Here is a 47,141-nt window from a genome sequence, read left to right as displayed (position 1 = left end):
TTGCCAAAATTGCAGGTGTAATAAACTGCAACTTAATATCTTCTTCAGTCATCTGCTTTTTTGATAAAACCATACCGACTCCTATCTTCTTCTATATAGATAATAAGCGGAATTCAGTATACCACAAATTTCGACAAAATTCTATTAGTTATGAGATTTAAGGAATTCCTTATAGAAAGAGAAATTGTTACTTGTTCTTTTGAAGTTACATTTGCAAGTTCCTTACAACCCTCATTACATTTCTTACTTACTGTAATACAGACAAGAAATATTGGTAAGGTCTAAAAATTATATAAAATTTGCCTTCGATACTCTTAAGGAGGAGTACAAAATTGTCCAAAAAAATGGGTTCAGTTCACATTTGCCTCCGACCAAACGCCTGCGTTTGAACGCCTGCATTTGTTTTCGCTTGCTCTCACCCTTCCAATCTCTTCCGCATTTTGTTTTTGTTATCATTTTAAATAAAACAAATTTTTACATTTATAAAATTTTGATAATACTTATAATGTATAATCGTATGAATTTAAAAAAGATTGTTTATGGTCTTGAAAAAAAATATGTGATTTTTACGCTTTTTACTCCTCTTGTCATGATTGGCGAAGTCGTTATGGAAACTGTAATTCCGCTGATAATGGCACATATAATTGACAATGGAATCGCAACAAAAAATATAAATTACGTAGTCCGTACAGGAATTTTTATGGTTCTATGCACACTTTTTTCGCTTGCATGCGGAGTGTGTGGCGGACGCCTTGCTTCCCTTGCTTCGTATGGTTTTTCAAAAAACTTGCGGGCAAATTTGTTTAAAAGAGTTCAGAACTTTTCTTTTACGGGGCTTGATCATTTTGGAACAGGTTCTCTTGTTACGCGTTTGACGACGGATGTTACAAACCTTCAGAATATGTACCAGAATTTAATCCGTAGTCTGGTTCGTGCTCCTCTTATGATGCTTACAGGAACGATAATTGCCTGTTTTATAAACCTAAGGCTGGCGCTCTTGTTCTTTATTGCAATTCCTCTGCTTGCCTTTCTTTTGATTTTTATTTCTGCAAAGGCATATCCGCGCTTTCAGGTAATGTTTAAAAAATACGACGCGCTCAACAGTTTTGTTCAAGAATGTATGATTGGAATTCGCGTCATAAAGGCTTTTGTCCGCGAAGATTTTGAATGTGAAAAATTTGAAAAAATTGCCGCTCAGTTGCGCGATTGTCAAGTTCGTGCCGAAAAACTTGTAATCTGCTCAATGCCGATTATGAAATTTGTAATTTATATGTGTATAATCGCAACTCTTTGGTTTGGCGGAAAAATGGTTATCCTCGGTTCTATGAAAACTGGAGAACTTGTAAGTTTTCTTACTTATGTAACTCAGATTTTAATGAGTTTGATGATGCTCAGTTCGATTTTTGTTCAGTTTATCCTTTCAAAAGCTTCAATTTCTCGTGTTATGGAAGTTCTTGCGTTTAATACCGAAGAGGATGACTCAACTGACTGCTCAAAAATCAATTCTGTCAAAGAAGGTTCAATCGAGTTTTTAAACGTTGCCTTTTCTTACGAAGGCAAAAAAGGCAACTGCGTTCTCTCAGACATAAATTTAAAAATTCCTTCAGGTTCGACTGTCGGCATAATCGGCGGAACTGGTTCTTCAAAATCAACTCTGGTTTCTCTTATTCCTCGACTTTACGACTGCACTTATGGCTGCGTAAAAGTTGGCGGAGCCGATGTAAAAAATTACAGTTACAAGGCTCTTCGCAGTGCTGTCGGAATGGTTTTACAGAAAAATGTGCTTTTTAGCGGAACAATCGAACAGAATTTACGCTGGGGAAACGAAGATGCAACTCCAAAACAGATCGAGCAGGCCTGTCAGGTTGCAGATGCGTTCAATTTTATTTCGGAGCTTCCAGCCGGCCTCAAAACTGAGCTTGGACAAGGCGGAGTAAACTTGAGCGGAGGACAAAAACAGCGTCTTTGCATTGCGCGCGCACTTTTAAAAAATCCGAAAATTTTGATTTTGGATGATTCGATGAGCGCTGTTGATACCGCAACAGATTCAAGAATTCGTGCCGCTTTAAGGAATTGTCTGCCTCAAACCACAAAAATAGTAATTGCGCAGAGAATTGCTTCGGTTCAGGAATCGGACTTTGTTGTTGTGCTTGATGAAGGCAAAATAACTGGAATCGGAACTCATAGTCAGCTTTTGCAAGACAATAAAGTCTATAAAGAAATTTACGATTCTCAAATTAGCAAAAACTAAAAATCGGGGTGAAAAATAGATGTCGTCTGTAAAAATTCGGGGCACTCAAAAGCCTAATCACACAGTAAAAACAGTTTTGAGGCTTCTTTCTTACATGAAAGCTTTTAAATTTTTGCTGCCTCTTCTTTTTTTCTGCATAATTTTGTCGGCAGGAGCAGAAGTTGCTGGTGCATATCTTTTAAAACCTGCCGTAAATAATTATATTCTTCCTCTTATGGGAAAACAAAATCCCGATTTAGCAGGATTTGCTGTTTTGATAATGAAAATAGCTGGAATTTACGCTATTGGCGCAATTTCGTCTTTTTTAACCCAAAGACTTCTTTTAAAAATTTCGACTTCAACGCTTTACAAAATCCGTTGCGAACTTTTTAACCATCAGTCTAAACTTTCGTTGCGATATTACGATTCACATACGCACGGAGTTTTAATGTCGCTTTATACGAACGACACGGACACTTTGCGCGACATGTTCAGTCAGAGTATTCCTCAGCTTTTGACGGGAATCTTTCAGGTTGCAGGAATTTTTTGCATGATGCTTTTTTTAAGTATTCCGCTTACTGCCGTTATGGTTTTGACAGTAGCAGGAATCATGCTTTTGAGCGCGACAGTCGGAAAAAAGAGCGCAAAGGCTTACCGTGTTCAACAGGAAAATATCGGCAAAATAAACGGCTATATAGAAGAAATGATTGAAGGCCAGAATGTTGTAAAAATTTTTACACGGGAAGAACAGGCAAACAGAGATTTTTCAAAATTGAACGAAGTCCTCTGCGAATCTGGAACTCAGGCGTCAACTTATGCAAATATTCTTGGCCCGATCATGAATAACCTTTCTCATTTTCAGTATGCCTTGATTTCTATTTTGGGCGCAGTTCTCGTAATTACTGGATACATGGATTTGGGAACGATTGCAAGTTTTTTACAGTCAACAAGAGAGTTTTCCCGTCCGCTCAGCCAGTTGAGCCAGCAGTTCAATTCAATCTTGAACGCTCTTGCAGGAGCAGAAAGAATTTTTGCCGCAATAAGTCAAAAGCCAGAAAAAGACAATGGAACTGTTTCTTTGGTAAATGCTTACGAAGCGAAATTTAAAAAAGACGAAAAAGTTCTTGTTCAAAGTTTTGCACAGACAGGAACCTGGGCATGGCATTGTCCGGAACTCGACAGATTAAAACTGCTTCGTGGCGATGTCGTTTTTAAGGAAGTCGATTTTTCTTACAACGGTCGCAAAAGAGTTTTAAATGGAATCAGTCTGCACGCAAAACCAGGACAAAAAATCGCTCTGGTTGGTTCGACTGGTTCTGGAAAAACGACGATTGCAAATCTTTTGACGCGGTTTTACGACATTGAAGAAGGTTCTGGCTCTATTACATATGACGGAATTCCTTTAAATGACATAAAAAAACAGGATTTAAGACAATCAATTGCTGTTGTGTTGCAAGATGTTCACCTTTTTACGGGCACAGTTCTCGAAAATATTCGCTATGGAAACCTTGAAGCAACGGATAAACAGATTTATGACGCGGTAAAACTTGCAAATGCCGATTCATTTATCCGCCATCTTCCGCAGGGATTTGACACTGTTATAAAAGGCGATGGCTCAAATTTAAGCCAGGGTCAGCGTCAACTGATTGCAATTGCACGGGCTGCGGTTGCAAATCCTCCAGTCTTGATTCTTGATGAGGCGACAAGTTCAATTGATACCCGCACAGAATCCTTAATCGAAAAAGGTATGGATCAGCTTATGAGAGGACGCACTGTCTTTGTAATTGCACATAGACTTTCGACAGTGCGCAATGCAGACTGTATAATAGTTCTGGAAGAAGGAACTATAATTGAACATGGAACTCACGATGAACTTTTGCAAAAACATGGAAGATATTATCAGTTGTATACTGGTGCATTCGAGTTGAATTAAAATTCCTGCAAAATCAAAATTTTCACGCTTTAATGCAGTGTGGTTTTGTGTTAAACTCAGTGCCTATGAGAAAATACTGCAAAAATTTGTCAAAAAAACTTTTAAATTTATATTTTGTCTTTGTTCCTTTTGTTTTAGGAAGTTTTGGAGCTCTGCTTTTTTCATCCTGCCAGACGCCTCAGGCAACGTATGCATCTCTTTCTGCCGACGGAAAATTTTATAAATCTATCGAAAATTTGCTTAACGCTCCTGATTCACTTTTTTTGCAGGACAATTCTTCCGAACAGAGCATAAATGGAACTTATCCTGAGCATATTTTTATAAAAACGCGGACACAGACTTTTACAAAAGATTACGAATTTATGATTCGCAACGGAAAACTCTTGTTTAAACCGAAAACCGAAAATTTATGGAAACTTTATTGTGAAACAGGACTTCCAGAAGGTGCGCAGTCAGTTGTAGAAATTTCGGGAGATTCAAACTGTGTCTTTGTTTTTGATGAGCAAGGCAGGCTTTACAGAACTTACACAGAAAAAGAAGTCAGAAAAACGGCTGCAAGTCCTTTTTACGTAAAACCGTTCACTTGGATTTATCTTTACGGGTGGCCAGAGAGTGTGGTTTTTAAGCCGGGAATTGTCGTAAACAATTATCGGGCCTGGGCAATGGGAGCAAGGCGAAAAGATGTCCTTTGGCACGAAGATATTTTTAAGAACGAGCATCATTTTGGCACAATGGGACTTGAAACAATCTATTTTCTGACAGAAAAAGGAAACGAGATTCGCTTTACAGATTCAGGACTTCCTGCCGACCTTTCAAAAACTTTTTTAACTCCAAAAAACGGACGTTTTATCGCCGTAAATTTAAGCAATTCGGCTTCGACAAATTTTATAATCGGTGACAAAGGCTCAATGTACACAAGGCTTATTGATTTTGACACTATGGGCTGCGATCCAATGTTTTTTAAATATACTTACGAACCGTACCAGTCAAAATTCAAAGGAAATGAATACCGCTCAAATTTTGAAAGCTGGGGACTTCCAGCAGAAGACTGGTATAAGCAGCCGAATATTAAACTTGAAGGAAAAGCCCGCCTTACAAAATTCATTTCAATTCACCAAAACGGACATGGAAATTCCGCGCGGGAACTTCGCGTTGCAGGACTGGATTTTGAAGGCAATAGAGGATTTTATTCAAAACAGATTTTTGACACTGAATGGACTTTTACAAAATGCAATTTATTTTTTACTGAGCAGGATTATTTGGGCGGAAAATCGGAATGGGGAGAATCCTGCGAATACGCTTTTAAGGGCAGTGTTTTTGAAAACGGAAAAAATCTCGAAAATTTAAGTGTTCAGGTTGAAGATTTTACGCTTGCAAACGAAGGCAGTTTTAATTTAAAAATAACAATGAAAAAAGACGGTTGGCAGGAATCAAAGTCAATAAAATTCTATGACGTAGAAATGTGGACTTATATGCCACGCTTTGATCCTGGAAAAGACGGAGTTCCAAAGAATTTTTTTGTTACGCCAGATTTTTCAAAAGAAGACATAAACTGTGAACATGAAGAATTTTCAGAGCTCCTGAAAAAAATGTTTGACGGAATAAACCGAAAAACTTTTTGTGTAAAAAGTTCAGCAACCGAAAATTATTTGGAATTAAACTGGAAAAACTCAAAAGGCCTTCTTTCTGCAAACGAATTTAAAATTTTTATGGACAAAAGCGGAATTTCAGGCGATCCTAGCGCCTTAAAAGCTGTTTACATGTACGAAAATCCGTTCCTGCAGGTATTCAATCTTCCGGAAATGACATTTGAAAAAGCCGTCTACACTGCACAGGACACTGAAAACCTCAAAAAGACGGCAGAATCCAACAGTCAGTATGCAAAACTTTTGAGCGGACAGATGAAAGTTTACAACGGATACCGCCACAATACAAATAAATCCCGCTGGGAATGGAACCTGGCGGATTTAGTTTTGTCCGTTACTTTTTTGAATCAAATTGACTTTCCAAAAATAAAGACCGTTTCAATGCATTCTGGCGACATTTTTAATACAAATGCTGACAGTTACGGTCTGAATTATGAATATATGAGCGTTTTGTATCCTCATGTAATAAATCTTGCAGTCCAGCGCGCCGAAAAATATTCAAAAATTCTCGAAAAACTGGAAAAAAATCAAGCTGTCAAAAATTTACCAGAATACAAAAACGATTATTCAGAATATTTCGACAGCCTTTGCGTAAAAGATGAATACAAAGGTCAGATTGTTCAGGAAAAAAGAAAAGGAAGGCTTTTGCGCTTAAAAGAATTTCCTCTTTATCCAGGATTTGTCCTTTACACGCAAAAAAAATCTGGCGAAGTTGAGCAATACGTAATTCTTGAACTCAAAAATTTTGAAAAAGAGGCAATGCATTCGCTCAAAAAAAATAAAACCGATTTTGAATGCAATGTAAATTTCTATATCACGGCAAAAAGCGAAAGTTTTTTAAGAAAGTATTTTGGAATTTCAAAAATCGAAAAGAAAAAAGGCAAAATCCACATTGACGGCAAAAAAATAAAAATCAAGGCTGGTTTAAAAACAATTTTTGAAGCGGATTGATTTTGCGATTTTGTTGACGGAAAAACAAAATTCTTTTATATTTTCTTTATCAGATAGAAAACAAACTTTGCAAAGACGCTAGACTTTTTAGTTTGGCGTTTTTTTTGGGGGGGGAGGAAAACAAATGAAACACTTTACAATTACAATTGGCCGCGAATTCGGCTGCAACGCCCGCGAAATCGGACGTCAGACAGCATCCGCTCTTGGTGTAAAATTTTATGATAAGGAGCTTGTAAGTCTTACGATAAAAGAAGGCGGAGTAGAAAAACTGAAATTTTTCACTCCAAAAGAACATCCTGGTATAGTGGACAATTTTCAGACAGAGTTTGGCTATGGAATTTCAGGAATGTTTTATTCTCCAAAAGCGGTCGAAGCACAGGCCAGCGTGATTCGAAAAATTGCGAGCTCAGAAAACTGCGTCATGCTTGGACGGTGTTCTGACTATTTTTTGCAAGATTTAAATTCAACCTTGAGCATTTTTGTCTATGCGCCACTTTCTTATCGCGTAACTCATATTTCTCAGGCATACGACTTAACACAAAAACAGGCCCAAAAAATGATTGCCAAAATCGACAGAAAACGCCACAGATATTACAAATACATAACTGGCAAAAACAGGGGCGACCGTCACGGAAGAAATTTAATGATTGATGTTGAAAAATTTGGAGTGGAAGGAGCGGTAAAAATTATAACAGATGCGACAAAACTGCTTTTTTCCGAATAAAACAAACACTTTTTTTTGATTTTTGCGACGTCATTTTATTTTAGAAATTTGTTTTTTGCTATTAAAAAAACATCGGCTTAAAAACCGGCTGCTCTGGGTTCGGTAGCCCTCATTGGTGTTTAAGAGCGGATTGATTTTTATCAATCCGCTCTTAAACACCAACTAAAGCCCGGCGCATCCGGCGCAAGTTAAAACTTAGTTAAAGTGGTAGGTAATTCCGATTCCTGCATTGATTACGTCTTTGCTCAAGACAGTTTTTGTGCTGTCAGATTTTGAACCAAGGTAGTAGTCTGTGTCAAAGTAGTTTGCGTACAGACAAGAAAGAGAAACTGTAAGTTTGTCTGTCGGATAGATTTCAAATCCGCCACCAATTACAACGTTGTCGAGCACTGGGTTAAATGAAGAGTTTGAAGTGTCTGTTGTTCCCTGGTTTCCGTAGCTTGCTCCGATTGAGGCTCCAACGTATTTGCAGAAGCGGTAGTCAACCCCGAGGGCAACTTCCCATGAGTTGTCGTAGTCTGTCTCGCTTAAGATAGAGTCCTGATGAGCAAAGTCGTTAAAGTAGTAGTTAAAACTTGTGCTTACATACAGGTTGTCAAGAACGTGGTAGCCAGCTCCGAGGTTTAATACTGCTGGAAGGTCAGTGCGGAAATTTTTGTCGTTTGTAATATCATAATATTGCGCAATTTCGCCTTTTACGTTGTCAACATTGTATTCAATGCGGCTCAAAGTCTGGTACTGAAGAGAAAGATCGAGTTTTGGAATAACCGGTGGCTTTGCGTGGATTCCAAAAACCATGCTCTGACCGTATCCAACAGCATCATAAGAAATCTTGTTGCTTTTATTGATATTCTTGAAAGTTGCATCGTTGCACTTGAGTGTCATGTCCTGAGTTCCAATCGTGTAGCGGTAAGCCGCAGAAAGAGAGAGCCAGTCAGTAACAAGATAAGCCGCTCCAAGCTGAAGTCCGTAAGTGATAGAAGTTACATCGAGCGAGTGGCTTTTCGCCATTGCGAGAGAGGCTGATGCAATTTCTCCGCTTTTTGTTGCTGTTGCTGCGTATTTATCAGACTGTGTTTTAAATTCGTTGGCTTTTGAAGCAAAGTATTTTGCGTTAGCAGCGGCTTCTGTAGCTTTGTCCGTTAATCCTGCTGCGGTATACTTGTTCGCAGCGTCAGCATACTGTTCAGCAACCTTTGCGCTTAATGCGGCCGCTGTTCCTGCTGTGGTTGCGATTTTCTTGTCAGTAAGTGCAGATTTTTTATAATTGTTTGCACCATTCAAGAACATAAGCGTTGTTGCGCTTGTTCCGTTTTCGTAAGAAAGAGAGCCTCCACCTGCGTAAACTCCAAAATTCGAGAAAATTGACCATCTGCCTTTTTTGTAGACTGCATTCAAATCTGGATAGAGATAAACGTTTGTGTTGTCTGTAGCTTCGTAATCTTCAATTCCAAAGGCAGCGTAAGAATTATTTGTGTCGAGCTTGTTTGAGTATTCCTTAAAAACAAACTGGTTTCCGCCACCAATCCAAAGTCCTTCTTTCAAAAAAGCAGTTCCTGCAATGTTGTAAAAAGCGGCTTCTGGACGTTCGCTTTCTGTGTTGCGGCTTGGGTTTCTTAAATAGCCTGTGCTCAGGTTTGTCTTGTTTTCAACTCCGCTGGCAAAGATAAAACTTGCAGAAATTGCTGCAAAAATTGTAGAGGCAATGAGTTTTTTCATTGTTTGTTCTCCTGTAAAACACCTTTTTATGAAAAAAGAATTTGTAAATATTGAATGACACAATGATAAAAAATGTCATTTTGTCATTCAAGCCATTAGTCTATTCTCTTTTTATTTTGATGTCTAGTGCAAAGTTATAAATTGTTGCAAAGCCAGTCGCAGAAAGTGCAGATGTCGTCTGTGCGGCCATTTCCCGGCATTTTTTTGCCTGTTTTTGCAATTTCTTTGGCGCATTTTAAAAGTCCTTTTTCGTAGCAGTTTTTTATCATTGGACTGTTGCGTGCGTTTTGCATTATTTTTTCAAAACTGTCTGTAATTTTTCCTATAAAAAGCGAGCGATTTTCATTGGCGAAACCGCAACATGGAGCGATGTCGCCAGTCGGATGCACAAAAAGAATCTGTCCAGGTCCCTGACAAAAATCTTCCTTAAACCATTTTTTGCTCTGCCAGCCACGCTCGTCGTTACCTTTGAATGTCTGCGGCAAGATAAAAATATCTGCGGCAAAATCCTCGCTCAAGGCATTGAGTTCTTCTTCAAGTTTTTTTGTTTTTTCGTCATTTAAAAGAGGATCTGCCACTGCCTGAATATTTATGTTTTCTTCTCCAAAAATTTCATTCACTGTGGAACAAAAATGGCGGACTTTTTCGTAATCCTGTCCATGAAAGTTGTCGTAGCTGATTCCGATTTTTCCGTCGTAGCCACAATCCTGAATTTTTTTTAAGGTGCCGAATAATTCATCTTCGGTTTTCCACCATACGCCGTTCGTCATAATCTGGTCGAATATGAAGTCGTTTTTTCGGGCAAAATTTATAACTTCGTATAAAAAATCAACTGCCAAAAACGGCTCTCCGCCAGAAAAACCAACTTTGTCAATCTGACAGTTCCCGAAAGCACGGCACGATGTCAAAAATTGAACAGCATCTTTTGACGAAAGCGAAACTGGCGTCCGATTTACAAAGCAGTGCTCACAGTGTAGATTGCAGAGCGTAGTAGAAGCAAAAATAATTTCTGTAGGTTCAAAATCATAAATAGAAGTTGTATTTTTTATATTCATAATAGAAGAAAGTATATCATAAAGATAGAAAAAATGTGAAAAATACAAAATTGTTGAATTTTCAGCCTAAACTTATTATATTTAAAACGGTATTTCTATTCGCTTTATAAGGAGGCAGGATAAAAATTACAGCCTTGTAATTTTTATCATTACAGTTTGCTCAAGCGTTGCTTTCACAAACTGTGATTCTCGCCATCCGTGGCTCGCCGCTAACGCGGCGTTTTATTAAGGAGAAATAAATGATTAAGACTGTAAAAGATGTTGACTTGAAAGGCAAACGCATCATCATGCGCGTTGATTTTAACGTTCCTATGAAAGACGGTGTTGTTCAGGATGATACCCGCATTATGGCGGCTCTTCCTACTATAAAATATATTCTCGAACAGAATCCACGCTCTCTTGTTTTGATGAGTCACTTGGGTGATCCTAAAAAAGATGTAAAAAAGGCTCAGGAAAAGGCGGAAAAAGCTGGAAAAAACTGGACAGAAGCAGATTCTGAAAAATTCATTAACGGCAAAAATCGCATGAAGCCGGTTGTTGACTATTTTGCTTCAAAACTCGGAAAACCTGTAACTTTCTTGCCAGACGCTCTCGGACAGAAATCTGCAATTGACGCTCTTCCTGAAGGTGCCGTTGCAATGCTCGAAAATGTCCGCTTCCACAAAGAAGAAACTTCAAAAGATTCTGCTGAACGCGAAGCAATGGCTAAAGAACTTGCTTCTTACGGTGACATCTTTGTAAACGACGCTTTTGGAACTGCTCACCGTGATCAGGCTTCTACTGCAACAATCGCAAAATTTATGAAAGAACAGCCAGTTGGCGGCTTCCTTATGGAAAAAGAAGTAAAATATATTCAGCCAATGGTAGAAAATCCTCCAAAACCACAGGTTGCAATTATTGGTGGTGCAAAAGTTTCTTCAAAAATTGCAGTTTTGGAAAGCCTCTTGAAAAATGCATCTGCCTTGATTATCGGCGGTGGCATGGCTTACACATTCTTGAAAGCTCAGGGACACAAAGTAGGAATTTCTCTTGTTGAAGATGATTTTATCGATACAGCTAAAAAACTTCTTGCTGACGCAGCAGAAAAAGGTGTAAAAATTGTTCTTCCTGTTGACCACGTCGCGGCAGATAAATTCGATGCAAACGCAACACCAGTTGCAGTAGACGGAATTGATATTCCTGACAACTTGATGGCAATGGATGTTGGTCCAAAAACTCTCGAACTTTACAAAGAAGTTCTTTCAACAGCAAAATCTGTCGTATGGAACGGACCTGTAGGAGTATTTGAATTTGACGCGTTTGCAAAGGGAACTGCTGCTGTTGCAACTCTTGTTGCAGAAGCAACAGGCCGTGGTGCAATGACAGTTGTTGGTGGCGGAGATTCAGTTGCTGCTGTAAATAAATTCCATCTTGCAGACAAAATGAGCCATGTTTCTACAGGTGGCGGAGCTTCTCTTGAATTCCTCGAAGGAAAAACTCTTCCAGGAATTGCTATTTTGGCTACGAAATAAATTCGCAACATAAGAAAAAAAGGTGAAAGGTTGCTTGAAAAAGTTTTGTTACAATTTTTCAGACAACCAAAATCCGTAAGATAACAACTATTAATTTTTATAACGGAAAGGCTTTTTTTTATAAAGTCCTTTCCGTTTTTTTTAGTAAGCAAATTATTTTTTTTCTAAAATATGTAAATATTCAACAGTCGAATCGGCTTTGTTATAACGATTAGAATCAGCCTTAAAGCGTTGATAATCTGTTTTTGCTAAATCGTAATGACCATATTTAGACATTATTTTTTTTACATCATCACAATTCATTAATCCTTCATTATTATACGAAAGAAAAATATATTTAAAATTTGCATTTTTTATTAATTCTTCAAATTCTTCTTTTACAGTTAAAGTAGAACAATATTTTGAACGGGAATACTTTCTAAGACCAGTTTTTCCCTGTGGTTCAAATGGTTTATATTCTGCGATTGTGTTTAAAAGATGATAATTTGCTCCATATTGTCTTGAATTATAAGGCGGATCTAAATACAAAATATCACCTCCAATTTTTTTTATTAAAGAATTTGCATCTTCATTAAAAACCTGATGTTCATTTTCATTTATTTCAAAATCCGCACTTTCTAAAATCATTTCTTTTTGAGCAGATTTTTTTAACGATTTCAAAAATGCACCATAAACAGAAGCCGTATTTGCAACTTTATCAGCACTTTCCAGCAAACTGCACAAAAGAAAATAGTATAAACTAGAATCGATTCTTTCAGAATTTTTTAGTTCTTCAATTTGAATTCTTATTGAATCAATTTTTTTTCCATTAAAATCAGAAAAATATTGACGGCCACAATTTCCACCTAAGCAATAATTTTCAAAAATAAAACCTTCTTTTAATTCTGTGATGCTGTTTAATTCATTTATAAAAACTTCTTTATTTTTTATTTCTTGATGATTTTCAATATAATTTTTATTTAAAACAAAACTATAATATTCAATATCGTTAGAAATAACTTTTTTTACAGAAGTTTTAAAAGTTCGCCCAACAATTCCAGTTCCTGCAAAAAGGTCGCAAAAAGTTTTTTTTGACAAATCATATCCGCAAACTGATTTTATTGTATTTGGAAGAAATGATTGACATAATTTTAATTTTGAGCCGATGTAATTCATTTTGTATAATCCACCTGTTCAAAATATAAATCATTATCTTTTACAGAATATTCAATATATTTTAAGGGGTGTAAGCCTTTTTGTTTATTGAATTCCAAAAAATTATTTTTTAATTCTTGCGATAAAGGATTTTGTCTTTTACAAATAAGTACTGGCTGAATGATACTTTCTCTATTTGGAATATAATATTGCTCAATCCAATCAATATAGCGTTTTAATTGTCGTGTATTATCTTCATATGCAGGAACAGCTTTTAATTCTATTGGAAATAATATTCTCTTTGTTTCAGATTCAACTTTTGAAATCATAATATCGATTCGTTGCAATCCAACGCCACAAGAAACCTCGTTACCAAGCCACTCTATATTGTTTGTATTTATATTCAAAACTTTATCAAGCGATTTATTAATTCCTCTTCCAACATTTTGAGTAATATACATTTGAAGATGAACTTCGTGAGCTCTTTTATTTGAATATTTTGAAATTAAACGAGGCAGAATTTTTATTTCTTCTCTTCTACCTAAATATTCTTTTTTTTCAGATGCTGTTTCTATCTCAAAGGTTTTATTATTATAAGTAAGTCCTTTATTTTTTGTATCAAGCTGTTGTAAATCGTTTTCCTTTTGAATTAAACCAATTAGATGCTCACTTTCATAAATAGTAATCATTGTATTACCACGATTTCCTTTTAATTTTCTATAAATAAGGCTCCAAAGCATTTGATTTGGTGATTTTATATTTTTTATTTCATCAAGAGCACACCATTCAGTAATTCCTTTTGCATAAACTTCATATGGACGGATTTCAAGTCTAAATGTCAGTGATTTTTTTAACTCTTTATGTAAAAACTGTCTATTATTATTTCTATCTAAAAAGATTCCATCAGAAACGGCCTGAAATATTCCATAGAACATTCCTTCATGCTTTTTTGTTGCTTGAAGGTAAAAAATGATTAAATCATTTCTACGAATTCTGCAACCGTCCGCCATCATGGCTACTAAGCCATTTTCTGTGGAATGATGAAGTTGTGTTGTTTTTGAATCATTAAAATCGACATCTTTATTACCAGCTCCAGTGCCAGCAAATAAATATTCAAGATGATATTTAAAAGTCGTTTCATCAACTATAAAAACATGAGTTGTCATTCATCTTCTCCGTATAATTTTTTCATAATATCTTTACAAACTTCTTCTGAAATCCTTTTTACAGAACATTTTCTATAAGCAACTGGATCATATTGATAACAACCAACACAGCCTAGCTTTTCTGTATAATTTTCATCTCCTTCATAAAATGAATAAGGATTTCCTTTTATATTTTTTGCATCCCAACGCTTATCAGTTTCTTTACATTTTTTACAAATTTGTCTTTTAGCATCATTTGCAGCTTTACAAAGTGGTTGAAAATCTTCAAATTTTTGAGTTTTTATATCAGATACTCTCCAATCATCTTTTCTTCCATCTTTATGATCAATTTCAATTTTTGTATTTTCTGATTTTCCTTGTATTCCAAGCATTACACAATTTTTATTTTTATAAAAATCTTTTATATCAGATCTAATATTTTGAGAAAAAGTTTTTGCTTTGTTAAATCCATTTAAACGAATTGCATCTATAGAATTACCAGATGAAATTGACTTATCAAATTCAACATTATATTTTTTTGCTAATGTTGAACTTGATCTGCACCAACTTCCTCCATTTCCTAATTGTAAAGGTTTATATTCACCTGTAAACTCTGTTGCTTTTACCCAACGAGAAATTCCTTCTTTATTTGGATTTGCAAGTTTTAAAAATAATTCAGTTTTAGTCATATTTAAAACTCCTTCTTAAATACAAAAATATATTCATGTTTAAATAAATAATAATCACTTTTTAAAGCTCGATATTTCCAAATTGCTTGAGAACCAATTTTCCCTCTATTTCCTTCAATATTTTTAACAATGATTCCTTTCATTTTGCATTTAAAATTTTGCTTTATTGAATTCATCAAATAAAAACCAAGAGGAATAACTTCGCTATTTTTATATACATCTCCAATTACTATTGCAAAATATTTATCTTTTTTTAAATATTTCAGGGCATTATTTAAAGCAATTGTCATTTTTCCTAAAAATTTTTCAGTAGAAGAAATATGAGATAAATCTTCAGGCTTATCTGTAAATTTTACTATATCAAGATAAGGGGGATGAGCGATAACAAAATCAACTGTATTAGTTTCAATATTTTTTAAACTTTGTTCCACACATGCTGAAAATTTATTAGAATCCGTTACATCACACTCATTTATTGTAAATCTAATATTTTGTGTATCACTCATTTTTTCATAAATATGAGAAATCATTTCATCATTTATATCAAAACCAATATAATTTCTATTTAATTTTTCGCATTCAAATAAAGTTGTTCCGCTTCCTGTAAAAAGTTCAAGAACTGTGTCATTTTCATTTGTATAACGGCGAATTAGTTGATTTGGAATTTGTGGTATAAAATTTCCGTGATAATTATTTTCATGTTTTCCGGAATTATCACGTTTATCAATTAACCAAAGGCTATCAACATTTATATCTGTAGTTTTCCATTTTTCCATATTTATCATATTTTTATAGTATACAATATTGAACTTTTTTTTCATTAGAAAGAAAGTTTATTTTTGTTTTTTTTATAACTTATTTCGTATGGCGGAGCTTCTCTTGAATTCCTCGAAGGAAAAACTCTTCCTGGAATTGCTATTTTGGCTACGAAATAACTGACTGCAAAATAGATTTTTAAAATAATCTTAAAAAGAACCGTGTTGTCGACTTTTGATGACGCGGTTCTTTTTTATTCAAAATAACAAATAAATTATGCCCCTCTTTTTAAAATTTTCGTTCAGACGTATTCAAATATTCGAGTCAAAACATAAAAACATAAAAATCAATTATTTTGACATATATCAAAATAAGCAATAAAATAAAACTTCAAGACGATAGTGCTTTTAGGAGAATTAAGAATGCGTACAACTTATGTAGCTGGAAACTGGAAAATGAACATGGATCGCGAAGGCACTGTTGCCCTCGTAAAAGAGCTTGTGACCCAGTTAAAGGACTGCAAAAACAAAGTGATGATTGCACCTCCGTTTGTTTATCTTGACCTTGTTTCTCAGCTTGTAAAAGGAACAAATATTCTTCTTGGAGCACAAAACTGCGCTGCAACTGACAATGGCGCTCATACTGGAGAAATTTCTGTTGCAATGCTCAAAGATCTTGGTGTTCAGGTTGTGATTTTAGGACATTCAGAACGTCGTTATGAATTTGGTGAGTGCGACGAACTTATAAATATGAAGGTTACAAGAGCGCTTGCTGCTGGTCTTGACGTAATAATCTGTATCGGAGAGCTTTTGGCTCAACGCGAGGTAGGTCGTGCAGAAAAAGTGTGCGAACGCCAGTTAAATTCAGCTCTCATGGGAGTTTCAAAGGAACAGCTTTCGCACGTGACTATTGCTTATGAACCTGTTTGGGCAATTGGAACTGGAAAAACCGCAACTCCCGAAGATGCTCAGCAAATCCATTCTTATGCAAGAAAAGTAATTGCAAAAATGTACGATCAGGAAGCGGCCGACAATATCATAATCCAGTACGGTGGCTCTATGAACGTAAAAAACTATAAGGAACTTCTTGCTCAAAGCGACGTTGACGGTGGCTTAATCGGTGGAGCCTCGTTAAAAGCAGAAACTTTTATTCCGATCTGTAACGGTTAATTTTTTTAGTTTTATAAGATGGAGGCATTTTTGCCTTTGTCAAAAACCAGGCTATCCGCACTTCCGCGTCTTCGCGCTCCATCTGGCAAAAGCCAGACGCTTTGCGGTGCTTCTATCCTTTGCCCAGTAGCAGAAAATGTTTTTTCTTCTATACTCTATAGCAATAAATTGACAGTTTGTTTACATTTCGATAAAATGCAATCTGCAATTAAAAAGTGGCTGGGAATTATCTGCCAGCATTTTGGAGAAATAAATGAAAGTTGTTTTGTTGGTAGCATTTGTAATTATCTGCGCTCTTTTGGTTCTTTTGGTTCTTGTACAGGACGAAAATAGTAGCGGTATGGGCGGACTTTTAAGTGGCGGAAACTCTGCTGCATTTGGCTCACATTCTGCTTCAATTCTTACAAAAACTACAGTTGTTCTTGCAATTCTTTTCTTTGTTGTAACTTTAGCTCTTGCAAAAGTTCTTCCTTCTAAAAAACTTTCTTCTGATTCAGAACTTTTAAAAGCTGCTCAGGCAGAAGGAAAGGTTTCTACTGAGGAGATTGCTCCAGAGGTAGAAAAAAATACAGCAGACTCTTCTGATTGGTGGAAAGAAGCCAATTCAGCAGAATAAGATTAAAAGGCGGATTTTGATTTTTTTAAGTTAAAATCTGCCTTAAAAACAGTATTTAAAAAAATCGGTTTTCTGGCATTTAAATAATTCAGAAAATCAAGGGGATAGTAATGGTTCTTGAGAATGTTTTTACAAAGGAAAGCATCATTATTGGTCTGGAGAGTACAGAAAAAGACGAGCTGTTTGAAGAGATGGTGGAAGCCATTCATTCATTGCATCCTAATTTTGACAGGGCAGAGGTTCTTTCTGCGCTCGAAGAACGTGAGGCTCAGATGAGCACTGGAATTATGCATTCTGTTGCTGTTCCTCATGCTTTTGCTTCTTCTATAAATGGTACGATCGGTGCGATTGGTATCAGCAAAAACGGAATCGACTACGATTCACTCGACGGTTCACCTGTTCATGTTGTTTTTATGCTTCTTGCAGGAAATGGACAGACCGAAAAGCATATTCAAATTTTAAAATCATTAGCACTTCTTATTCAAAAAAACGGATTTGTAGATAAACTTGTTTCATGTCAGTCGCAGTCTGAAGCCTACAACTTAATTGTGCAGACGGAAGAGGCAGTCTGAGGAGGCTGAAATCATGGAAGAAAACGAATCAAACGTAATTGAGCATCTTCTCGAAGTCGAAAATATCGCTTCTTCTTTCACAGTTGATGCTCAGAATAAAGCGTCGGAAATCCTAAATTCCGCAAAAGCAAAGGCGGAACAGGATTACCTTTCAAAATTTAATATTCAATCTGCAGAACTTGAAAAATCTTTCAAAGAAGAATCTGCAAAAATAAATGAAAAAATCGTTTCTGAAATAAACTCTTACAAAGAGAATATTTATCAGTCAGTTCAGGATAAGACTGCTTTTAGCAATCTTATGAATAATTTGGTTTTGCAAAAATAGGTGGCGGTGCGGTATGATGGATAAATCTGCTGCAGATGCTTATGTTTATGCAAAAGTATCCGGAATACTAGCCAATTCTTATTCTGGAAAAAATGCGGGCAAACTGTATTCTGCAAAATCTCTGACAGAACTTTATAGTCTTCTTTTTAAAACCGAAGTTCCTTCAATTCCTGAAAATTTGCTTGCCAAAAGAATTGAAGAGGAATCAGTTTTTACCTTTATAGAACAGTATTGCCAGCTTGTTGAGTGCTATACTCATCCTCAAAAAATCCTTTTAACCTTGCTTCGACTTTATGATTACAGCAATTTAAAAATGCTTGCTGGTGCTTTGTGCATGCAGGAAACAAAATGTCCCGAAGTAATCGATTTGGGAAAATATTCTATTTTAAATTACAAAAACTGGCCGAACCTTGCAAAAATTACCGAAAATGGCGAACTTTCCTGGTATAACAAAATTCCTGATATTTCCGAACAGCAGGTTTTAGACACAAAGCTTGACTTTCAATATCTGCATAACCTTTGGAAAGACGCCTGCGCTTCTGAACAGTCTGTAAGAACTCAAATAAAATCTCTCGTTGCCGAAGAAATAAAAATCCGGAACATTGTCTGGGCGCTCCGCTTAAAAATTTATTACAAAATGGATAACGAAAGCATCTGTCAAAAGCTCTTTTTTGAAAATCCAAAATCAGCCGAAACCGATGTTTTTGCTGGCGAAGCATTGAAAATTTTAAACAAAGATATTTCTAATTTTGATGAATGGAAAACCTGGAAATATACCAAAATGCTAAATCCGCACGAGGAAGGCGTTTTTTGGGAAGTTGATCCGCGGTGGCTGGAAAATTCTTTCCGTACAGGCCTCGTAAAAAAATATTCTACGGCTTTTCACAAATATCCGCTTACTTCTCTGTCACTTTTCTGCTTTTTTAAGATAAAGCAGGATGAATTGAATAATATCCGTCATGTGACGGAAGAGTTAAGGCTTGGAGGCGAATAATGGCAAAAACTGCAAAAATGCGTCTTGTTGAATTGATGGTTCTAAAGGAAGACATTGATGAAGTTGTTGAATTTCTTGGTAAAAAAGGAAATTTTCAATTTCAGCAGAAACTTGAACTAAATCATTCGATTTCAAACCCTGACGAAGACATCCTTTCAAAACTAAAAAATGTGCGTTCATTTTTAAATTTGCCAGACGTTACAACCGAAGATTTGCAGGCTTCGACACGCCCCTCTGAATACGACAGAGTGTTGTGTCAGAAATTTCTTTATACTGTGGACGTTTTGCAGAAAAAAGAACGTGATGCTGACGATGAACTTAAGCGCGTTCAAGATGCCTATAAGGAGGCGCTTTCTTTTTCAAATTTAAAAGTTCCTTACAGTGAATTGGAACATCTTTCTTTTTTGTCGCTCCGCATTGGAAAAATAGATCCTTCTATTTTCGACGATTTGGTTTTTGATGTTGGGCAAAGGGCTGTAATTGTTCCTCTTGGTTCTGATAAGTCAAAAATTCTTGCAGCAACTTCTAAAAAAGGTCGTTTTTCTCTCGACAGCGAATTGCGCAAGCACGGTTTTGTAAATATGGAAATTCCTAGCGACTTTAAGGGTGTTCCAGATGCTGTTTTAAAAAGTTTGCAGCAACAGGTAAAAGAAAAAACTAAGGTTTTTGAGAATATCGAAGAAGAGAAGCACAATATTGCAAAAACACATGCAGATTTTCTTAAAAAATTTTTGTGCCAGTTCTCGATTGCCGCTCAAATTAAACTTTTGGAAAACAGTCTTGAGTCAACTGATCTGGTTTATCGTCTTACTGGTTGGATTCCTGAAACAGACTGCCATTCTATGATGACAGAACTCGACAAGCTTTCTGAAGGAAGAATTGCAATTCGTCTTTTTGAACCGAACGAAGTTCCTGCTGTTCAGGCTGGAGAAGAAAAAGTTCCAGTAAAATTGCATCACGGAAAACTGATTAGTTCTTTTGAAAGAATGATTTTTAGTTACGGTTCTCCAGCTTATGGAACGATTGATCCTACTCCGTTTGTTGCGCTGTTCTTTACTTTGCTTTTTGGAATTATGTTTGGCGATGCTGGACAGGGCTTTGTTTTCTTGCTCGCCGGAATTTTAATGTCTGCAAAGGTTCTAAAAATCGGTGGATGGAATAAATTTGCTCCGATTTTTATGGCAATCGGCTGTTCAAGCATGATTATGGGAATTTTAACAGGTGAATTTTTTGCGACCGAAGGAATAATGAAACCTGTTTCGCTATTTATTACCGGACTTTTTGGAGAAAGTCGTTATCCGATTCTCGAAATGAAATTTTGGGAATCGACAAATGCAATCGGAATCATTTTTGGAATTTTCGGTTTTACAATGGCTGTTGGTTTTGTAATAAACTCAATCGGACTTTTAATAAACATTATCAACAAATTTTCTTGCAAAAAATACGGAAGCGCGATTTTTGGAAAAACTGGAATTGCAGGAGCACTTTGGTTCTGGTATGTCGTAATCTTTGCTTTACGAATTGGCTTTGCACATCATTCTCCTGCAACTTTTGACTGGGTTTTTATTGCTGTTACTCTGTTCTTTGCAGCCTTTGGCGAACCGTTTGAAAGATTTTTTGACGGAGAAAAGCCTGCTATTGAAGGCGGAATTGGCGGTGTAATAATCGGTGGCGCGGTTGAATTGATAGAAGTTGTTTCTTCTTATCTTTCTAATTCGATTAGCTTTGTTCGTGTCGGTGCTTTTGCTCTTGCACACGCTGTTTTGGGATTCATCATTGAAAAAATGTGCAGCATTGCTCCGGCAGGTTTTGCACAGATTTTGATATTGATTATAGGAAACGGAATTGTTGTTGTTCTTGAAGGAATGATTGTTGCAATTCAGGTTATTCGTCTTCAATATTATGAATTCTTCTCAAAATTTTTCAATGAAACGGGAAAGGAATTTGTTCCTTTTGCGTTTACATATAAATAGGGTTTTTGAAGTGAATTTAAAAACCTGATAATTAAATAAATTTTTTGTGAGGTAAAAATATGAACAAAAAAATTATTGCGTTGGCAGCTGCTTTGCTTTGTTTTACAGTAGCTGGCTTGTTTGCACAGGAGTCAGAAACTCCTGCTACTACTACACAGACTGTTGCAGAAGCTCAGGTTTCAACTGTAGAAGCTAAAGCTGACAGCAATTCTAGTGCTATAAAATATGTAGCTGCGGCTTTTGCAGTTGCACTTGCATGTATTGCCGGCGGTATGGCAGTAGGAAAAATCGGTGCTGCGGCAATGGGCGCTATGAGCGAAAATGCTGAACTTTCAGGAAAAGCTCTTCCTTTTGTTGGTCTTGCAGAAGGTATCTGTCTTTGGGGATTCCTTGTTGCGCTTTTAATTATCATTCTCTAGGTTTTTAGTAAACGAAAATTATGGAATACTTTACGATTGCTCAGCGGGAACTTGTGCTGGCTTTTAAACTCGTCGGAGTTGACGGTGCAGTTGCCCTTAACAGAAAAGAAGCTCTTGAGGCATTTAACCGTGTAACCGGTCATGGTGGCGAGAATGCTTTGCCTGTTGATGAGCGACCGAAAGTCTTGATTTTGTCAGAGGATGTTTCTGCCATGCTTGAGCAGGAAGTGCTTGCCTGGCAGAAAAGTGCTCAGTTTCCGCTTATTGTTGAAATTCCTCCGCTTAACGGACATCTGCAAGGAAAAAAATCCCTTACGGATTCGATTCGCGAAGCAGTTGGTATTTCTGTGTAGATTTTGACTCAGGCAAGACCTGATTTTACGGGAATTAAAAAATGGAAGAACTTAGATCAACTGAAATACTCGACAAAGAAATTGAAGCCGATGCTCGAAAAAAAGCGGCTAGAATTGTTGCTAAGGCAGAGAGTGAGGCAAAGTCAATTATTGAAGGCGTTGATGAACGCGTAAAAAAAGCTGTTGAGGAAAAATCAGCCGTATATAAAAACAAACTTTCCCTTTTGGAAAAAAATGCGGATGCCTATATCCCTCTCGAAAAAGAAAGGTTCCTTGTTGCTTTCTACGATGAGCAGGTTTGCAAGGCTATGAACGAATATTTTAATTCAATTGGAAAAGAAAAACGCCTGTCTTTGCTCGAAAATAAACTTGAAAAGTGTAAATTTGCGTTAGAAAATAAAAAAATTGCTGTCAGTTATTTTGGTGGCCTTGAAGAAACTGATGCCAGAAAAGTTGTAGAAAAAGCGTTTGCAAAAAATATTACAAATTATGAATCAATTCAATTTGAAAAAAGTGGAGAAGAAGCTGTAAAAGGAAACGAAATCCACGAAGGAATGATTCTTAAAAGCGATGAAAAAAATTCCGTGATTGTTCGTCTTACAATGGATGAACTTGTGCGCGAATTAAAAGATAAATATTCATACGAACTCTCATCAACACTGTTCGGAGGAAGGCTCCCGGAATGATAAAAGGAAAAATAACTAGAATTTCAGGACCGATTGTTTATGCTGAAGGTCTTGAAGGTTGCGGTCTTTATGATGTTGTTGATGTTGGCGAAAAGAAAATAATCGGCGAAATCATTCGTCAGAATAAAGGCCTTGCCACAATTCAGGTTTACGAAGACGATACAGGTATGAAGATTGGAGAAGATGTTGTTTCTAATGAACGGCCTCTTTCCTTAAAACTTGGTCCTGGACTTGTCGGAACGATTTATGATGGAATTCAGCGCCCTCTCGAAACTATGTATAAAGAATCCGGAGCATTTTTGGTTCCGGGACAGAGAAGCGAACCGATTGACGCAGCTAAAATTTGGCATTTTGATGCCTTTGAAGGTGTAAAAGAAGGAACTCCGATAAAACCAGGTTTTGTGCTTGGAACTGTGCAAGAAACTCAGTCGATTTTGCATAAAATTATGGTTCCGCCACAGATTCGCGGACGTGTCCTTGTTTCTTTTAATGGAAGCGGAGATTACACCGTCGACGATGTTATTGCTAAAACTGAGCTCGATGAAGAAATCCGTTTGAGCCATTACTGGTCTTTGAGAACTCCTCGTCCTTTTGCAAAAAAATTGACTGTAAGCCAGCCTTTGGTTACAGGTCAGCGCGTAATTGATGTTTTCTTTCCGCTTTCAAAAGGTGGAACGGCCGCAATCCCTGGTGGATTTGGTACAGGAAAAACAATGACGCAGCATGCAATCGCAAAATGGTGCGATGCGGACTTAATCGTTTATATTGGTTGTGGAGAACGCGGAAACGAAATGACCGACGTTCTTACAGAATTTCCTAGCTTGATTGACCCTAGAACTGGCCGCTCGCTTATGGAAAGAACAATTCTTATTGCAAATACTTCAAATATGCCGGTTGCTGCTCGGGAAGTTTCTCTTTATGCGGGAATTACTCTTGCCGAATATTACCGCGATATGGGCATGCACGTTGCAATCATGGCAGATTCAACTTCGCGCTGGGCAGAAGCCTTGCGTGAACTTTCTGGTCGTATGGAAGAAATGCCTGCTGAAGAAGGTTTTCCGGCTTATCTTCCAAGTCGCCTTGCTTCGTTTTATGAACGGGCAGGTCGCGTAGACGCGCTTTGCGGACAGGAAGGTTCTGTTTCTGTAATCGGTGCAGTTTCGCCTCCAGGAGGAGATTTTTCTGAACCTGTAACACAGCACACAAAGCGTTTTATCCGCTGTTTCTGGGCTTTGGACAGAGAACTTGCAAATTCCCGGCACTATCCTGCAATTGGCTGGATTGATTCTTATTCTGAATATGCTGACGAAGTAAAAGAATGGTGGGATAATCTTGATCCTCGCTGGGCAAAGGTTAGACTTGAAGCGCTTGAACTTCTTAAAAAAGAGCAAAAACTTCAGTCTATTGTCCGTTTGATTGGACCTGATGCCTTGCCTGACTATGAACGCATTGTTCTTATTGTTGCAGACATGATTAAAAACGGATTTTTGCAGCAGAATGCTTTTGATGCGATTGACGTTTATTCTGTTCCTGAAAAGCAGATCCAGATTTTGCTTTTGATGATGGAATTTTACAATCGTGGTGCTGCCGTAATAAAAGCTGGTGCTCCGCTATCGAAGGTGAACGCTCTTCCTGTTAAGGAAGAAATTGTCCGCCTGAAGACAACTGTTCCAAACGATAAACTCGAAATGATAAAAGAAACGGAAAGCCGTTTTGAAGATCAGATGGGCGGACTTGAACGGATGTACTCAAAAGTTTGAGGACGGCTTCTAGGGGGCGTTGCGGGGAACTTCCCCGCAGAGTGGGGTGTGTGAGCAACGAAGTGCGAACCTAGGGGAGAGACTTCTCCCCTCAAAATTGAAAAACTTTGGTTGCTTTTAAAATTGGAGAAAAAATGAAAGGCGTAGAATATAAAGGTCTGAATTCGGTTGACGGTCCGATTGTTGTTGTAAAACGCAGCGAAAATATTTTTTATAACGAAATTGTTTATATTCGTGATCGCAATGGCGACAAAAAAACTGGTCGTGTAATTGATTTGAACGAAGATACTGCGATCGTTCAGATTTTCGGAACGACGACTGGCTTGGATTTGAACGAAACTTCGGTTGAATTTTTGGATGAACCAATGGAACTTCGTGTTGGCGAAGGACTTTTGGGACGTATTTTTAACGGTCTTGGAGAGCCGATCGACGGGCTTCCGCCGATTGTTTCTTCTGAAAAAGTTGATGTAAATGGAATGCCGATGAATCCTTTTGCCCGCGTTTATCCGAGGGATTTTATTCAGACGGGAATTTCTTCAATTGACGGAATGAACACTTTGATTCGCGGTCAGAAACTTCCGATTTTTTCAGGAAACGGACTTCCGCACAACAGACTTGCGGCTCAGATTATTCGTCAGGCAAAAATCCTCAATTCTGACGAGCAGTTTGTAATGGTTTTTGCTGGAATGGGAATTAAATACGACCAGGCGCAGTTTTTTATCAATTCGTTTGAAGAAAGCGGTGTTCTTTCTAAGGTCGTTATGTTCCAGTCTTTGGCAGACGCTCCTTCGATCGAACGAATTATTACTCCGAGATGTGCTCTTACTGCTGCAGAATATTTGGCGTTCAAAAAGGGAATGCATGTTCTTGTCGTAATGACAGATATGACGAACTACTGCGAAGCTTTGCGCGAAATTTCTACAACTCGCGGTGAAGTTCCTGGAAGAAAAGGTTATCCAGGCTATCTTTATTCTGACCTTGCAGAACTTTATGAACGTGCTGGTAAAGTAAAGGGGTCAAACGGTTCTATTACCCAGATTCCGATTTTGACTATGCCGAATGATGACATTTCGCATCCAATTCCAGATTTGACTGGATACATTACTGAAGGACAGATTGTTTTGAGCCGTGAATTGAGTCAGAGCGGTGTTTATCCGCCAGTCAGTGCACTGCCAAGTTTGAGCCGGCTTATGAAAGACGGTATTGGCGACGGAATGACACGAGAAGACCATTCAAGTGTTTCGAGCCAGTTGTTTGCTTCTTATTCAAAAGTAAAATCAATTCGTTCTCTTGCAGCTATTATTGGCGAAGAGGAATTGAGTAGCGTTGACAAGCAGTATCTGGCGTTTGGAGATGCGATTGAAAGCCAGTTCTTCTCTCAGGGCGAATACGAAAACCGCTCTATCGAAGAGACTCTTGATTTGGGTTGGAAACTTTTAAAATTGCTTCCACAGAATGAACTTTATAGAATTAAACCGGAATTTATTGAAAAATATCTTCCAAAAGATGAAGAGCAGAACTAATGGCAAAGTTAAATGTTGCGCCGACAAAATCTAATCTTCTCGCAATAAAAGAGCAGCTTGCTTCCGCTCAGAACGGTTATGAACTGCTCGAGCAAAAGCGAGAAATTCTGGTAATGGAACTTATGCACATGGTTGAACGCGTAAAGCTTCTTGAATCAGAAATGGACAAAGAGTATGCAAAGGCTTATCCTGCATTAAAGAATATGCTTAAAACAGTAGGTGGCGATCGTGTAGAGAGGATTGCCCACGCTGTAAAGTATGATTTTAAAATGAAGGACAAGACAATTACTGCTGGTGGAATGAACTTTAATTCGATTGAAGTCGAACTTCCAAAGCAGCAATTATTCTATTCTTTTATGGAATCATTTGCAGACAGTGATAAAGTTATGGTAGAATTCTTTAACTTGTTAAAGTTGCTTACAAATATGGCGAGCATTCGCACGGTTGCATGGCGGCTTGCAGGCGAAGTAAAGAAAACTCAGCGGCGTGTAAATGCCTTGGACAAGATGGTTATTCCTCAGACGAGGGATACAAAGGTTTATATCGAAAGTGTTCTTGAAGAGCGTGAGCGCGAAAATACTTTCGTTTTAAAATCTTTGAAAAACAGGAAGTCATAATGATAAAACCTTTATTTCAAAAAATTGTAGTTGCTATTAACGGTTCAGACCAGTCGCTTCATGCGGCTATGTATGCGATTCTTCTTGCAAAGCAGTATAAATGCTCGCTTAAGGCAGTTTATGTCGTTGATACGGCGGCTCTTAAATTCTTGAGCATGAGCAAATTCTTCCTTAAAACAGAAAGTCAAAAGTATGAAGAAAATCTTCTCATTGACGGAAAAAAATATCTTGAGCAGGTTGTTACTTTTGCAAAAGTTAAGGGCGTAAAAGTCGAAACTGAACTTAGAAAAGGAAGCCCGTGGTCTGAAATTCTGCACGTTGCGGACGATTTTGGCGCAGACCTTATTTTGCTTGGCGGAAAAGAGCACTCGGCTTCTTCACTTTCGAGCGAAGTTGCTCGAGACAGGGCAAGTTCAACAAATATGGACATTATTGGTAGCGCAAGATGCAATGTTCTTGTTGTTCGCCAGAAAGATATTGAAAAACTTTTTAAAATCGGCTGATAAAATTTAATCTGGCTGTATTGCCGAGTTTTTTGCGAAAATGCAATTTGTGTTTGAACTGGAGAATTTATGTTTTATTATGGTGGATTGGATTTAACATACCTTGTTTTTGCTGTTCCGGCTCTGCTTTTGGGACTTTGGGCGCAATCTGCCGTAAAAAGCCGTTTTTCAAAATACGACAAAATTCTGACAAAAAAAGGCATAACTGGAGCTCAGGCGGCTGCAATTTTGCTTAAGGCAAATGGAATTACAGACGTAAAGATTGCTCGTATAAAAGGTTCTCTTACTGATAATTACAATCCGACAGATAAAGTTTTGAGTTTGAGCGAGGCGACTTATTCTAGTGCGTCGGTTGCTGCCGTTGGAGTTGCTGCTCACGAAACTGGACACGCAATTCAGCATAATACAGGTTATTTTCCGCTTGTTTTCAGGCGATTGCTTGTTCCTGTTGCAAATTTAGGTTCGACATTTGGTCCGATTCTTGCAGTTGCCGGTCTTGGCTTCGGCTATTCTGCTCAGGTTGAATCTTATCTGCCTTTTTTCCAAATGATTACGAATATTGGACTTTTGCTTTTTGCCTGCGCAACTCTTTTTTATATTGTTACTCTTCCTGTTGAATTTAATGCTTCGTGGAGAGCTCTGAAAATTTTAAAAGGTGCTGGAGTTTTTACTGACAAAGAAGAACTTGCTGGCGCACGCGAAGTTTTGTGGGCGGCGGCAATGACATATGTTGCAAGCGCGCTTGGCGCAATTGGAAACTTTGTAAGGCTTTTGCTTTTGACACAAAAACGTCGTCGCCGTTAGAGTTTTTCTTTACAAGTGTTTTTCTTTAAGTTGACAATCCGCTGATTTTTTGTAAACTGTAAACTATATTTTTTGATAAAGAGGTTTACAATCAAAAATGAATAAATCTATCCTCCGTTCTGCAATTGTTGCTTTTTTTGCAGCGATTATCTGCGCTTCAAGTTTTTTTAGAATCCCGATTCCCGGAATTGCAAGTGGTATTGTAATTCAAAATGCGCTTTGTGTTATGACAGCCGTTCTTTTGGGTGGGATTTGGGGCGTTGCTCCGACCGCGCTTTTTTTTGCTGTCGGCGTTATCGGTCTGCCTGTTTTTTCTGGCGGTCAGGGCGGTTTTCAGGTTTTGATGAATATTAACGGTGGTTTTCGCATCGGCTGGGTTATCGGAGCGCTTGTAGCAGGTATGATTTCTGGCCGTCCGTCTGTAAAAGAAAAGCACATCACCGTAAAAAGCATAATCCGCCTTTTTCTTGCGGTTTTTGTTGGCATGCTTGTTCTTTATCTTCCTGAAGTTTTTTATGTAATAGGTTTTAAAAGCTCGGAGCTTGGAGTCTTGGGCGCTGTAAAACTTTTTGTTGCAGCATTTTTTGCTCCATTTTTGGCAGTTGATTTTGTTAAAGCTGTTGTTGTAATCTTAATTTCGTTAAAACTTCGTCCGGTTGTTGCAATGTATCTTTACGAGCCAGTAGAAAATGAATAAAATCGCAATCGACGGAATCACGAAAATTTACGCGACTTCCGAGGGCAATAAAACCGCCTTAAACAATGTTTCTTTTCAGATTGATGAAGGTTCTGTTACTGTGATTGGTGGAGAAAACGGTTCAGGAAAAAGTGTCCTTATGAACATTATCGCTGGACTTGAAAAACCGACTTCTGGAAAAATTCATTCATTTGCAAAGATTGGGCTTGTTTTTCAGGAAGCGGATACTCAAATTTTGGGCGAAACTCCGCGCGAAGACATCTCTTTTGGTCCTAAAAATCAAAAAAAATCAAAAATCCAGGTTGAACAAGCGGTAGTAAATTCTCTTGAGCAAGTCGGCCTTTCAAAAAAAGCTGATTATCCTGCAAGATTTTTGTCTGGCGGAGAAAAACGCCGGCTTGCTGTTGCTTGCATGCTTGCAATGGAACTTCCTGTCATTATTTTTGACGAGCCTTATGCAAACCTTGATTATGGCGGCGTAAAGCAGGTAAACACTCTTGTAAAACGCCTTCACGAACAGAAAAAAACAGTGATTATTTTGACGCACGAACTTGAAAAATGTCTTGGCTTAGCAGACAAATTTGTGGTTTTGTTCCGGGGCGATAAAGTTTTTGACGGAACTGCGAGGGAAGGGCTTTTGCAAAATCTTGAGCAGTGGAATATACGCAATCCGCTCAATTCTTATTCAAAAATGGAAGATTTGGTCTGGCTATAAAAAATGAATCAGAATTGTTACGCATTTAGCTACAAGGCAGGAAAAAGTTTTTTCCACAAACTGCCTTCCTGGATAAAAATACTTTTTATTCCTCTTTTTAACATTGTAATTTTTTCGTCCAGTTGGAAAGTCGCCGTTTTTTTTGTACTTGCCCAAATCCTGTTTTTTTTCTGCCTTCATTTTTCCGTAAAAGAACAGGTTGCCGACTTGACTCCTGTCTTGTGGTACGGAATTTTTTTATATTTTATAAATATTTTTTCCGACACTTGCTTGAATTATGCCGGATATGGACTTATAAAAAGTTTTGTTCAGGCAATAAAAAACTGCATTCACGATGAAAAAACATTTTCTACTGTTGTAAAATTCTTTGCCTGCAATCAGAGCGCTTCTCTTATGTTCAAGACTTCAACTTCTCTTGAGCTTCGCGAAGGAATCGAAAAAATTGAACTTTTTATCCGAAAGTTTCTTCCTTGCAAAAAAGAATCAAAATTTGCCACGGTTGTTTCTATGTTCATAAATTTTATTCCCGCAGTTTTTAAAATGTGGGCTCAATTAAAACAAGCATGGTTTGCACGCGGCGGAAAATTAAGTTTAAAAATGTATCTGGCGCTTTTTCCGGTTCTTTTTAGCCTTGGATTAAAATACTCAATGGACACGGCAAAGGCAATTTTTATCCGCGAATAATCTTCTGTAATTTATCGGATTAAGCTCCAAAATTTATTTTAAGCAAAAACAGTTGCGGCAAAACGACAATTGCAAAAAATACAAGGCTAATCCAGGTAAATGTTTTTATAAAGTCAAACGATTTTCCTGGAAATTCCTTAACATAAATCCGTAAGTTTATGACAGAAGCCAGACTTCCGATTATTGTGCAAAGACCTGCGCTGTCTAACCCGTACAAAAGCGCGCAAAGACCGTTTTTGTCAGTAAAAGGCCAGAGAACGATTGCTGCTGGAACGTTTGAAATAATCTGGCTCAGCAAAATTGAGCAGACATATTCGTGTCCAGCCACAACCTTCTTCAAAAAGTTCGCAATCGCTGGATTTTTGCAAATCGAAGACGAAAAAATAAAAAAACACAAAAAAGTAAGCAAAAGAACATAATCGGTTTTTAGCAAAATCTTCCGGTCAAAAATCAAAAGGGTAGTCGCAACAAAAATAGTCACAAAGGGCCAAAAAACTGTCCTGCTCACGATTGTAAAAATAATCAGGACAAAAAGAAAAACATACAGAATTCTCTTTTTATTCCAAAATTTTTCGCCGTTAGAGGCACTGAACATTTTAAAATCATTTTTGTTTAGGCAAATCTCTTCAGCGCTGTTTTTCCTGTACAAAAAACTTATAAATCCGTAAAGCAGAAAAAAACTGAAAATACAAAGCGGACTCATTATTTTAAAAAATTGTCCTGCAGAAATTCCGCTCTGGCTAAACAAAAAAAGGTTTTGCGGACTTCCAAAAGGCGTCAAAAGAGAGCCACGAACTGCCGCAATATTTTCAAAAGCAAGAACACTCAAAATATATTTTTCTTTTCCGCAGGCTCTGAACATTATAATCGTCAGCGGAACAAAAATTATGAGCGAAACATCGTTTGTGACAAACATCGATGAAAAAAAAACGCCGTAAACAAAAAAACAGGTCAGGTTTTTGAGCTTAGAAATTCTTCCGGTTTTGCGCAAAAAAGGATTAAAAATATTTTCCTGCTTAAAACCTTCCAAAACCGACAAAAGCATAAAAAGTGTCGCAAGCGTCTTCCAGTCAATCTCAAAAAAAAGAGCGGAAGAAGGCGGAGTTATAAAAAGTGAGGCAAGCGCGGCAATAAGCGCAACCGAAAGCATCAGTTCCTTTTTAAAAAAAGCAATAATCTTAGACAAGTTAAAATCCTGATTTTTTGGACGGCATCTTTCTTAGAAAAACATTTTTTTGTTTGGGAAAAAATGTCTTAAAAACCGGCTGCTCCGGCTTCGCTTTTCGCTCACTGGCAAAAGCCAGCTTCGGCCTATGCATCCGGCGTAAGTTTTTTTATTTCCCGAATTTTTCTAAAAAAAATTATCCGATGGATTTAAAATAAAAAAAACCCAGTACAAAGTACTGAGTTTTTTACGGCTCCTGCTGGGCTTGAACCAGCGACACACGGATTAACAGTCCGTTGCTCTACCGACTGAGCTAAGGAACCAAACCTCATTCGCTTGAATGTGAATTTATAATATAAAAATTATAAAAATGTGTCAATATATAAAATGCAATTTTTTTTACTTTTTTTAATTTTTTTTGTAAAAAATTATTTAATAAGCGTCCAGACAAAAATCCAGATAAAACTTATTACGCACAGCATTTTAATTCCTGTTCCGAGCAAAAATCCTATAAACGAGCCGATTGCGGCTTTTAAGGCGCGTGAAGCGTCTTTCGGATTTTCAATCAGTTCGCCGATAAATGCTCCTGCAAACGGTGCAAGAATTATAAAAAACGGTCCTAAAAACATTGCAAGAAAAAGACCGATTGTCGCTCCCAGAACAGCCTTTTTGCTTCCTCCGAATTTTTTTGTAAGAAATGGCTGCAAAATCGAGTCGGCAATCGTTACAATCAGGGCAACAATTCCCGTAATAGTAAGAACGGTTACAGAAACGTTAGAAAGATTTCAAAAATGCGCTGTAAAAAGTCCTGCCCAGGCAAGAGGAACTCCGGGCAAAATTGGAACTACGCAGCCGGCAAGTCCTGTCAAAAGAAAAATTCCCGCAAGAATTGAAAGTAAAATATCTAAATCCATAGTTTTATTTTATGATATAATCAGCCTGAAAACAATTGAGGAAAGTTATGGACTGTAAAAATGTTTACGAAGAAAAAAAACTTTTGCGTTCAAAAATGCGGAAGCTCTTAAAAGAAAAATATTCTGACGTAAAAAACATTCAGACTGCCGGAAATTCCGCCGCACAAAAAATCATTTTATCTGAGGAATTTAAAAATTCGGATCTGGTTTTTTCTTATATTCCCTATGGATTTGAAATTGATCCTAGGTTTCTTGTCGAATTTGCCTGGAAAATGAAAAAAACAGTCTGTGTTCCGCGCGTTGTTCCGGATTCAAATTTGATGGATTTTTATTTTTTGGAACCGGAACTTTCTATTCAAAATCAACTCGAAAGCGGAGCATTTGGAATTTTAGAGCCAAAACTGACCTTAAAAAAGGTTTTGACGGATTCTTCCCTAAAAGACAAAAAAATTTTTATGGTTGTTCCCGGACTTGCTTTTTCTAAAGACGGAGCAAGGCTTGGCAAGGGAAAAGGCTTTTACGACCTTTATATTCCCCGTCTTTTAAAAAGTGGCTGCTCGCTTTTTACCGCAGGTTTTGCTTATTGCGAGCAAATTGTCGAAAATATTCCTGTCGAAAAGACTGACTTTTTTTTGGACAGAATTTTTACGCCTTAAAATTTATCTTTTTGTGTCAGCGGAATAAATTCTCATCCGCGGAAAATCCTCCAGATACGAACTAAAAACAAGATAGTAGTCTTCTGCCGTTGCCTTGCTTACGGCTTCGTATTGGTCTAGGTATAATTCCAGATTGCCGGACGAAAGCCCTTTTTGAATTAAAAATGCGGTTCCTTCGTTTGTCGAAGTTTTTTCAAGTTCGTTTATAATCCACTGATTTTCAAGCTCCGATAAAAAATCGTCTTTTTCTAAATCCTTAAAACCGTGAGTGTCGGTGTTTATTATTTTTTTGAGTTCCTGGGAAATCTCTTTTATTGCCTGCTCATAAATTTTTTCTGTCTGAAGATAATGCTTGACTTTTGTAATTACGATTCTTGCATAAGGCAAATCCGAATCTGCTGGAAAAACCTTTGCTTCCTGCCCGAATTCTTCAAGTTTTTTTTGAAGACTGTCTTTTAGAAAATAGAGAAGCGCGTTAAAAATCGCATAGTCGGTCGAAGAAATGTCTGGCGTTTCGAGCATAAACAAAAGAGGGTCGGAAAAATCTGTCGTTGGAACCAAAATCGCCGGTCTAGGACCTGCTTTGTCGGCGCTTACGTCCGTAAAAAACTGGTGACGGAGCGGAATTCTTTTTATTTTTTTTGGGAGCGGAAGTTTTTTTACTTTTAACTGAATGTTTTGTGTCTGTGAAAGGCTTTTTAGTTCTCCAAAAGTTGAATTTAACGAGGCTTTCAATTCTTCGCTTTGGGAAATTCCTCCAGTCAAAATAATCGAAAATCTGGTGCAGTCTAAAATTTTGGGATATGCTGCCTGAATTTCTGTAAATTCCATCTGAGCTGGTTTATCTTTTGTGTCCTCGTAAAGAGCGGAAAACGGTTTTTCGTATATTGTTTTTGCGGCTTCGCACAAAAGCTGAAAATCCGCAGAACCTGTTTTTATTCGCCATTGTGTTCGCAAATCGTAACTGATTCCGTCTGCAAGAGCCGGACTTATGTCGCCAAAAATTGTGCAGTAAGACATTGCTTCGAGGCAGGTATTTACATCTTTTGACGAGCAGTTCACCGACAAAACAGAATTTTCTGAATTCGTCCTGGAAGTTACGCTTGCCTGCGAATTTAGTTTTCCAGTTTTATAAAGTTCGTCCAGTTGCCATTGAATCATTGCCGAAAGCGAATTTGCCAGTACAGAAGCAAGACCAGGATTTTTTTCTGCAAAAAGCAGTTCTCCTCCTGCAATCGAAAGCATTACGGTTGCCGTATTTTTTGAAGAAGAATTTTTTATCGTTACTGGAATTCCGTTTTTTAAGGTGAATTGAGAGAATTCTTCCCTGCTTTTTTGAATAAATCGTCTGGAAGAAAAGTTAAAGTCTTCTTCTGACGGCTGGTTTTCTTTTTTATCTTGAAAATTTTCTTCATTTATAAAATTTTTGTATTGTGGCAAAAGGTACCAGGCGCCGTTTTTTTGGGTGATTCTTTCGTAGCCGTATTTTTTAAATTCATTCGCGTATTTTGTGTAATTTTTTGTATTGCACAGAATAAAAACGTAAGGGATTGAATTTTCGTAGGCTTCGTTGAGTTTTTCGGCAGAAATCGAATTCAATTTGTCGTTTTTGGCAAAAAAATCTTCCGTCAGACAGCCACTTGTCCGGTTAAAAATTGCAAGATTTTTCATAAGAAGCGTAGAATTGTCAGAAATTTTTGAAAATGAACTGTTTATTTCCCGAAGAACGGATTCTGCTTCTTGAGAGGAAATTCTCTCTTTTTCCCGCGACATTTCTAAAAAAAGTTCTCCCTGAACCGCAGGCCCAACCTTTGTTTTTTCGCAAATTGCCTGAATTATGAGCCTTTCGTGGCTGTTTTGTGGAACGGACGAAATGTCCATGTATTGTGGAGAGCGGATTGCAAGATTTTTCTGTTTTAAAAGCAGTTTTTTAAAAGACGAATTATTTTTGTTAAAAACGGCAGCCATTAATTCCGCTTCTTCCGGAAAAAAATCCGTGTATTGAAGGACAATCTGCGCCAAATCCGGCGAAAGCTGGTCGTCTGTAATTACAAATTTTTTCTGAATTTTTTGATTTTCTGAAATTTTAAGTTTTTTTTCTTCGAAAAAATGGTTTTGTGAGCGGCGACCTGTCTTTTCAAAATATTTTTTTGCCAGGGAAAGAACTGTCTTTTCTGTTATGTTTCCGCTTATATAGAGAATTGCGTTTTGAGGACTGTAATATTCATCCTGAATTTGAGTTAAAATCGTGCGCGCTTCGTTTATTGAAACTGAATTAAAAGTTTTAGGAAAAATTCCGCTTTCGGTTTTCCACGGCTCTTCATAAAAAATTCTGCTGTCGATTGCCTGGTTTATAAATCCTGCTGCCGAAGATGCAAACTCCTTGAGAGAAAGCCGGGATTTTTTTAGTTCTTCGTTTAATTTTTTGTCGGAAAAAAAAATCGGCTTAAAATACTCTGCAAAGTCGACGAAAATTTTTTCGGTTTGGGCTGGAGCTACTGTCTTTTCAATTTTTACACAGTCTGGAGAAATTTCTAGTCCCAAAAGGTTTGCATAAAGCGAAAAAAATCCGGCGTTTTGTAGATTTTGGCTTTTTGTTCCGGCTTTTATGTTCAGTTCGATTCTGACTGTGGCGGTCGCTTCATCTTCCAGAAAAAAGACTTTAAAACCGTTTTCGAGTGTAAATGTTTTTATATCGCTTTGAGAAAATGAAAATAAAAAAAACGCGTTCAAAAAAAGAAGAACTCCTGCAAAAAAATTTTTTGTTTTGAAAAAATTGCAAAAAAGTGAAGAAAAATTCATAGTTCGATTATAGAAGATTTAGTCGAACAGTTCTATTTTTTTGATATATTCTGTAGAATAAAAAAGTTAAAATTCATCAAATTTCTAAAAATTACGGTTTTTAGAAACATTTTGTTGCGGAGAAGAGGATTACGGAAAAATGCCAGTAATTACATTAAAAGAAAAAAAAACAGAAACAAAAATTCCTGAAAATCTTGCTGAAATTTTAAAGTCAAAAAGACATTTGACAGAGCAAGAAATTGCAGTTTTAAAAGCAAACGGAAATACGAATAGCGACAGTTTGTGGCAGAATGTTTTTGTTTCCGCAAAGGACGGAGAATTTGACGCGAACTTGATCCGTTCTTCAGAAATCCATGGCTTTTTAATTTTGGGTAGGCTTGTTCCTTCAACCTTGAAATTTCACGACCTTGTTCTTGAAACAGGAATTTACGGTTCTTATGTGGAAAATGTTGTTCTGGAAGATGATGTTGCAATAAGAAATGCTGCCTATCTTTTAAACTACAGAATCGGTACGCGCTCAATTATTTTTAATGTGCAGGAAATGAGTTGTACAAACCATTCTAAATTTGGCAATGGAATTTTAAAAAATGGCGAATCCGAAGAAGTCCGTATATGGATTGGAGTTGGAAACGAAAATGACGGAAGGTCGATTTTGCCTTTTGAAGACATGATTTCTGCCGATGCTTACATTTGGAGTCGCTATAGAGAAGATTCTGAATTGCAGAAGCGTTTTGTTGAACTTACCGAATATGGCCAGTCAAAAGAACTCGACACTTTTGGAATTGTGGAGCACGATGCCGTCATAAAAAATTCAACTTTGATAAAAGACGCAAAAATCGGCGCACATTGCTATATAAAAGGCGCATTTAAGCTAAAAAATATTACTGTTCTTTCGAGCGAGGATGAGCCGAGCCAGATTGGTGAAGGTGTTGAGCTTGTAAACGGAATTTTGGGATTTGGTTCAAAAGTATTTTATCAGGCGGTTGCCGTAAGGTTTGTAATCGGCAGAAACTGCCAGTTAAAGTACGGAGCAAGGCTTTTGAATTCAGTTTTGGGCGATAATTCTACCGTAAGTTGCTGTGAAATTTTAAACAATTTGATTTTTCCATTTCACGAGCAGCATCATAATTCTTCGTTTCTTATTGCTTCAACAGTTTGTGGTCAATCGAACATTGCTTCTGGGGCTACGATCGGCTCAAACCACAATTCCCGCTCTCCTGACGGCGAAATGTTCGCGGGAAGAGGATTCTGGCCGGGACTTTGTTCTGATTTTAAGCATAATTCCCGTTTTGCAAGTTTTACTCTTGTTTCAAAGGGAAGTTATCAGCACGAATTGAATATAAAATATCCTTTTTCTCTCGTTGCATCGAACGGTGACCAGAAATGCATAACGATTATTCCTGCATACTGGTTTTTGTACAATATGTATGCAATTTCCCGCAACAAGTCAAAATTCTTTAAGCGCGACAAACGTTTTGTAAAGGTTCAGCACATAGAAACAGATCCGCTTGCGCCCGATTCAATCCAGGAAGTTGTCTATGCGCTCAGCCGGATAATTGAGCTGACTGGAGAATATCTTGTAAAAAAAGGTTTGGAAAAAGCCATAAATGCAAAATCGCCAGAAGAACTTTATAATGTTACGAAAGATTTTCTTCATCAAAATTCTGGCGTTGAATTTACATTATGCGACCCTGAAGCTCAAAAAAAATACGGAGCAGAAATTCACAAGCCGATTCGTGCATATAAAATGTATCGCAAAGTTGTAAAGTATTTTGCCTGCTCTGTTCTTGTTGACTACTGTACCCTTTACAATACTCAGATTGACCGCGAAGAATTAAAAGTTATTACGACTCAGTTTCCGCTTTATACGCAATGGCTCAATGTTGGAGGGCAGATAATCCCCCAGAAAAAAATCGAAGAGCTTTTTGAAAATATAAAATCGCACAAAATCGAAAACTGGCAGCAAGTCCACAATTTTTACGATAAATGCGAAAAAGAATATCTGATTTACCGGACAAACTACGCAATTTACCTTTTGGAAAGGCTTTATTCGACGAAAGTGAGAAACTTTACTCCAGAAATTTTCAATGATATTATCAGCGATGTTACTTTGGTAAGCAACGAAATGATGAATGCAGCGCATTCGTCCCGCGAAAAAGACTTTACCGATGAATTTAGAAAAATCACTTTCCGCAATGACGAGGAAATGGTGGCAGTTCTTGGAAAAATTGAAGACAATGAATTTTTGACAGAAATGAAAGATAAAACTCAAAAATTTAATGAAGCCTTACTTAATATCTTTAATATAAATTAAGTCTTGCAATTTTTTTTGCAAAACTGCATAATAAGAATATGAATTCTTTATCACTACTTCTACAGCTAGAAACTTTTCTCATTAGGGCCTAAGCAAGTCGGGTAGTGTAGAATATTATTTTTGCATTTAGAAGACCTGGTGCTTTAGGCGCCGGGTCTTTTTTTATCCGCGGATATTTTTGCGGATTATAGGGGGAAAAATGAACGCATCAAAGTACAGACCGGTTATTCAGCCGGCATTGAAGAACAGAAAGTGGCCGGATCAGCGCATTACAAAAGCACCTGTTTGGTGTTCCGTTGATTTGCGCGATGGAAATCAGGCTTTAATTGACCCGATGGGAGTTGAAACAAAACTGGCGTATTTTGACCTTCTTGTAAAAATCGGCTTTAAAGAAATTGAAATTTGTTTTCCGTCTGCAAGCGATACTGAATTTGAATTCTGCCGTCGTCTTATCGAAGAAAATCATATTCCAGATGATGTTTCGATTCAGGTTTTGTGCCAGGCCCGTGAACATTTAATCCGCCGCACTATGGAAGCAATCAAGGGGGCGCCGAATGTTATCTTCCATATCTATAATTCAACATCTCCGGCTCAGCGCAAATATACTTTTAATAAATCAAAAGAAGAAATTATAAAAATTGCTGTTGACGGCGTAAAATGCATAAAAGAATGCATGAAAGATTTGCCAGAAGAAGAACGAAATAAAATTCGTCTTGAGTATTCTCCAGAAAGTTTTTCAATGACGGAGCTTGACTATGCAGTTGAAATCTGCGAAGCCGTAAAAAATGAATGGGGAACAAGTCCCGACAAAAAAATCATCTTTAATCTGCCGACTACAGTTGAATGTTATACAGCGAATGTTTATGCGGATTCAATCGAATATTTTGCTGAGCATATTTCTGACCGCGAAAATGTTGTGATTTCGACACACTGCCACAATGACCGCGGAACAGGAGTTGCTTCGTGCGAACTTGCTCTTATGGCAGGTGCTGATCGTGTTGAAGGATGTCTTTTTGGAAACGGTGAACGTACTGGAAACCTCGATATTGTGACTGTTGCCCTAAATATGTTTGCAGAAGGTGTTGATCCTGAACTTGATTTTTCTGATTTGCCGGAAATTGCGGATTCTTATCAGGAATTTACAAAAATGGATATTCCTCCACGTACTCCTTATGCTGGCGGTCTTGCATACACGGCTCTTTCTGGCGGACACCAGGATGCTATTGCAAAAGGACTTTCTGCACGCGATAAAATGCCAAAAGACGCAGTTTGGGATGTTCCTTATCTTCTTATTGATCCGAAAGACATTGGCCGCAAATACGAAGGAATTATCAGAATCAATTCTCAGTCAGGAAAGGGAGGTGCAAGTTTTATTTTGGAGCACAATTTTGGTTATGCAATTCCAAAGGCAATGCAGCCTGCTGTTGGAAATTTGATAAAGGCGGAAAGCGACAAAGCTCAGCGTGAGCTTAAGCCAGAAGAAATTTTGCACTTTTTTGAAAAACAATGGCTCGAAAATAAATCTAATCTCGAAATTATCGATCTTGCAACAACGATGGTTGGAAGTTCCGGTTCGGAAGAAGTTGTTTCTGTCCGTGGCGTAATAAAATGCAACGGAGAACAGGTTTCTATCGGCGCAAAAGGAAACGGACCTCTTGATGCCTTTGTTGCCGCCCTCCGTGAAACAAAAATTCCTAATTTTAATATTACTGCTTTCCATGAACATTCTGTTGGCGAAGGTTCAGATACTTCGGCTATTGCTTATGTTCAAATTATGGAAGAAAACGGAAAACAGGTTTGGGGTGTAGGAAAATCAAGCAACGTTGGAAGAGCCGGAATTACGGCTGTTGTTTCTGCCTTAAACCAATAGTTTACGCCGGATGCGAAAGGCTTTAGTTGTTGCGACTGAACGGTTTGCCGTTCTGTCGCAACAATGAGCGTGAGTGAACCTGAAGCAGCCGGTTTTTGAGTATGATGTCTGGCTAAACGCCGGACATTTTTTTTAGAAACGTGTCGTCCTTTAAAAATAAAAACTTTTTTGATATATCAACTTTTTTTTGACACTTGCATAGTATTTAGATAGAATTGTAGGCTGAGGTATGTAAATGAAACTTCGTATTCGCTCTATTTTTTTTAAGTTGGTTTGTCCTGTTATTCTTGTTTTGACTATTTCGGCAATGATCCTCATTTTTGGACTTGTAAAAATATTTTCAATAAATCTTTTTCAGAATATGGAAGCAAGCGTTGCTAGAAACAGGTTTATTGTCGAAGACCACATAAATGAGGAGTTGGTTTATGGAGACAGCGTTGCAGATTTTGCTTCTAGTTTTTTCTCTGGAATTATTACGAATAACGCGACAGAGGCTATCAACGAAGTTTCTAAAATGGCATTTGAATCGCTTGATTTGGAATTTATCGCCATTTTTGATACTGACGGAAATCTGATTTCTCCTCCAGAATATGCTCAGGGTGCGGTCGAAAATGACGATGTTCATGCTGCTTTGGAAGGAAAGTCTGTTTCTGGCTTGAAGATGATTTCGGGTTCACTTTTGACGACAGATTCTTGTCGTCCGATTTATAATAATGGTGAAGTTGTTGCTGCTGTAGAAATTACGACAAATTTGAGCGATTCCGATTTTTTGGAACGTATGCCAGAAAAAGTTGGTTGCGATGTTGCGATTATTTATAAAAACAAGGTTGTTGCCTCTACAATAAAAGCAATTCTCGGACAAAGTGTTCCTGCCGACGTTCTTGCTGATATGGAAGATGATGATACTTGGGTTGGCAAATACGATATCGATTCTACGACTTATGTTGCGCACTGCTGGGAATTTTCTGAAGTTGATGATTGTAAGATTCTTGTTGCACAGAAAGCTACTGGAATTTATAAATCTATCAGTGGTATGCAGAGAATTGTCCTTATTGCAAATATCATAAGCACAGTTGTTGTTATGATTTTAACTCTACTGCTCATTTGGATTTTTGTTTATAAACCATTAAAAAGAACAAACAAAGCGATTACTAATCTTTCGAGCGGAGAGGCCGATCTTTCTGTTCGTCTTCCAGAACGCGGTGGCGATGAATTTGAGGATTTGTCTTCTGGCGTAAACAAATTTATGGCTTTGCTCCAGCAATTGATGAAAGATTTGCATTTACGTGCTGCCGATATTAAGACTGTTATTCAGGAACTCGGTACAAGTTCTCAGGAAACAGCAAGTGCTACAGCCGAAATTATGGCAAATATTGAATCTGTAAAAAATCAGTCTTCAAATCAGGTAAGTGCCGTTCAAAATGTTTCTAGCGTTATCGAAAGTTCAAGCAATTCTATGAATAAACTTAAGGAAAATATTGTTTCTCAGACTTCTGATATTACAGAATCTTCCGCTGCAATTGAACAGATGATTGGAAATATTCATTCCGTAACTGATTCTACCGAAAAGATGTCTTCTTCGTTCTCAGACCTTGAAAGGCTTATTAAAGAAGGTGCGGAAAACGTCAAGGCTTGTTCTGATGTTATTAACCAGGTTGAAGAAAAATCTCTCGTTCTTGCCGATGCAAATAATACAATTAAGTCGATTTCTTCTCAAACAAACCTTCTTGCAATGAATGCGATGATTGAATCTGCCCACGCTGGAGAAGCTGGAAAAGGATTTGCAGTTGTTGCGGACGAAATTCGCAAACTCGCAGAAAATTCTAGCGCACAGGCAAAAGCAATCGAAGAAAATATCAAAGATATAACTGATTTGATTAGTGAAGGTGGACGGCTTTCTGACCTTTCTCAGTCAAGTTTTGAAAATATTGACAATCAGGTAAATGTCGTTGATCCTCTTGTTTCTCAGATTTCAAATGCTATGGAAGAGCAGACAAGCGGTTCTTCTCAGATTTTGGAAGCTCTTGGAAATATGAAGGATGAATCCGTTCTTGTTGATGACAGTTCAAAATTGCTTTCTGAAGGTTTTGTAAAAATAGACAAAGATATGCAAGCCGTAACTCAGATTTCTTCAACTGTCATGGGAAGCATGGATGAAATGGCTGCTGGATCAAAACAGATTAGCCAGGCAACTCAGATTGTAAGCGAACTTGCTGCAAAAACAAAAGATGCAATGTCTGCAATTGACGAAATGCTTCTCAAATTTAAAGTTTAATCGGTATGAGTTTTTATTCAAATCTGAAAAAAGCAAAAAAAGCAGTGGAAAAAATTTTCAAATTTTCTCCACTGCTTTTGACTTCATTTTTTATTTTATCCTGCACTTCAAAGACGGAAAAGCAAAGATTGTACGAACTTGCAGTTCAAAATTCAAAAAAAAATGCAATCGAACAATTTGTAAACCAGCTGCCAGAAAGCGTAAAGATTTCTCAACTTTTTTTGGTTAACATCGAAGGAAATAAAAATTATATTCCTGTCGAAAAAACAGGTTCTCTTTATGGCAAAAAAAATGAAGGTGAGCCTCTTCTTCCTGGTGGCTGTCTTTTTTTTAGTTACAATATTGCGGATTCAAAAGAGCAGGTTCGTTCGTTTATTAACTCTATAAATTCATTTTATTCAAAAAATAACAATATTCTTCCGTTTATCGCAGTGGATCAGGAAGGCGGTTCAGTTAATCGTCTCCGAAAAATTACTGGAATTTTTCCTTCAGAAAAATATATTTCTCAAAATTTCGATAAAACAAAGGCCCTGGAGCTTTATGAAAACCAGGCCAGCCAAATGGCAGAACTTGGTTTTAATATGAACCTTGCGCCTGTTGTTGAAGTTGAAACTTTGGAAAATGCCGGTTTTTTGGATACGCGCTCTTTTGGTTCTCTTGAAAAAGTCCTTTTTTATGCGCCTTTGGAAATAAATGCCTTTGAAAATCAAAAAATTGCGACGGTTTTAAAGCATTTTCCAGGAAATTCAAATACCGATCCGCATACAGGTCTTCCTGAAATAAAAATTTCTTCGGAAAAACTTAAAAATGAACTCCTTGTGCCATTTAAAAAGCTTCTTCCATTGTCTTCTTCTGTTCTTATGAGCCATGCCAGAATTACCGTTGGAGATGAGCCTTCTTATTGCGATTCTTCAATTCCAGCCTGTCTTTCTGAATTTTGGGTAACAAAAATTTTGAGGGAGGATTTTGGTTTTGAAGGCCTTATTTTAAGCGATGATATTTTTATGGGCGCTTTGGCGGACAATGGTTTTTTGAGCGAAGATGCGGCGATTATGGCGATTGAAGCTGGTGTTAATATAATTATGCTGAGTGAAAAGCGTTTTGGTTCTGTTGCAAAAATTTTGCTTAAAAAAGCATCTGAGTCTCAAGAATTTAATCAAAAAATTCAAAAAAGCGTTCAAAAAATAATCGAATATAAAATTAAGGGCGGACTTTTGGAACTTAGGCAGGTTGATTTTGATTCAGACGGCAAAAAACTGAAAGTTCCAGCTTTTAAGGTTATTGCTGCGGATTTTTAAGAATGAAACAAAAAGACAAAAAAAATAAAATTTCTGGAGCCGAAGGCTTTGAGTCATATTATTCAGAAATTTTTGGTTCAAGATGGAAGTTGCTGAAGTCATCTCTTTACGGCGAAAACCAGCTTACGGAATTTAATGCTGGCGGAAGCGAAAGTTATTTTCTTGATAGCGCTTCTGTTCGTGCTGCGGTAACTCTTCCGCTAAAAAATGCCAAAAATATTTTGGACATGTGCGCTGCTCCTGGCGGGAAAACAATTGTCCTTGCAAGCTGTATGGAAGAAAATGCCAGGCTTTTGGCAAACGAACGTTCGCCTGAGCGCAAAATCCGTCTTTTTCATTCTGTGCAAAATTGTCTTTCAGAAAATGTAAAAAAACGTGTCAATGTAATCTGCAAAGACGGAGCTACACTTTGTCTTGCAGAATCAAACAGATTTGACCGAATTTTGCTCGACGCTCCATGTTCTTCCGAACGACATGTTCTTTGCGATTTGAATTATTTAAAAGACTGGTCGCCGTCGAGAATAAAAACTCTTGCAATCGCCCAATGGTCGCTTTTGTCTTCTGCTTGGCGCATGCTCAATGTGGATGGTTATATGGTTTATTCAACCTGTGCCCTTAATCCAGATGAAAATGACAATATAATAAAAAAACTGTTAAAAAAATTTGATGATGTGGAAATTTGCGAGCCAAAAATCTCTTCAGATATAAGTTGTTTTTGTAATTCGGTTTTGCCTGAGGGCGAAAAAACAGAATTTGGAAGCCATGTTTTGCCAGATTCCTGCAATGGGGCAGGACCTCTTTATTTTTCGCTTTTGCATAAAATAGAAAAATAATAGAAGAATTTAAGTTTAAGTGCTAAAATGGTGGTGGTTTATTTTAAAAATTGAGAGGAAAGAGATGTCATCGACTACAAAGGAACAGAAACTTCAGAGAATTATCGAAATGGAACGAATGCTGAATGAAATTCAAGATTTGGATGTTCTACTGGAAAGAATTTTAACGGAAGCAAGAAAAATTGTTCATGCAGATGCCGGTTCGATTTATGTAGTTGAAGGAAATAATTTAAGAATAAAATATGCACAAAATGATACCCAGTTAAAAACTGTTCCTCCTGGCTCAAAAATCCCCTATGTTTCTTTTTCTTTTCCTATTTCAAAAAAATCGATTGCCGGTTACTGCGTAGTTTCTGGAAAAGTTGTAAATATTGCCGATGCGTATAACCCTTCTGAAGACTTGCCGTTTTCGTTTAACAAAGCGACGGACGAAGAAACAGGCTATCGCTCAACTTCAATGTTTTGTATTCCTTTAAAAATTGCCAGCGGAAAAATTCTTGGAGTCCTCCAGATTATAAATGCGCAAGATGAAAACGGAAATGTAATTCCTTTTGACTCCGATGCTGAACTTTATATTACTCACTTTGCGACAAATGCGGTTCAGGCTCTAGAACACGCTCGTCTTATTGGAAATATGATAAAATCACTTCAACTTATGGCGCAGTTTCGAGATCCAAAAGAAACTTTTAAGCATGTCGAAAGAGTTTCTTCGTTTTCGATTGAAATTTATGACCGCTGGGCAGTGAATAATAATGTTCCATTCCTTAAACAGCAAAAGTATCGTAATAATTTAAAAATTGCTGCAAAATGCCATGATTTTGGAAAAGTTGCCGTTCAGGACGCAATTCTCAAAAAAATAACGCCACGCCTAACTTGCGATGAACGTAACGTTATGAAAGGACATACTTGCGCTGGAGCCTTGATTTTTAATGAACCTGAATCTGCCCTCGAAGAAATGTGCCGAGATGTTGCCTTGAGGCATCACGAATGGTGGGACGGTCAAGACAAAGGTTATCCTGGAGATTTTGATTTTTCAAAATATGAGCCTGGAATGGCTATTCCTCAGGCAAAACCCTTGAAAGGTGAAGAAATTCCTCTTGCTGCGAGAATTGTTTCGATTGCCGATGTTTTTGACGCTCTAAGCCATAAACGCGCCTACAAAAGCGCCTGGTCTCTGGAAGATTCATTTTTTGAAATTGAAAAACTTTCTGGAACCCAATTTGATCCAGAACTGGTAATGGCTTTCTTACAGATAAAAGACCGGATTATTGCAATCAATTCTGCGTTTGAGACAAATGGCTCTGTTGAGGACATTGACTGATATTTTTAGTTCTTTTTTGAAAAATTTTCGTTTACGATAAGTTGGCTTGTTTTTCTTTCAAAACAGTCTGCAAATTTTTTTAATTCTCTGTTGCCGTAGCGACTTGTATTTTTTTCTGAAAGCCCAAGTTGTGCAAGGTTGAGGTTGAAATTTCTTTCGCTTAGGCGTTCGTGTATATTGTCCTTTGTAAAAACTGTTCCTCGGTCGTTCATCACAAAGATTCCTTTTTCTACAAGCCTTCCTGCAAACGGAATGTCCCTCGTAATTACAATGTCGTTTTTTTCTGCATTTTCAAAAATAAAATTATCGGCTGCACCTTCTTTTTTTTCGCAGATAATCATTTTAAAAAGAGGATTGTTCTTAGGATGGGAAATTTCATGGTTTGCGACAAAATTAACATTTAAATTTTTTGCTTTTGCCATGTCGATTACGTAATTTTTTACAGGAAGAGGGCAGGAATCGGCATCTATCCAAATGAAAAAAGAATACATTTTTTTATAACCTATGCTTTTAAAACCTGATCTAGTTTTTTTATCATTTCGGAAGCCATTTTTTCTGCTTTTTCGTTGCTGAGTGAAGGTTTTTGAGAAACTGCGCTTTTTGATTTTTCTTTGTAGAGCTCGTCGCAGAGCATTATTCCAGCGAGAATTGAAATGTGGAGTTCGGATTTTAACATTCCACTTTTTTGAATTTCGTCTACGATCTTTTTATAATAGCCAAGCATTTTTTTGAGATAGACATCGTCTTCACTTGCTTTTATTGAAAAAGATGTTCCTAAAAGCTCTATCTTCAATGTTCCCATTAAACTGCCTTTTTTTGGTTGTTAAAAAATATCAAATGACGGCTGAATTGTCTCTGTTTTTTCAGAAGATTCTTCGTTTTTAACTGGATTTTCCTGTTCTGGCTGCTGCACTTGAACTGGAATTGCCGTATCAAACGAGTGCTGGACAGGCTCTTCTTGAATTGAATCGATTTCTGTGTTTTTTTGTTCGGAAGAATTTTGGGCTGAAGCCTGTTCTGTAGTTTTGTTTTGCTGCTGAACTGGCATCTGCGATTGTTTTTGTACAGACGCCTGAACGGTTGCTGTTGCCGTATGAACTGCATTTTCTACAGCATTCAAACGTTCAAGTGCCTTTAAGATTCCTTCCTCGATCTTGCCCTGATCTGTCTGAAAACTAGAAAATTGCTCCGTTTTTGCTGAAAGTGCGTTTGTGAGCTCTGCGCATTTTCTACGCAAAGCAGCATTTTCTGCATTAAGCTGTACGATTTTCGCAACAGCATTTTCTACTTTTTCTTCAAGAAGAATGACTTGATCGAGTGAAATCATTTTTACGTCTCCGTAAAATTATTTGCTGAGTGCTTTTTTAGCAACTTCAACAACAGCTTTGAAAGCTGCTGGGTCTTCAATAGCCATGTTTGAAAGAGCCTTGCGGTTCAATGTTACACCTGCTTTGTTAAGACCGTCGATAAAGCGTGAGTAAGAGAGACCTTCATCACGAACTGCTGCGTTGATACGTGCAATCCACAACTGGCGGAAATCGCCTTTGCGGTCGCGTCGGTCAACATAAGCGTGGCAAAGAGCCTTTACAACAGCGTCTTTTGCTGCTTTGTAGTTTGTTCCGCGACGTCCAGTAAATCCGCTTGCGAGTTTAAGAATCTTTGAACGGCGGTTATTGCGTTTTGTTCCATCTATTGCTCTAGACATTTTATTCTCCTTTAATTAGCGGTTATTAGCCGTATGGAAGCTGCTGTTTGCGGATTCTTGCTGCTGAATCTTCAGAAAGAATTCC

Annotated in this window: 42 protein-coding genes, 1 tRNA gene and 1 pseudogene; 29 read left to right on the top strand and 15 right to left on the bottom strand. The window is 37.5% G+C overall.

Translation table 11 applies throughout. The annotated features are described in order from the left end of the window. Window positions 1-517: 517 nt before the first annotated feature. The 4 genes from ACT6XC_RS06980 (at window position 518) to ACT6XC_RS06965 (ending at window position 7,484) form a co-directional block, all read left to right on the top strand. The gene (locus tag ACT6XC_RS06980) at window positions 518-2,251 is read left to right on the top strand and encodes an ABC transporter ATP-binding protein (RefSeq protein WP_443737614.1); all 1,734 of its coding nucleotides are present in this window, start codon (window positions 518-520) and stop codon (window positions 2,249-2,251) included. A 19-nt stretch (window positions 2,252-2,270) separates the two neighbouring features. After that, the gene (locus ACT6XC_RS06975) at window positions 2,271-4,163 is read left to right on the top strand and encodes an ABC transporter ATP-binding protein (protein ID WP_443741291.1); all 1,893 of its coding nucleotides are present in this window, start codon (window positions 2,271-2,273) and stop codon (window positions 4,161-4,163) included. A gap of 65 nt (window positions 4,164-4,228) precedes the next feature. After that, a complete protein-coding gene (locus ACT6XC_RS06970) occupies window positions 4,229-6,760 on the top strand; it encodes a hypothetical protein (RefSeq protein WP_443741290.1) in 2,532 nt (843 codons plus the stop codon). Between the two features lie 124 nt (window positions 6,761-6,884). Beyond that, a complete protein-coding gene (locus ACT6XC_RS06965) occupies window positions 6,885-7,484 on the top strand; it encodes an AAA family ATPase (RefSeq protein ID WP_443741289.1) in 600 nt (199 codons plus the stop codon). Between the two features lie 195 nt (window positions 7,485-7,679). Here ACT6XC_RS06965 and ACT6XC_RS06960 read toward each other — a convergent pair whose 3' ends face one another. Both ACT6XC_RS06960 and ACT6XC_RS06955 read right to left on the bottom strand, forming a co-directional pair. Continuing rightward, window positions 7,680-9,203 (bottom strand): OmpP1/FadL family transporter, encoded by a 1,524-nt coding sequence (locus ACT6XC_RS06960; protein WP_443741288.1) that lies wholly within the window; start codon window positions 9,201-9,203, stop codon window positions 7,680-7,682. 134 nt (window positions 9,204-9,337) lie between these two features. Further along, the gene (locus ACT6XC_RS06955) at window positions 9,338-10,258 is read right to left on the bottom strand and encodes a radical SAM/SPASM domain-containing protein (RefSeq protein WP_443741287.1); all 921 of its coding nucleotides are present in this window, start codon (window positions 10,256-10,258) and stop codon (window positions 9,338-9,340) included. Window positions 10,259-10,497: 239 nt separating this feature from the next. On the opposite strand from ACT6XC_RS06955, the gene ACT6XC_RS06950 reads away from it, so the two are divergent. After that, window positions 10,498-11,769, top strand: a complete 1,272-nt coding sequence (locus tag ACT6XC_RS06950; protein WP_443741286.1) for a phosphoglycerate kinase — start codon at window positions 10,498-10,500, stop codon at window positions 11,767-11,769. 153 nt (window positions 11,770-11,922) lie between these two features. Here ACT6XC_RS06950 and ACT6XC_RS06945 read toward each other — a convergent pair whose 3' ends face one another. Genes ACT6XC_RS06945 through ACT6XC_RS06930 form a run of 4 tightly spaced genes read right to left on the bottom strand, consistent with a single transcriptional unit; the run spans window position 11,923 to window position 15,558 of the window. Next, entirely contained in the window at window positions 11,923-12,924 is a 1,002-nt protein-coding gene (locus tag ACT6XC_RS06945) for a DNA adenine methylase (protein ID WP_443741285.1), read from the bottom strand. Further along, window positions 12,921-14,069, bottom strand: coding sequence for a hypothetical protein (locus ACT6XC_RS06940; protein WP_443741284.1), 1,149 nt, complete (start codon window positions 14,067-14,069; stop codon window positions 12,921-12,923). The genes ACT6XC_RS06945 and ACT6XC_RS06940 overlap by 4 nt, the downstream gene beginning before the upstream one ends. Beyond that, window positions 14,066-14,737 (bottom strand): hypothetical protein, encoded by a 672-nt coding sequence (locus ACT6XC_RS06935; RefSeq protein ID WP_443741283.1) that lies wholly within the window; start codon window positions 14,735-14,737, stop codon window positions 14,066-14,068. The genes ACT6XC_RS06940 and ACT6XC_RS06935 overlap by 4 nt, the downstream gene beginning before the upstream one ends. Before the next feature lie 2 nt (window positions 14,738-14,739). Then, window positions 14,740-15,558, bottom strand: a complete 819-nt coding sequence (locus ACT6XC_RS06930; protein ID WP_443741282.1) for a TRM11 family SAM-dependent methyltransferase — start codon at window positions 15,556-15,558, stop codon at window positions 14,740-14,742. Between the two features lie 357 nt (window positions 15,559-15,915). On the opposite strand from ACT6XC_RS06930, the gene tpiA reads away from it, so the two are divergent. The 17 genes from tpiA to ACT6XC_RS06845 all read left to right on the top strand — a co-directional run bounded on the left by tpiA (window position 15,916) and on the right by ACT6XC_RS06845 (window position 29,903). Then, on the top strand, window positions 15,916-16,662 hold the full coding sequence (tpiA, locus tag ACT6XC_RS06925; protein WP_443741281.1) for a triose-phosphate isomerase: 747 nt from the start codon (window positions 15,916-15,918) through the stop codon (window positions 16,660-16,662). Between the two features lie 253 nt (window positions 16,663-16,915). Further along, a complete protein-coding gene (secG, locus tag ACT6XC_RS06920) occupies window positions 16,916-17,278 on the top strand; it encodes a preprotein translocase subunit SecG (RefSeq protein WP_443737606.1) in 363 nt (120 codons plus the stop codon). A gap of 110 nt (window positions 17,279-17,388) precedes the next feature. Further along, complete coding sequence (locus ACT6XC_RS06915; RefSeq protein ID WP_443741280.1) at window positions 17,389-17,850, top strand: PTS sugar transporter subunit IIA; 462 nt, start codon at window positions 17,389-17,391, stop codon at window positions 17,848-17,850. A gap of 13 nt (window positions 17,851-17,863) precedes the next feature. Next, entirely contained in the window at window positions 17,864-18,175 is a 312-nt protein-coding gene (locus ACT6XC_RS06910; protein ID WP_443741279.1) for a hypothetical protein, read from the top strand. 13 nt (window positions 18,176-18,188) lie between these two features. Then, window positions 18,189-19,169, top strand: coding sequence for a V0D/AC39 family V-type ATPase subunit (locus tag ACT6XC_RS06905; RefSeq protein ID WP_443741278.1), 981 nt, complete (start codon window positions 18,189-18,191; stop codon window positions 19,167-19,169). Further along, entirely contained in the window at window positions 19,169-21,142 is a 1,974-nt protein-coding gene (locus ACT6XC_RS06900; RefSeq protein ID WP_443741277.1) for a V-type ATP synthase subunit I, read from the top strand. The genes ACT6XC_RS06905 and ACT6XC_RS06900 overlap by 1 nt, the downstream gene beginning before the upstream one ends. Window positions 21,143-21,201: 59 nt before the next feature. Next, on the top strand, window positions 21,202-21,561 hold the full coding sequence (locus ACT6XC_RS06895; RefSeq protein ID WP_443737601.1) for an ATP synthase subunit C: 360 nt from the start codon (window positions 21,202-21,204) through the stop codon (window positions 21,559-21,561). Between the two features lie 20 nt (window positions 21,562-21,581). Continuing rightward, entirely contained in the window at window positions 21,582-21,914 is a 333-nt protein-coding gene (locus ACT6XC_RS06890; protein WP_443737600.1) for a V-type ATP synthase subunit F, read from the top strand. Between the two features lie 41 nt (window positions 21,915-21,955). Then, the gene (locus tag ACT6XC_RS06885) at window positions 21,956-22,600 is read left to right on the top strand and encodes a hypothetical protein (protein ID WP_443737599.1); all 645 of its coding nucleotides are present in this window, start codon (window positions 21,956-21,958) and stop codon (window positions 22,598-22,600) included. Continuing rightward, window positions 22,597-24,360 carry a V-type ATP synthase subunit A gene (locus tag ACT6XC_RS06880; RefSeq protein WP_443741276.1) on the top strand — a complete coding sequence of 588 codons (1,764 nt, stop codon included), beginning with the start codon at window positions 22,597-22,599 and terminating at the stop codon, window positions 24,358-24,360. Before ACT6XC_RS06885 ends, ACT6XC_RS06880 begins: the two co-directional genes overlap by 4 nt. 134 nt (window positions 24,361-24,494) lie before the next feature. Next, on the top strand, window positions 24,495-25,883 hold the full coding sequence (locus ACT6XC_RS06875; protein WP_443737597.1) for a V-type ATP synthase subunit B: 1,389 nt from the start codon (window positions 24,495-24,497) through the stop codon (window positions 25,881-25,883). After that, window positions 25,883-26,500, top strand: a complete 618-nt coding sequence (locus ACT6XC_RS06870) for a V-type ATP synthase subunit D (protein ID WP_288515775.1) — start codon at window positions 25,883-25,885, stop codon at window positions 26,498-26,500. The genes ACT6XC_RS06875 and ACT6XC_RS06870 overlap by 1 nt, the downstream gene beginning before the upstream one ends. Further along, complete coding sequence (locus ACT6XC_RS06865) at window positions 26,500-27,003, top strand: universal stress protein (RefSeq protein WP_443737596.1); 504 nt, start codon at window positions 26,500-26,502, stop codon at window positions 27,001-27,003. The genes ACT6XC_RS06870 and ACT6XC_RS06865 overlap by 1 nt, the downstream gene beginning before the upstream one ends. A 69-nt stretch (window positions 27,004-27,072) precedes the next feature. Next, window positions 27,073-27,807: a zinc metallopeptidase gene (locus ACT6XC_RS06860; protein WP_443737595.1), complete on the top strand. Its 735-nt coding sequence runs from the start codon at window positions 27,073-27,075 to the stop codon at window positions 27,805-27,807. A gap of 97 nt (window positions 27,808-27,904) precedes the next feature. Next, entirely contained in the window at window positions 27,905-28,504 is a 600-nt protein-coding gene (locus ACT6XC_RS06855; protein ID WP_443741275.1) for a biotin transporter BioY, read from the top strand. After that, complete coding sequence (locus ACT6XC_RS06850) at window positions 28,497-29,219, top strand: energy-coupling factor ABC transporter ATP-binding protein (protein WP_443741274.1); 723 nt, start codon at window positions 28,497-28,499, stop codon at window positions 29,217-29,219. The genes ACT6XC_RS06855 and ACT6XC_RS06850 overlap by 8 nt, the downstream gene beginning before the upstream one ends. Window positions 29,220-29,222: 3 nt before the next feature. Then, on the top strand, window positions 29,223-29,903 hold the full coding sequence (locus ACT6XC_RS06845; RefSeq protein WP_443741273.1) for a hypothetical protein: 681 nt from the start codon (window positions 29,223-29,225) through the stop codon (window positions 29,901-29,903). A 19-nt stretch (window positions 29,904-29,922) separates the two neighbouring features. Here ACT6XC_RS06845 and ACT6XC_RS06840 read toward each other — a convergent pair whose 3' ends face one another. The 4 genes and pseudogenes from ACT6XC_RS06840 to ACT6XC_RS06825 all read right to left on the bottom strand — a co-directional run bounded on the left by ACT6XC_RS06840 (window position 29,923) and on the right by ACT6XC_RS06825 (window position 31,982). After that, window positions 29,923-31,053 (bottom strand): SLC13 family permease, encoded by a 1,131-nt coding sequence (locus ACT6XC_RS06840; protein WP_443741272.1) that lies wholly within the window; start codon window positions 31,051-31,053, stop codon window positions 29,923-29,925. Between the two features lie 265 nt (window positions 31,054-31,318). Then, window positions 31,319-31,391: transfer RNA gene (locus tag ACT6XC_RS06835), tRNA-Asn, on the bottom strand. Between the two features lie 105 nt (window positions 31,392-31,496). Beyond that, a pseudogene (locus tag ACT6XC_RS06830) lies at window positions 31,497-31,835 on the bottom strand (DUF456 domain-containing protein); the annotation flags it as partial. Between the two features lie 18 nt (window positions 31,836-31,853). Beyond that, entirely contained in the window at window positions 31,854-31,982 is a 129-nt protein-coding gene (locus ACT6XC_RS06825; RefSeq protein WP_443741271.1) for a hypothetical protein, read from the bottom strand. Between the two features lie 47 nt (window positions 31,983-32,029). On the opposite strand from ACT6XC_RS06825, the gene ACT6XC_RS06820 reads away from it, so the two are divergent. Beyond that, window positions 32,030-32,638 carry a 5-formyltetrahydrofolate cyclo-ligase gene (locus tag ACT6XC_RS06820; protein WP_443741270.1) on the top strand — a complete coding sequence of 203 codons (609 nt, stop codon included), beginning with the start codon at window positions 32,030-32,032 and terminating at the stop codon, window positions 32,636-32,638. 3 nt (window positions 32,639-32,641) lie between these two features. Here ACT6XC_RS06820 and ACT6XC_RS06815 read toward each other — a convergent pair whose 3' ends face one another. After that, window positions 32,642-35,440 (bottom strand): insulinase family protein, encoded by a 2,799-nt coding sequence (locus ACT6XC_RS06815; protein ID WP_443741269.1) that lies wholly within the window; start codon window positions 35,438-35,440, stop codon window positions 32,642-32,644. Window positions 35,441-35,579: 139 nt separating this feature from the next. Between ACT6XC_RS06815 and ACT6XC_RS06810 the strand changes: the two genes are divergently transcribed. The 6 genes from ACT6XC_RS06810 to ACT6XC_RS06785 all read left to right on the top strand — a co-directional run bounded on the left by ACT6XC_RS06810 (window position 35,580) and on the right by ACT6XC_RS06785 (window position 45,351). Then, window positions 35,580-37,754: a DUF4954 family protein gene (locus ACT6XC_RS06810; protein ID WP_443737587.1), complete on the top strand. Its 2,175-nt coding sequence runs from the start codon at window positions 35,580-35,582 to the stop codon at window positions 37,752-37,754. Window positions 37,755-37,953: 199 nt separating this feature from the next. Next, the gene (leuA, locus tag ACT6XC_RS06805) at window positions 37,954-39,624 is read left to right on the top strand and encodes a 2-isopropylmalate synthase (protein WP_443741268.1); all 1,671 of its coding nucleotides are present in this window, start codon (window positions 37,954-37,956) and stop codon (window positions 39,622-39,624) included. Window positions 39,625-39,859: 235 nt separating this feature from the next. Then, the gene (locus ACT6XC_RS06800; protein WP_443737585.1) at window positions 39,860-41,899 is read left to right on the top strand and encodes a methyl-accepting chemotaxis protein; all 2,040 of its coding nucleotides are present in this window, start codon (window positions 39,860-39,862) and stop codon (window positions 41,897-41,899) included. A 128-nt stretch (window positions 41,900-42,027) separates the two neighbouring features. Further along, entirely contained in the window at window positions 42,028-43,197 is a 1,170-nt protein-coding gene (locus ACT6XC_RS06795) for a glycoside hydrolase family 3 N-terminal domain-containing protein (RefSeq protein ID WP_443737584.1), read from the top strand. 2 nt (window positions 43,198-43,199) lie between these two features. Continuing rightward, a complete protein-coding gene (locus ACT6XC_RS06790; RefSeq protein WP_443741267.1) occupies window positions 43,200-44,030 on the top strand; it encodes an SAM-dependent methyltransferase in 831 nt (276 codons plus the stop codon). A 64-nt stretch (window positions 44,031-44,094) separates the two neighbouring features. Next, window positions 44,095-45,351, top strand: a complete 1,257-nt coding sequence (locus ACT6XC_RS06785; protein ID WP_443741266.1) for an HD domain-containing phosphohydrolase — start codon at window positions 44,095-44,097, stop codon at window positions 45,349-45,351. 5 nt (window positions 45,352-45,356) lie between these two features. On the opposite strand, the gene ACT6XC_RS06780 is transcribed toward ACT6XC_RS06785, so the two are convergent. From ACT6XC_RS06780 to rplT, 4 genes are read right to left on the bottom strand one after another with little or no spacing between them, the layout of a single operon-like run. Beyond that, window positions 45,357-45,842 carry a DUF188 domain-containing protein gene (locus ACT6XC_RS06780; protein ID WP_443741265.1) on the bottom strand — a complete coding sequence of 162 codons (486 nt, stop codon included), beginning with the start codon at window positions 45,840-45,842 and terminating at the stop codon, window positions 45,357-45,359. Window positions 45,843-45,853: 11 nt separating this feature from the next. Next, window positions 45,854-46,153: a cell division protein ZapA gene (locus ACT6XC_RS06775; protein ID WP_443741264.1), complete on the bottom strand. Its 300-nt coding sequence runs from the start codon at window positions 46,151-46,153 to the stop codon at window positions 45,854-45,856. Window positions 46,154-46,174: 21 nt separating this feature from the next. Beyond that, window positions 46,175-46,678 carry a cell division protein ZapB gene (gene zapB / locus ACT6XC_RS06770; RefSeq protein ID WP_443737579.1) on the bottom strand — a complete coding sequence of 168 codons (504 nt, stop codon included), beginning with the start codon at window positions 46,676-46,678 and terminating at the stop codon, window positions 46,175-46,177. 18 nt (window positions 46,679-46,696) lie between these two features. Beyond that, entirely contained in the window at window positions 46,697-47,056 is a 360-nt protein-coding gene (rplT, locus tag ACT6XC_RS06765; protein WP_443737578.1) for a 50S ribosomal protein L20, read from the bottom strand. Between the last annotated feature and the right edge of the window lie 85 nt (window positions 47,057-47,141).

The organism is Treponema berlinense (genome assembly GCF_052273165.1).
Classification (GTDB): Bacteria; Spirochaetota; Spirochaetia; order Treponematales; family Treponemataceae; genus Treponema_D; species Treponema_D berlinense_A.
This window is presented reverse-complemented; position numbering and strand designations above follow the sequence as displayed.

Bases quoted from the DNA above. Each gene is read 5' to 3' on its own strand.
- ACT6XC_RS06790 (WP_443741267.1), top strand. From the start codon at position 43,200: ATGAAACAAAAAGACAAAAAAAATAAAATTTCTGGAGCCGAAGGCTTT.
- ACT6XC_RS06775 (WP_443741264.1), bottom strand. From the start codon at position 46,153: ATGGGAACATTGAAGATAGAGCTTTTAGGAACATCTTTTTCAATAAAA.
- ACT6XC_RS06875 (WP_443737597.1), top strand. From the start codon at position 24,495: ATGAAAGGCGTAGAATATAAAGGTCTGAATTCGGTTGACGGTCCGATT.
- ACT6XC_RS06840 (WP_443741272.1), bottom strand. From the start codon at position 31,053: ATGCTTTCGGTTGCGCTTATTGCCGCGCTTGCCTCACTTTTTATAACT.
- ACT6XC_RS06945 (WP_443741285.1), bottom strand. From the start codon at position 12,924: ATGAATTACATCGGCTCAAAATTAAAATTATGTCAATCATTTCTTCCA.
- ACT6XC_RS06970 (WP_443741290.1), top strand. From the start codon at position 4,229: ATGAGAAAATACTGCAAAAATTTGTCAAAAAAACTTTTAAATTTATAT.
- ACT6XC_RS06895 (WP_443737601.1), top strand. From the start codon at position 21,202: ATGAACAAAAAAATTATTGCGTTGGCAGCTGCTTTGCTTTGTTTTACA.
- ACT6XC_RS06910 (WP_443741279.1), top strand. From the start codon at position 17,864: ATGGAAGAAAACGAATCAAACGTAATTGAGCATCTTCTCGAAGTCGAA.
- ACT6XC_RS06825 (WP_443741271.1), bottom strand. From the start codon at position 31,982: ATGGATTTAGATATTTTACTTTCAATTCTTGCGGGAATTTTTCTTTTG.
- ACT6XC_RS06890 (WP_443737600.1), top strand. From the start codon at position 21,582: ATGGAATACTTTACGATTGCTCAGCGGGAACTTGTGCTGGCTTTTAAA.
- ACT6XC_RS06950 (WP_443741286.1), top strand. From the start codon at position 10,498: ATGATTAAGACTGTAAAAGATGTTGACTTGAAAGGCAAACGCATCATC.
- rplT (WP_443737578.1), bottom strand. From the start codon at position 47,056: ATGTCTAGAGCAATAGATGGAACAAAACGCAATAACCGCCGTTCAAAG.
- secG (WP_443737606.1), top strand. From the start codon at position 16,916: ATGAAAGTTGTTTTGTTGGTAGCATTTGTAATTATCTGCGCTCTTTTG.
- leuA (WP_443741268.1), top strand. From the start codon at position 37,954: ATGAACGCATCAAAGTACAGACCGGTTATTCAGCCGGCATTGAAGAAC.
- zapB (WP_443737579.1), bottom strand. From the start codon at position 46,678: ATGATTTCACTCGATCAAGTCATTCTTCTTGAAGAAAAAGTAGAAAAT.
- ACT6XC_RS06955 (WP_443741287.1), bottom strand. From the start codon at position 10,258: ATGAATATAAAAAATACAACTTCTATTTATGATTTTGAACCTACAGAA.
- ACT6XC_RS06980 (WP_443737614.1), top strand. From the start codon at position 518: ATGAATTTAAAAAAGATTGTTTATGGTCTTGAAAAAAAATATGTGATT.
- ACT6XC_RS06915 (WP_443741280.1), top strand. From the start codon at position 17,389: ATGGTTCTTGAGAATGTTTTTACAAAGGAAAGCATCATTATTGGTCTG.
- ACT6XC_RS06885 (WP_443737599.1), top strand. From the start codon at position 21,956: ATGGAAGAACTTAGATCAACTGAAATACTCGACAAAGAAATTGAAGCC.
- ACT6XC_RS06900 (WP_443741277.1), top strand. From the start codon at position 19,169: ATGGCAAAAACTGCAAAAATGCGTCTTGTTGAATTGATGGTTCTAAAG.
- ACT6XC_RS06810 (WP_443737587.1), top strand. From the start codon at position 35,580: ATGCCAGTAATTACATTAAAAGAAAAAAAAACAGAAACAAAAATTCCT.
- ACT6XC_RS06880 (WP_443741276.1), top strand. From the start codon at position 22,597: ATGATAAAAGGAAAAATAACTAGAATTTCAGGACCGATTGTTTATGCT.
- ACT6XC_RS06850 (WP_443741274.1), top strand. From the start codon at position 28,497: ATGAATAAAATCGCAATCGACGGAATCACGAAAATTTACGCGACTTCC.
- ACT6XC_RS06860 (WP_443737595.1), top strand. From the start codon at position 27,073: ATGTTTTATTATGGTGGATTGGATTTAACATACCTTGTTTTTGCTGTT.
- ACT6XC_RS06815 (WP_443741269.1), bottom strand. From the start codon at position 35,440: ATGAATTTTTCTTCACTTTTTTGCAATTTTTTCAAAACAAAAAATTTT.
- ACT6XC_RS06855 (WP_443741275.1), top strand. From the start codon at position 27,905: ATGAATAAATCTATCCTCCGTTCTGCAATTGTTGCTTTTTTTGCAGCG.
- ACT6XC_RS06935 (WP_443741283.1), bottom strand. From the start codon at position 14,737: ATGACTAAAACTGAATTATTTTTAAAACTTGCAAATCCAAATAAAGAA.
- ACT6XC_RS06820 (WP_443741270.1), top strand. From the start codon at position 32,030: ATGGACTGTAAAAATGTTTACGAAGAAAAAAAACTTTTGCGTTCAAAA.
- ACT6XC_RS06965 (WP_443741289.1), top strand. From the start codon at position 6,885: ATGAAACACTTTACAATTACAATTGGCCGCGAATTCGGCTGCAACGCC.
- ACT6XC_RS06905 (WP_443741278.1), top strand. From the start codon at position 18,189: ATGATGGATAAATCTGCTGCAGATGCTTATGTTTATGCAAAAGTATCC.
- ACT6XC_RS06800 (WP_443737585.1), top strand. From the start codon at position 39,860: ATGAAACTTCGTATTCGCTCTATTTTTTTTAAGTTGGTTTGTCCTGTT.
- ACT6XC_RS06975 (WP_443741291.1), top strand. From the start codon at position 2,271: ATGTCGTCTGTAAAAATTCGGGGCACTCAAAAGCCTAATCACACAGTA.
- tpiA (WP_443741281.1), top strand. From the start codon at position 15,916: ATGCGTACAACTTATGTAGCTGGAAACTGGAAAATGAACATGGATCGC.
- ACT6XC_RS06960 (WP_443741288.1), bottom strand. From the start codon at position 9,203: ATGAAAAAACTCATTGCCTCTACAATTTTTGCAGCAATTTCTGCAAGT.
- ACT6XC_RS06780 (WP_443741265.1), bottom strand. From the start codon at position 45,842: ATGTATTCTTTTTTCATTTGGATAGATGCCGATTCCTGCCCTCTTCCT.
- ACT6XC_RS06785 (WP_443741266.1), top strand. From the start codon at position 44,095: ATGTCATCGACTACAAAGGAACAGAAACTTCAGAGAATTATCGAAATG.
- ACT6XC_RS06845 (WP_443741273.1), top strand. From the start codon at position 29,223: ATGAATCAGAATTGTTACGCATTTAGCTACAAGGCAGGAAAAAGTTTT.
- ACT6XC_RS06940 (WP_443741284.1), bottom strand. From the start codon at position 14,069: ATGACAACTCATGTTTTTATAGTTGATGAAACGACTTTTAAATATCAT.
- ACT6XC_RS06930 (WP_443741282.1), bottom strand. From the start codon at position 15,558: ATGAAAAAAAAGTTCAATATTGTATACTATAAAAATATGATAAATATG.
- ACT6XC_RS06870 (WP_288515775.1), top strand. From the start codon at position 25,883: ATGGCAAAGTTAAATGTTGCGCCGACAAAATCTAATCTTCTCGCAATA.
- ACT6XC_RS06865 (WP_443737596.1), top strand. From the start codon at position 26,500: ATGATAAAACCTTTATTTCAAAAAATTGTAGTTGCTATTAACGGTTCA.